Origin of the sequence: Hassallia byssoidea VB512170 (genome assembly GCF_000817785.2) — a bacterium.
GTDB lineage: Bacteria > Cyanobacteriota > Cyanobacteriia > Cyanobacteriales > Nostocaceae > Hassallia > Hassallia carrinoi.
The window spans coordinates 1-55,428 of the sequence record NZ_JTCM02000037.1 but is presented as its reverse complement, the minus strand read 5'-3'; the positions used below and the strand labels follow the sequence as shown (position 1 = coordinate 55,428).

Sequence of the window (55,428 nt, the reverse complement as noted above, 5' to 3'; positions counted from 1 at the left end):
TTCAATAAACGACTGCCCAAATTCAATAAACGACTGCCCAAATTCAATAAACGACTGCCCAAATTCAATAAACGACTGCCCAAATTCAATAAACGACAGGATCTTGGTGTTGGATTACCCAAATATGAGGATAAATGGGAGATTTGGTTAGATATTAAGTTACAGTTACTTACCCTCAACCTACAAATTTTTTTTGCAACATTTTAGGCAAGTCACGCTACTACATTTGATGTTTTTTAATGTTGAACTACTTAACTCCCAACTCCTAACTCCTAACTCCTAACTCCTAACTCTTAACTTAATTAAGCTTCCCCCCCAACCACCACATCACGTATTCTTAAACTTGGTCCACCACAACCGACAGGTAAACCATCTTGTCCGCCTTTACCACAACCACCGGACTCATCCCAGTAAAAGTCATCACCGATCGCTTCTATATCTGCTAAAGTTTGAAAAACATTACCCGAAAGCGTCACATCCCGCACCGGTTCGGCAATTTTGCCATTTCTAATCATCCACGCTTCCCCAGCGCTAAAGGTGAACATTTCCCCGTTTGTCATTCCCCCCAGCCAATTACGGGCGTACACTCCCTCTTTGATATCAGTAAATAAATCTTCTACTGGCGTTTTACCCCTTTCAATCCAGGTATTCGTCATCCGCACAATTGGCGAAAAGTGATAATTGAGACAACGGGCATTACCTGTAGGCGCTTCGTCTAATTTGCCGGCGGTTTCGCGAGAATGCAAACGTCCCACCAAAACGCCATCTTTAATCAGTTGGGTAGTAGTAGCAGGTGTGCCTTCGTCATCGTAAAAATAACTACCGCGATGTCCCTGAGGTGCAGCACCATCAAAAATTTGCAACTCTTTTGCACCAAACCGCCGACCAATAGTCATTACTTCCAGCAAATCTGGATTTTCGTAAGCCATATCTGCCTCAGAAAGATGTCCAAAGGCTTCGTGGACAAATAACCCGGTGAGAATCGGGTCAATCACCACGGTGTAAGTATTACCTTTGACTGATGGCAGAGATAAAGCAGCTACTGCCCTTTGAGCGGCACTCTTGACTTGTTCATCCAAATGTGTTAAATCTTCATAAGCTTTACGAGAGCCGGTGGTTTCCCTACCAGTTTGCACAGTTTCGCCGTCTTTAGCGGTAGCGGCAAAGCGCATTTCCATATCCACCCAAGATTGCTCAATTAAAGTGCCTTCGGAAGTGGCAAGGATGATTCTTTGGGAACTGTCACCATAGCTAACTGAAGTCGTGGTGATGCGATGGTCAGCGCTTTTGAGTAAATCGGTGTAGCGATCGCACAATTGTTTTTTCTCCACCAGGGAAATTTTTCGCGGGTCAGTACCTGTAAGCGGTAAAGTGCATATCGCTTGTACTGCATCAATCGGGGCAAGTATAGTTTCTTCATCACCAACCATCCGCGCTGCGGCGATCGCTTCTTCTATGCGGTCTTTAATTGTCGCTAACTGGTTAAAACTACTTAAACCCCAGCCACCTTTATAACAAGCGCGAATTTGTCCGCCAATTGAAATACCAACGCTTAGGGTTTCTACTTTATCGCCACGTAACAAAATATCAGTATCTTCTGCTTCTTCCAGGCGAATCATGAGATAATCTACTCTAGATGAGTAACGGGCAATCAAGTCAGAAAGCAAATTTTGGGCATCGGTAAGTTGGGAATGCATAATATCGGTTTTGTTTAACGATCTATTTACAGATATTCAAATAGTGGATGATTTTTAGACTTATATACGCATTATCCTAGCGACAAGCCGCTCAAGCACGCGATATAAATCATCAAAGCCGACTTTAGCCGTGTCTAACAACGAACCTCCCGAACACTTACACCTCCTTTCCAGCTTTGAGGCAGGATGGGAAGGCTTGAACCTCCTCTATGAAATAGAACCTGCTGACGAAATGCCGGAAATTTACATGGGTCAGCACTTTATTGTTATTGCTCTTGATAATTTTCGTGCCAGCTATATGTTAAACGAAAGTTGGCAGCAAGTGGATTATGCCAAGGGTGATATTGCCATTATCCCGGCTTCGCAACCTTTCCCCAGGACACAGATTGATCGGGAAGTTCCATTAGTTGAACTATTTCTTGAACCTGCAATTTTTAACCGTGTTGCTTGTGAATCTGTGGATGCAGATAATATCGAAATTGTACCGCAGTGGCACATACGCGACCCCTTAATTCAGCATATGGGATTGGCATTAAAAGCTGAGTTAGAAGCATCCGGCGCTGACAGTCGGCTTTATGTAGAATCGATGGCAACTGCGCTCTCAGTGCATTTATTGAGGCGATATTCTGCACGCCAACAGCAGATTAAAAACTATACAGGTGGTTTACCCAAGTATAGATTAAGGGAAGCTGTAAATTACATCAATGAACATTTAGACCACAATTTAACTTTAGCTGAGGTTGCGGCTTCAGTGCAGATGAGTCCGCATTATTTTGCTAGTTTATTCAAGCAATCTACAGGTTTGACACCGCATCAATATGTGATGAAATGCCGAATAGATAAAGCAAAGCAATTATTGCATATACGGGAATTGACACTTGTAGAAATCTGTCACCAAGTCGGCTTTCAAAGTCAAAGTCATTTTACCAGAGTGTTTCGCGAACATACCAAAACAACACCAAAGGTATATCGAGACGCATTGTAAAAAAAGTCAAAAGTCAAAAGTCAAAAGTCAAAAGAACTTTACTTTTCCCCTTTCCCCTTTTCCCAATCATAGGCAGATGCTCCAATGAGTGGAAACCCCAAGACCCAACGGGAGAGCCAGTCCCCCATCGATCAGGGAGACCGCGCCCGTCGGGGGCTGGTCTCACCGCACTGCCTCCCCTTTCCCCCTTCCCCAAAGATGAAGGGATGGAGTTTCAATATAAGTGAAGATTAAGACATTTTTCGTTATATTAGGCAAGACAGCAACACAAAGCGATCGCTAAATTAAGTACCAATCAGCAGTAAAGTACAAGTAAGAATGTATGAAAGGTACTATCGCTTTTCAAGGTTGGAATATCGTTGGTTTTTCAACGCTGACGATTGGTGCTATGGTTGCTGTCATCTGGTTATTTCATGGCATTGATGAGCAAGCAATGCGGATGGCAATCAGGGCTACTGCTCGTACTTCGTGTATCCTGTTTCTTGGTGCTTTCGTCGCATCCGCACTTCGGCGAATTTGGTCAAATTCTTTCACGGCATGGCTTTTAAAGAATCGCCGTTATTTAGGCATATCGATGGCAGTGTCGCATACTTATCATGCGATCGCTTGGACTGGATTATGGTTTGCTACTTCTGGAGTAACTCCCAAATTTGATCCAGGTGGCACTTTAGGTTATTTACTCCTAATTGCCATGACCATAACATCCTTTGAACGTCCGGCTGCTTGGATCGGTCAACGTGCTTGGAAAATTTTGCACACTATAGGAATGCACTTTTTCTGGTTAGCTTTTACGCTAGAATTCAGCCTGAGAATTCAAAAGTCAATGTTGATTTATTTACCTTTAGTTATTTTATTAGTGTTAGCAATAATGCTTCGCTTAGTTGCCCCAAGAATGCAAAGGAAATTCGCCAGCTAGTTGTAAGGAACTGTTAGCCTAGACTTCAAATAAGAGAGGAGGCTAAATATGAGTCTAGATCATAAGCAGGAGTACATCTGACTTTTGAATCCATTCTTCCTGCCTTTGCCCTGGTGCAGCAGCATGATTCAATCCCATCAATACTTATGTGCGTGGCTCAATCGTAAGCTGTGCCAAAATATATAAATTTAATATAGCCCCAAGTCGCTTTATGTCGAGAAAAACTGAAGACTTATTTAATAGATATGCTGCTGGGGAAAGAAACTTTTCTGGCATCAGTTTGGATGGAATTGACTTGTGTGGAGTTGATTTGAGTGGGGCTGACTTGAGCAATTCTGGGTTAGGTGAAGCATATTTAGAAGAGGCTAATTTAGAAGGAGCCAATCTCCGCAATGCCCATTTGGGGCAAGCTTGTTTAGTTAAGGCTAATCTCAGAAATGCTGATTTGAGTGGAGCTAATTTGGGATTTTCTTACCTATCTAGAACTGACTTGACGAATGCCAAGTTAGTTAATGCTTACTTGAGTGCTGCTGACATGATTGGGACAAATCTAACTCGATCTGACCTGACTGGAGCAGACTTGGAAGGTGCATACATGGAGCGCTGTGTCTACAGCAATACCATCATGCCTGATGGCACTATACGTAACAGTTAGAGTTGTATTTTAGCAGTATCAGCTATTGACTAAATACCAATAACACTATCTGAAATAAACCGACGATAAAACCTAAAACACCGCCTAAAGTAACGATCGCCTGCAATTCATTTTTGACTATTCCCTCAATTGCAGCTTCTAAATCAGCGGGTGATGTTGACTTTACGCGATCGACAATCACTTGATCTATTGACAAAATGGGTATCGTCTGAGCCACAATCTTTTCTAAATCTTTTTCTAAATACTTATCTAAAATTAGCGCTAGTTCTTCACTCACCATATCCAACGAAGAACTAACAACCGGAGAAGTACTAAGACGATTTAGCAATAATGAAGCAATATTTTCCCAGTCAACGGAATCAGTTAATCCTTGTAGTAAATCACTGCCGCTATTTTGCAGGTAATGACGCACACTTTCGCGGGTAGTCTTTCGCAATTGGCGCACCGTCCCCATTGGCAAGTTTTGTAAAGATATATTTTGCAGGATTTTTCTGAGGCGATCGCGCATTTGCAATTCTTGAATTAATTCTTGTATGCGTTGATTTGTCACCTCTTTTTCATCTAAGCAAAATGTCCGCAATCGAGTTAAAGTATTGCGTAAACCAAACAAATTCGCCACTACCCAATAAGTACCGCTGGTTTTTTCGCGAAAGCTTTCATCAATAATTTGAATCGTGCGATCGGTCAAAAAATCAATAATTATTTGGCGGATTGCATCTGGCGGTAAAACTACTTGTAATAACCAATCCGCAAGCCGAGTAGATTGTTCTTCGCTCAGTTGAAATTCCAGTAAGATTTGGTCAAAAATTTGATTTATTTGCGTTTCTAAAAAGTCTTCTTGTCGCGCCAAAACCTTCAGCAGACGTGGCAAAGATTCTCCTAACAAATCGCGCAAAATTCCCGCGACAATCTTCGTACTTTTATGTTGTTTATCGCCTTGAATTTGCTCGATCGCCATTTGCAACAACCAAAGAATCCCTGATTGCACCCGGTCCGTTTGCAACAGACGCCGCGCCAGCTTTTGCAATTCTTCGGGTGTCAGCAACGACCCCATAATTGTATTGGAAATGTTCTTCGCAAGGCGTTCTTGATTGCGAGGAATTAATCCAGGGGTGAACGGAACCCTTTTTGTACCAATGTAAAGTGCCCGGTAGGGACGAAATAACATTTTGATGGCTATATCATTCGTGAAATAGCCAATAATTCCACCCACTACCGGGGGAGACACGTAAAGCCAGAGATGAGACCAATCCACAGAATTTCGGACGTACCAATTTTGGATTTTGGATTTTGGATTTTGGATTTTAGATGAGATGTTGATTTGTGGATTCAAGAATAAGATGGTTTTTACCAGTAGACTTCAATCCAAAATCTCAAATCTCAAATCTAAAATTTGCTGACTACCAGCATTCCCATCATACCGTTCGCGATGGGGTAGTGTGTGGCAGTTGCATAACCAACTTGACGAGCTAGCTCTACTTGCTCTGTGCCCACGGGAAAACGATCTAAGCTGGGACTGATGTAAGCGTATTCTTCCTTAACACCCAAATAGTCTGCTAACGGGACAACGAGATTATCTAAATAAAACTGCTGAAAAGCGCGGATTTGCGAATTGCTTGGACGATGAAAGTCTAAAATTGCGGCTTTTGCGCTCGGTTGCAAGACGCGGTGTAATTCTTTCAGGCAGCGTTGAATATCTGTAACATTTCTTAAACCATAACCCATTGTCGCAGCGGCAAAAGAATTGTCCTCAAAGGGTAAATTTAGCACGTCTGCTTCTACCCAGGTGATAGGCGGTTGGGGATATTGCGCTCTAGAGCGTTGTCTGGCACTTAACAGCAGGTTGGGGGAAAAGTCCACTCCGTAAACTCTTCCCTTGACACCCACACGTCGCGCTAAACGCAAAGCTAAATCACCACTTCCACAACATAAATCTAGGCAAGTATCACCAGGTTTGGCTTCGCTCCATTTTACTGCCATTTCCTTCCAGATGCGGTGTTGTCCCAGACTTAACCAATCGTTTAACTGATCGTAAACAGGCGCAATGCGGTCAAAAATGGCGCGAACATCTATATTATTCTTGCTTTGGTTCATATTCGGACTTTAATTTGAATTTTGAGCGTTATATCAAAAAGCGAACTCTAAATAAAGGTCAAAATTTTCACTTCTTTTACCTTTACTAATTCCTTAAATAGTAACTTTGCGGCTTTGGCACTTTGCAGCGCGATCGCACTAATCGAACCGGGCGCCCCGCAGCTTTTTGGGCATCCAACAAAAGTACCCAGCATTGCACCAATTTCATTATTAAGACGGCAGCGCTTAACACAAAATGCGGGTGAAAACCCACTGCTAGAAGGCGATACGGCATAAGTCAGAGCCACCTATAATCTTAATTTTACTTTTATCGCCGCTTGCTTCTAGAGTCGGTGCAAGCCAAGCGTGACTTTTGAAATCGGTGTAACCAGAGGTAGCGCTTGGTGGGCTTTTGGGACTTTCGACAATGCGCGAATTCTCACCTCTGGCTTACCGTCATCGCACTTTGCACACACCAAGAGCGCGATCGCTTAAAAATTAAAATTCCTCTTTAATTCGTTCTAGCAACTCTTTACCCGCTTGATAGCGCCCACCGCGATAATCCAAAATATCTTTTATTATTTTGGAATCGCTGAAACCCGCGCACGCGGCAGGCTTTTACAGCCCGAATGACGGATTCGGGGTGGTTATTTTCGGTTTCAATCGGCTGTAATTCGCTCTGGTTGGGCGGTTGAGGCGTTACCGTCGGGGGTTCCAAAAAATCAGACAAAACGGAGACGGTTCCTTCATCCTTTGATAGTCGTGGGGTGTCGAGGATCTATTAAACAAGGCTGTCCCGTTTTGTCCAGTTTTACCGTCGGGGTTGAACTTGGTAATATTGGTACTCGCTGCGTAACCGCTTTCATCTCACGGTACGAGGGCGACGTCTTCTTGATCGCCTTATCAGTCATGTGGGGATTCTAAGTAGTTTTGGTAAACGGCGTTGTTGATATGTCCCAAAGCATCCATTTCGTAGTGCCGAACCCGCAATAAAGTCTTGAATTTTTCCATTGGTTGTGATTCCTCAGTTATGCGTGCTGTAGTCGGCGCTTCAGCGCTGAAGCGCCGACTACTAAAGAGTTATCTTAGTGCGTTAAGAATGTTTTCAAGTTTATTAAATTTACCTAGTTTAAACGCTCAATTATGAGAAGATAAATATTAGGTTAAAAAGAAAAATTTTCTTTTTGTAAGTTTTTGTTTTGGCAAGGCAACGCGTTAGCCCCTGCTGCATTTTTCCATGTATTTAAATCGCTGTTAATTAGTCTTTGGAAGTAAGCATTTTTGAGCTTATTACTTTCAAGGATGAAGTTAACTTGACTTGAGTACAGGTTTAGCAAAATTTGGAGGGGATAAAATGGCTGTTCGTAATAACTTAGTTACCAATTTGTGGCAGAGAGTACAACAAGATTCTGTCAGTTGGGGGTCGTTGCTACTTTGGGTGTGTGGATTGGTTGTATTGTTAACTATGTTGGGGATGTTTGCCAACGCTTAAAAGCAGAATGGTAAAAGTAACCAAAATGCACCTGACGATTAAAATCGCCAGGGCTTAATTTTTACCTATCAGTTAAGTGTTAAGCAACAATCAATTCTGGCTCGTTTTCTGTTGGTGCAGCATCTTGTACGAGGGAAGGTGTGTTGCCGTTGCGCTGGAGGATACCGCCAACCATTGCTAATAAGGCGTTTACTTTGCGGGTGCGCCACTGTGTAGTGAGTTTCTGCACTTCTAAAGCAGGCATCCGGCGCATCATTGCTTCGTAAAGATAAGCAGCATGACCGGTTTCGTCTGTGGCAATGCTTAACATTCCTAATTTGAGGTTGCGATCGCTTGGGTTATCATCAGGTAAAACTAACGCCATCCGCCGAAAGTCTTTGCTAGCATCCAATTCTAAAATGTAGGTACTAGCCATAAATACATTCCAGTCAATGGCATCTGGTTTTAGCTGTTCTTGAGAATAACCTTCAAAATAAGCAGCAAAAAAGGGACTGCGATTTTGTTGTGATTTCTTTTCGTCTGTTTTTTTCGGCAAACTCTTAAAATCAATCACTTGTTTATCAAGCTGTTTTAAGGCATGGGCAAAAATTTGACCGTGCCTATTTTCATCTGATGCATGTTTTGCGAGTTTCTCTGCCAGCCATGTATCGCCTTCAGATGCTGCACGTTGGCTTAAAGCTTCGAGAAAAGGTACTGAACCAGATTCAGCCAGCTGGAATCCCGCTAGGACGTTAGGGCGCGTTTTGCGATCGCGAATTTGACTCGCAGAGTAATAAGCCGCAACACCAGAACCCAGCAAATGCATGAAGTGCGTAAATAAGTTCATCAAAGATTCCCGCTGATTTTGCGTCGTCTACATTACCTATACTAATCAAAGATAATTTGAATGATAACTTTACTTTGTTATAAAATCGTGACGCGCCAATTTATAAATTCTCTACCATAATAAAAAAGTTAAACTAGTAAATTTCCATTTTAGTAGTATCATCCCAAAGGAAGATTTTGGTAGTTTAAATGGAGAAATTAATTAAGCCGCTAATTTGGTTTTGTGCAGCCATCCTGATTTTGTCTTTGATGGGATGCGATCGCATCTTCCCACCTTCGGGAGATGTAGTAGAAAGAATCAGTGATGGTGATACTCTCACTGTGAAAGATGCCAAAGGTAACAATATCACCGTGCGCTTTGCTTGTATGGATGCACCAGAAGTACCGCATTCCAAAAAAGAAAGAGAAAGTAAACGCGCAAGCGATCGCAATCAATTTAGTTGGGGTGCGAAAGCGCAAGAACGAGTGCAGGAACTAGTGAAACAAAGTAGCGATCGCGTCACTTTAAATATTACTGATAGCGATCGTTACGGACGAAAAGTTGCCGAAGTGCGTTTAAAAAATGGCACTTTAGTTCAACAAGTCTTGTTGCGTGAAGGATTAGCAAAAGCGTATCGTCCTTACTTAAATAAGTGTCCTAGTAGAGATTTAGTTGAACAGGCTGAAGCTGAGGCGAAGCAAGAAAAGCGCGGTGTTTGGAGTGATGCTAAGTTTATCAATCCTTGGGAATATCGGAGTTTGTATAAGTAGTCTTTGAGGGCTGAAGCCCTCACTACGAATAACTTCAAGATTTAGGCGATCGCTTAACCGGATTCATCCAAGTTTCTAATCGGCTAAACAGTTGTGAAGAAAGCAGTGTTAAGCATAAGTAAACTACCGCTACAGATGCATAAATTTCAAAGGGGCGAAAGTTTTCGGCTACAATTAATTGCCCTTGGCGGAACAATTCTTCAAAGCCGATAATAGCAACCAAGCTAGTATCTTTGAGCAAAGTAATAAATTCATTGCCCAAAGGTGGTAACATTCGTCGTATAGCTTGGGGAAAAATCACATAGCGCATCGTTTCTGTGGAACTCAAACCTAGTGATTGTGCAGCTTCCGATTGTCCAATTTCAATCGATTGGATACCAGCACGGACGATTTCTCCAATATAGGCAGCGCTATTTAAACTTAATGCCACTACCGCTGCTGCAAGACGATTAAAGTTGAGAGGGAAACCAAGTTCAAGAGCGATCGCCGGCAATCCAAAGTAAATCATAAAAATCTGCACAAGCAAAGGCGTTCCCCGGAAAAAATCCACATACGCCCTCGCGAACCAACGCACCGGCGTAATATGGGAAAGGCGGATAATCCCAATTAGAGAACCGCCAATTAAACCCAGCACTACAGAAAATATCGTCAGTTGTACCGATACCAACGCTCCCTGTAATAAAATGGGAAAATACTGCAAAATTAAGCTAATTGAGCCTAATATTCCCGGTTTGCTAGCGCCTGTCTCATTTTGAAATGGTAATTTCAACGGTAATGCTGGCGGTTGTCCTTTAAACCATTTTTGGTATATTTGGGCATAAGTCCCATTTTGCAGTATTCTTTCCAAGCCATCGTTAATTACTTTTAGATTAGGCGAGTTTTTTGGTATGGCAATACCAAAAAACTCCTCTGTCAGTAGTTTACTTACTACTTTAATTCCCTTGAGATTGCCCGTATTAATAGCGTATAAAGTAGCAGGCGCATCATTAATTACTGCATCGACATTACCGTTGACTAATTCTTGCAACGCTACAGGTGCAGTATCAAAAGTGCGAATTTGCGCTCCTGGAATTTCCTTAGCTTTTTTAGCGCTTGTTGTGCCAATTCCTACAGCAATTTTTTTATTTTTTAGACTTTCAAAAGTAGAAATATCTTTGTTGTTATCGCGGATGGCGATCGATAACCCCGCCTTAAAATAAGGACGCGAAAAAGAAACAGCCTTCGCTCGTTCCTCTGTAATCGTAAAAGAACTAATCGCCGCATCTATAGTATTTGCTTGCAATGCAGGGATCATGCCATCAAAAGGTATACTTTGCCAATCAACTTTAAAATTCGCCGCCTGTGCGATCGCATTCATTAAATCAATCGAAAAACCTTCTGACTTACCCCCCTCCCCCTTAAACTCAAAAGGCGGAAAAGCAGGTTGATTCGCCACCCTTAAAGTCTTCCCCCCACCACTTACATCATTATTGAAACTACAACCACCCAGCACCAACAGCAAACAACTCAAACTTACAACCAAACTCAACCGCAGCCAACCCACAACCCTCGAACAAACCATATTCTTCTCTCCCTTCTCTTCCTCTGCGTCGCGCCAGTTGCTTCAAGTCGGGGAACCCGCCCAACGCACTGGCTTCTCTGCACCTCTGCGGTTCGTTAAATAAAATTAGCTTTAACCAACAATCATCTAAACTAAAACCAGATTACCTGTAATGTAGTTGACATTTGGAAATGAATAATTCCATCCCCGCCATCACTTTTGACAACATCGAGAAAAACTTTGGTTCCCTCAAAGTTCTCAAAGGAATCAGCGGCGAAATCAACCGAGGCGAAGTTGTAGCAATTATTGGCTCCTCTGGTTGTGGTAAAAGTACTTTACTACGCTGCTTCAATCGTTTAGAAACGATTAATGCAGGGCATCTAACAGTTAATGGTATTGAAATACACACTAAAAAATTCAGTAATCGCCAACTGCGACAACTGCGGACGCAGGTAGGCATGGTTTTCCAGCAATTTAATTTATTTCCCCATCTGTCAGTGTTAGAAAATTTGACACTAGCTCCGCGCAAAGTCTTAGGGAAAACACCGAAAGAAAGCGCTCAACTAGCGGGGTTGTATCTAGAAAAAGTTGGACTTTTTGATAAAGCATCTGCATATCCCGAACAACTTTCAGGTGGACAAAAACAACGAGTAGCGATCGCTCGTAGTTTGTGCATGAATCCTCAGATTATCCTATTTGATGAACCCACCAGCGCCTTAGATCCAGAACTTGTCGGTGAAGTATTGCAAGTCATGCAGCAACTAGCAGCCGAAGGAATGACAATGGTAGTTGTCACTCATGAAATGCAGTTTGCGCGAGAAGCCGCGCATCGGGTGATATTTATGGATCAAGGTATTGTCGCCGAACAAGGACCAGCTTTTCAGGTAATCTCGCATCCTCAAAGCACGAGGTTGCGTACCTTCCTCAGTCGTCTCAACGCCGTTTAGAAATTACCTATCCACGCTCCAACTTACCACTAACAACTAACACTTTTTAAAGATATTCCCGCAAAAAGTCAAAGGTGTCATCTTCCCAACACGGTTCGGGTATTACCGTCCGCAATTTACTATTAATATCAGCTTCAATTTCATCACCGTCTTCTCTGTCAAACAATTCTACCATTGCTTTCCAGTCACGTTCTTTCATAGCCATTAACAGTGAAGCATATACCTCTGGATTCGTTGAATAATTCACATAAGTTCTTTTGGTTGAGTTGTGCTTACATATTAGTTGTCACGGCTTACAAATAACACATTCTAGCTTTTACAACCCCAGCCCTAGTCCTAAACCAGAGGTGGTCTTATTTATCACATAATTGCCAGCTTTACTTACTCCAACCGGAAAAACTTTACATCCGTTGCGAAAACAAGTCTAAAATCCATATTTAATTACCCATTCCCAATTCCCCATTCCCAATTGAATGAAAGCGATCGCCTGTGCATGATCAAGCGATCGCAAACGAGCATGTAAACCAGATAAACAATAGTACAAGAATACTATGTAACGCGATCGTTGTACAGTTTCCGCAACATCTTTTATTGAGAGTAACGATACTTCTTTAGAAAGACGCAATCATACTGTTGACTCCTTACGATTGTGACGGTTGGAAGTATCGAGCCAGTGCCGTGCTTTCGCATGAAGTCACGACTCAAAGGCTTTCAAAGGAAAGCAGGCATCGTTTCACAGGAGGGTAAACTTCTGTTGAAGAGCCAGTGCGTTGCGGAGGTTCCCTCCGTTGTAGCACAGCCGCGTGCAACTGGCTTGCTTTCCAAGCGTGGAACATTCACATATAGCGTTTTAACAGTTATGGACAATTCATTAGCCCGACCCCTGGCTGTCGTGACAGGTGCATCTAACGGTATTGGCTACGAACTCGCCAAACAGTTTGCCCAAAACGGCTTCGATCTCCTCGTCACGTCCACAGGACCTGGCATCAACGAAGCAGCTCAAGCCTTTGTTGAGCTGGGTGTCAAGGTAGAGACGGTGCAAGCCGATCTTGCCACCTATGATGGTGTTGAGACGCTCTACAACAAGATTAAGGCAACTAACCGACCCCTTGATGCGATCGCTATCAACGCGGGTGTCGGTGTTGGCGGCGACTTTGCCCGCGAAACTGACTTGAAGGACGAGCTTAATCTCATCAACCTGAACGTCGTGTCCTCTGTCCATCTCGCCAAACGGGTAGTGAAGGATATGGTTGAGCGCGGCAAAGGTCGCATTTTGTTCACCTCATCTATCGCTGCCTTGATGCCCGGACCGTTTGAGGCAGTCTACGCAGCATCCAAAGCGTTTCTGCATTCGTTCTCAGAATCATTACGCAGCGAATTGAAGGATACAGGTGTCACCGTCACCGCGCTGATGCCAGGACCCACCGAAACCAACTTCTTCCACCGTGCAGGGATGGACGACACTAAAGTGGGCACGGATAAAAAGGATGACCCAGCAGAAGTTGCCAAGCAAGGTTTCGAGGCACTGATGGCAGGTAAGGACGATATTATCGCAGGTTCGCTCAAGACGAAGCTTCAGGGCGCGGTAAGCAAGGTCTTGCCTGATACAGTCAATGCCGAAATGCACCGCAAGCTCAGTGAGCCTGGGTCAGCCCAATAATGTACGCTAGTTTAACTTGTCATGGATGCTCTGCTTCTATCAATTCCACATTAAATACTTCTGCAAAACATTTTGCCACACAAGAGCGTATTTCTTGACAAGTTATACCAGGAATGTATTGAGCTAAACTGCCTACAGGTTTATCAGCAATGCCGCAAGGTACAATCCGCTCAAAGCCTGTCAGATCCGGACAAACGTTTAACGCAAAGCCGTGCATAGTAATCCAACGGCTAACTTTAATGCCAATGGCGGCTACTTTACGCCCTTCTAACCAAACACCAGTGAAACCGGGAACGCGATCGCCCTGCAATCCATAAACTGCCAATACGCGAATTAATACGGATTCAAGTTGTCGCAGATACCAGTGCAAGTCTTTGCAATAACGTTGGAGATTTAAAATTGGATACCCTACCAATTGACCGGGACAATGGTAAGTAACTTCGCCGCCTCTTTCGACTCGATGCACATCATGCGTGCTTTTGTCAATATCTTTGAGAAATTCTGTTGTGGCTCCCTGTCCCAAAGTGTAGACGGGTGGATGCTCCAGCAATATTAACACGTCATCGAGATTCGGGTTTGATGTGCGTTCATTTAAAAGCGATCGCTGCCACACTAAAGCATCTGAGTATCCCATCAATGCTTGGTTATATACCAAACAACGGTTATATGGCTGAGGATTACTACGGTTCATGCCAAAAATCAACTGAGATAGTACGTAAAAAGTGTTTAAATACACAATGTAAAGTCAACAATTGTCAAGCTTTGCAAAGGATTTTAAAGGAAAGTCAAGGGTTTCTACTTTGGAAAATACAAAGTGCTAGCTTGAATATATAACCTCAATGGTGTTCGGAGGAATTCTCTGCAATAATCATCACGCCACGAAAAAAAAGAACGCTCTGTACGATTCTGTTCACAATTTATTTTGGCGTTAGTGATAAACCTTAGTGTCATTTCCTTTCAAACAAACCAAATACACATCAAACATTGAGCGGGAGATATAAGATGAAGCTTGTCATCCACGGCAAAAATATCGAAATCACCGATGGAATTCGGGAGTATGTGCATCAAAAAATTGAAAAGGCAGCAAGTCATTTTCAAAACTTAACAAACGAAGTGGATGTTCACCTTAGTGTTGCTCGCAATCCCCGAAATAATACTAAACAATCGGCTGAAGTGACTATTTATGCAAATGGTAGCGTCATCCGTGCCGAGGAAAGCAGCGAGAACTTGTACGCCAGTATTGATTTAGTGGCAGATAAAATTGCCCGTCAACTGCGAAAATACAAAGAACGGCGTCAAGATAAGAAAACTAATGCTCAAGTAACGATAGAAGGAGTAGTGCAACCAGAGGTAGTTACAGATTTAATTGGCGATCGCACTCCGGAATTACCCTCAGAAGTTGTTCGTACTAAATATTTTTCCATGCCGCCAATGACAGTTGACGAAGCTTTAGAACAATTGCAACTGGTGGGACACGACTTTTATATGTTCCACAATAGCGAAACCGATGAAATTAATGTCATTTACGAACGCAATCACGGGGGCTATGGTGTAATCCATCCCCGCAATAATAACGGACACACCAACGGTAAAAACGGTAAAGCCACATCTAATAATATCGTCATGCCGGAAAAGTCACAGCATAAGTCGTAAACCCGTAGTAAGCGCTTCAGCGCTGAAGCGCTTACTACGCTACACCCAAATATCAGAGGTGCAATCGCCCCCAGGATAACGCATTTCATGGGCGCGAGAAGCACCATTCGGTTCTTTACCAAAGTCAACGTGGAAGTTTTCGTTGATTTTCAATCCGCCGTTTTCAGTATCGCAGTCAATCTGCAACAAATATGAACCTGTTTTCGACAAGTCAGGATAAAACTGATTATCCCAAGTGCTAAACAGCGAATTTGTCACATAAAGCCGCTTACCGTCAAGACTCAATTGCAACATCTGCGGTCCGCCAGCCAATTTGTTACCTTGAACTTCGCGGCTTTTACCTAACAAACCACCGCACCAAATCTGCCCGACGAGTTGAGGATGGAAAGAATCACTGATATCATATTGGCGAATATCTCCATGCAGCCAATTGGAGAAATAAAGATAGCGATCGTCCATTGAAATCAAGATATCAGTAATCAACGATGGTACGGGAATTTCCCAGCCGGAAACTTCCACCGATGGCACATCAATTACTTTCTCTACTTGCCAATTATCGTTCTTTTTGTACCAATGCCAAACGTTGCTGCTAAGTGCTGCACCGACAAAGCCATGAGTGCTATCAGGATGATGATGAAAGCGCACTTCTAAAGGAATTAACCCTTCTTCGCCTAAGTCTACACTTTGGATTATCTCGTGTTGCAACCAATCCCAGAAATGCAACTGATGACCGTAGTTTCCATCTGTGACATCTTTGAGATTAAAGCCAGGATAATACGTTTTCGGTGCGCCCCACTCGCTACTTACCATGACGTTATGACGCGGTTGATACCAAAAGTCATAATTAAAGCGCATTTCCTTGGCTTTGTTTTCCCAGCGTCCAGCAATGTCAAAATTCTTATCCAGCAACAAAAAGCCTCCGGGTGCATTTCCCTCGCTGTCGCCCAGCATAGAAATCATGATATTACTATCTGCAAGGCAGTGTACTGTGTGCGGGGCGCTTAAGTTCGTTTTTGCTTTAATTTCTTCGGGTTCAATGACTTTGTGCAGTTTTGGTGCTTTCGGATCTGCTGTATCTACAATGTAAATTCGGCTAGACCGTTGACCGGGAATCACCATAAAGCGTCGCGATTTACTTGCATCACCATGACAAGAACTGCAAGCATTCCAGCCAAAGTGATGTAACTCATCACCAATATAAGGCATTGGCAGACGATGAATAATCTGCGAATATGTTGGAGAATTGCGATCGACATCTACAGTTGCTAGATAATCTGGTTCCTCGATACCCGTACCCGTGTAGAGTGCAACTGTATACAGTATTTTTTCTGGTTCTGCCTTGATCGCTGCTTCTGGGGAAGCGTAGCCTGGTCTGCAACAAGTTTGAGTCATCTTTTTATACCTCGATTCTTCGTAGTCAGCGCTTCAGCGCTGAGAATCGCACTAAAGTGCGTACTACGAGCTTATAATTTATGTTTATCTTATATATAAATTAAGTTCCTAAAAATCGCTTGCTTTGCTGTAATTGGTGCATATGATGAAACAAACTCCAGCAGTATTCTTCTGGTAAGCCGCAGGTAACAGCACCCCGCAAAACAATATTAAAATACCAATCGTTAGGCGCGACTTCCGCTGTCAGCTTCTCAACTACTACATAAGTGCGAACGTCTTTATATACTTGATTTTGGCAATGAATATCTACCAATTCTTGCCGATAACCGCCATGAGGTACATCTTCTCTTAAATCGAGGCGATCGCTCAATCGCCAAGGTAGCTGATAAAGTACACCGGTCACGCTAGCTTTTGCATCTTTGACCACATCCAAAACCCCACATTTGCGCGTCGGGGAAAAGCGATAAAACCCCAGTTTATAAGCTTTTAACGTTGCCGCACCGACGACATAAAGATGAGTGTTTTCACCAAGCGATCGCTTCAAATCCACCGGACACATACAAGATCCATACGCAAAATAATAAAACATTGGCTGTATGTAGTAAGTGCTAACTTTTGGTTGTATATTAGCACTACAGATGAGAGCAGGACGTAGCTAGTTGTCAAGTAAAATTTTATTTTAGAAATTAAAACCCAATTACTGATATTGCAAGGCAAGGCAATCGCGAGGGGTTTCCATCCAATGGTCAGTAATGGCGTTCTGCCCACCGTAGGCGATCGCATCCGGGAATTGCCCTTGTGACATTTTTAGTTCAAATATACTATAAATTCCCTGCTCAAGTTTTGGGTGAGTGCGCTTATATTTGATATACATCAATCGCCGTAAATATTTGGAGTTTTGCACTCCTGACTAGTCTAAACTTCAGTATCAAGATGGCAAGCTAAAAATTTATCAAATCTGGACTAATTTATTAGGTAATGGGGCATGGGGCATGGGGCATGGGGCATGGGGCATGGGGCATGGGGCATGGGGCATGGGGCATGGGGCATGGGGCATGGGAAAAAGATTTGACTTTATTCTCACGTTCCCATTGCCCATTGCCCATTGCCCATTGCCCATTGCCCATTGCCCATTGCCCATTGCCCATTGCCCAATGCCCATTGCCCAATCACTGATAACTTTTGCGAATTTGATTCCAAGCTTTGACAACTGCCTGTAAATTCTTGGGTAGGTTATTTTGAGAAATATCGTTGTAACGAACCGTAGTATCATCGCTGGTGACGGTATATGTGATATAATCAGCAGAACCGTTGGTGGCTGGGTAACTTAGATTCTCAAATTCATTGAATCTATGGTCTTTGAGAACTTGTTGAAACTCTCGCACCTTTTGCTGAGAAATTCGCCAAACTCGACGCTCGGAATCATTCGCATCACCGATGCGGTATTGCATCAAACGCCCATCATTAAGTAAAATAGTTTCGTAGGTTTTGCCGATAAAGCCACCGCTAGAAATTTGTCGAAAAACCACATTGCGATCCAATTGTGGTGGTAACTCGCTTACAGGAATAGGTAAAGGTTTAATCTCATCGGGGATTGGGTTAGCGATCGCAATATTGCGAATATCATTCCAAGCTTTGACGACTGTCTGCAAATTTTCAGGTAAGTTATTTCGTGAGACATCATTATACTGAATCGTACCATCAGAGGTAGTGATTGTATAAGTGATGTAATCGGCAGAACCTTGAGTTGCTGGGTAACTCAGATTTCGCAACTCACTTAATTTCTGTTTTTCTAACAATTTTTGAAATTCTTTCAATTGTTGTGGAGAAACCTGCCAAACTTGAGGTTCAAGATCGTTTTCTTTACCTTTTTCATAGCGAATGATGCGTCCGTCATTCAGCAATACAGTTTCGTAGGTTCTCGGAAACAACCCACCACTGGAGATTTGCCGAAAAATGACATTCTTATTCAAAGCTGGTGGTAACTCACTTGTGGGAATCATTACAGGTGTAATTCCGTTATCGGCAATTTCGCTCTTTTTTTCATTGAGCCGAAGTGCAGAACCAGAGGCATCGGTATGATAAACTAAAGTTTGGTCAACTGCGCCTACAACAACCTTCCAACCGTTAACGATCGCTTGAGTACAGCCCTCATCAGGACGCGCTAGATTCAAACAACCGTTATTCCAAGTGCGCTGTTTCGCCTGAACGATAGTTAATTGAGAAATCGGCAGATTCAAACGTCGGGATGCAGCTTGGAGAACAGCATTTTCGAGAGAAGAAGGTAATTTTACTTTTTTACCCTTAGAATGAGTAGAAGCTATTCGTAACAAACGTCCGTTACTATTAGTGTGATAAACCCATTTTTGTTTACCGTCAGACACCACAACCTTCCAACCAGGAACTAACGCTTGGGTGCAGATTTCACCTGGTTGAGATATTCCCAAGCAACCATTATTCCAAGTTCGGGGAGTGGATTCAACAATTTGCAGGTCTTCGATGGAAATTTGCCATCTTTTTGATGCATCTCGCAGCACCGCTGCTTCGACTCGACGCGGCAAATTGTTTGTTGTCATTTCTTTAATGAATTCATTTGTGCTTTCTGCCATTAGGTTCGCAGGCGTTGCGGTAGCATTCTTGATGAGGGTGAAATTGCTACCAATCGACAAAAAGCCAGTCAAAATCAAAACGGTGAAAATTCGTGCTTGATTTGTGGTAAGATAAATTTTAAGGATAGTTTTCATAGCTAGAGTGAAAAGTTAGTGGTTAATCAGTAGTTATTAGCCATTAATCATTAATCGCTAGTTGAATATCAAAGAAGTTCGCGCCTAGCGAATAAAGATAAAAAAGTATATTATCCCACAATAGAAGTAGTTGGGATTAACTTAACGGCATTCTTCGGTGGTACATGTGAAGATAGACACCGCTATACGGGCTATTAGTTCCTAACTTTTAGATTAGATTTATATTTACCAAATCACATCACCCAATTGACTTACCCGGAAGGGTGATTTTGGCGCTTCGACAATCCACTCTTCGCTGCAAACGAGCGGGAAATTGACTTTTTTAACGATATCACGCAGAACGTGCTGTACGATCAAGAAACTCATGATTTGGCGCATCAAATCTAATAGTACTACCTGCCCAGTCTTTCAGATCGGGCGCTAACCAAACTAGCTTTCGCACAATTTCATCATTAACCCACAGCACTACTGGAAAGGGAAACTGTTTTCTAAACTCATCTCGCATGAGATTGGTAGAGATGATGAGTTGATTAATTTCTACCACCGATTCTAAACCTCTGACTATCAAAGCTTCGGGAAAAGTAGTGCCGATCGCGTCTGTTAAAGGTGTATAAAGTGTCTTAGCGCAAGGTGGAATCAGGACTTCTCGGATATCTGCTGAGGAAAATTCTTCTAACCAGCTGACTATTTGCTGTTGCCTTTTGACATCGCAGGACGCTAACAGTAGTGAAAACTCTCCATCAGCCATCATAATTGCCCGTGCCAGCCTTTTAATAGCTGCTGTGTAGTTTGTCGTGCTGTCTGGGGAATTAATTAAGCTAATCATTGAGAATCCTACTAAATTAAATTTTAATAATTAAATTGTTATAGTTGAGAAAATTACCCCGGCTTGCGATTCTGACAAGCTAGGGTAATTTTGATAACCAAAATATACTCCTGATGCGGTTATTGAGCGTGTAGTGTTAGACCCCCCATTCAGGAATACCGATTGGCTAATTAGGAAATCTCTTGACCATCAATCGTGCTTGGGCATTAGGATATAGCTGAATAAGTGCTTGAATTTGAATCATTTCATTGTCCGGAAAAATTAGTAAAAAGTAATATATAAGCGGAGGCGATCGCTTTGTTGGAGTCATTAACTTGTGTGATTTCTCGATCCGCACGGCATTTCGACCGTTAAATAAGGTCTTAAACGGCATTTTGCCGCTTGCTGACCAACTTACTGCAACCATCCGTCTACGGATTGTAAGGTGAATAATCAAGTAATTCCCAGCGAAACGACTGGGGAAGACTTGATTCTAACCATTGTTCAACGAAAAGTGTCCAATAGCGTCGGGTTCCATTCGTTTCGTTAGTTGGGTCGTCTAACTCCCACAAAATTTCTGGACGACCAATTAGTTGTAAAGACACATTTCGCTCAAAGTCCAAAAAAATCAGACCAGCGTGGGGATTTTCTACAAAGTTGCCCAGCGTGTTAAACATACTGTTGCCTGCATAATCGGGAATTCGCAGGGTGCGGTCATCCAGAACTCGAACGAAACCAGGATTTCCACCCCGATGCGATGCATCAACTCCACGAATTGGATGGGCACTGGCAACAAAAAATGTGTCAGCAGTCGCAATCAACGCACTTTGTTCTGCTGACAGCGTAAGTCCTGTTCGTGCTGCTTTTGAAGTTGTAGTTTTGTGATTGCGGGTGATGTGTCGTCGCTGGATGTACTTCGGGCAGTTTGGGTAAGATTCCCAAACGTTTAACTGTAACTCTGTTTCTGACAAGCGAGTTACTTTACCGTTGATGCGAAGACGACGACGGGTAGCAAGTTCGATTACCAACATTCCGATTTGTGGATTATGTTCAATGTTTGTCCAAAAAGGATCGAGACTGTTGCAAACAGCTTGGTTTAAGTCAAATTCAACTGTGCTTTGGTCTACAGCGCTGATGAATCCTGGAGAACCAAACAAAATCGAAGCCCAAACATTTTCGCTAACGTCTACACTACCCAATACTACCATCGGCTGCTGTTCGATAAACTTCAGCGCACCTGGTATAATTTTGTCAGCAATTATCTGCCCATTGCGTTGGGCAATTTCCACTTCACCAAAGCGCTGTTGTATTAGTTGTTCACCATCATGGAAAGGATTAGCAATTGACATAAATATTACCTTTTGACATTTAGATACCCCACTTCGCACAAGAAGTCGGGTATCTTGTTTTTTGAGCTAAAATGTTAAAACGTGATAGCCATCTGCTATCAACTTCCGCAGACTGGGTAAGCCTGTTGTACCCGGTACTGAGTTATCTTTAATTAGGTCGAAGCCCGACTTCACCGCATCTTCCGCAGCACCGAATACATCCGCACAACCCCATGAAACGCCGGCAATCGTGTCTTTAATTGCCTCAAATAAATCATGTGCTGGATGTTCCGGTTTGGTTAATCCAATGAGTGCGAGTACCCGCACCTGGGAATAATACCGTAACATCATCACCGTTTTGTTTGAAGTCATAAACTGATGCTAGAGCGTTAAATAAGCGACAAGAGCGCTTCTTCTGTTGTCGTTGGGTCGGAAAGAATCACAATTGCAGCTTTCATGGTTAATCTTCTTTAAACCGAACGTTCGGTTTAAACCGATTCTCAGTTGGGAAATACGTATGTGCGATCGCCTAAATCAATTATCTAACAATTTTAAACCGAACGTTCGGCTTGATAATTAATGTACCGAACGTTTGGTAAAATGTCAATAAGTTAAACAAAAAAATCTCATGGATAAGATTGAAGCTTCTCAACGGTTAGTTAACGTGTTTCGGCAGTATGGTTACGAAGGGGCAACTTTGTCTCGCATTTCCAAAGCAACGGGGTTAGGCAGAGCAAGTCTTTACCATCACTTCCCGGATGGAAAACAACAGATGGCACAGGCAGTGCTGGAATATGTAAACCAGTGGTTTGCGGCAACAATTCTCGAACCGCTGCGTCAGTCGGGTGAACCACTAAAGCGTATCCAAGTTATGAGTTTCAACTTGAAGCAGTTTTACAACTGCGGGCAAGATGCGTGTTTATTGGCATTGTTTAGTCTGGGGGAACCGAATGATTTATTTCACCAGCAGGTAAGTCAGGCACTGAATGCTTGGATTGATAATTTGGCAAAAGTGTTAGAAGAAGGGGGTTTGTCGGAAATGACGGCACGTCAACGTGCAGAAGATGCGGTGATGCAAATTCAAGGTGCGCTAGTTTTAACACGGGGACTTGATAATACTGCACTATTTGAAAGGGTGTTGGAGCAACTTCCACGACTTTTGGGGAAGGTTGACTAAAAAAGGAAGTACTTTTTATACCCTTTTACAATATTTTCGGTATAATTATGGCTATTTTCGCCGCTTTTTATAAAAAGGAAAGTTGTGAATTATACTGTTAATTTATGGCTTTTTGAAGGTTACGAATTTTTATTATATTACTGAAAGTAGATGATGAGGGTTGTGAGTAAACAAGCGTTCTTTTCTGCGGTGGTAGCTTTAAGTATAATAGCGGCGGTGATGTTGTCTTTTCCTTTAAACGCGCAAAATCCGCGTGTGGGAGCAGCGGAGTTGCGGGGGGTGTGGTTAACTAATATTGATAGCGATGTGTTGTTTGAGCGATCGCGTCTGAATAAAGCTTTGCAACGCTTAGACGAATTAAACTTTAATACTGTATATCCGACTGTTTGGAATTGGGGCTGGACGTTATATCCTAGTAAAGTAGCGCAAAGTGTAATTGGGCGATCGCTCGATCCGACACCGGGATTGCAACGACGTGATATGCTCAAAGAAGTTGTCGATGTCGGACACCAAAAAGGCTTAACAGTCATTCCCTGGTTTGAATTTGGCTTTATGGCACCGGCTGATTCGCAACTAGCTAAACGTCATCCGCAATGGCTGACAAATCGCGTTAACGGTACGCAAATTGTCAAAGAAGGAACTCACAATCGCGTTTGGTTGAATCCCTTTCACCCCGAAGTACAACAATTTATCCAAAATTTAATCGTCGAAATCGTCAGAAATTACAACATCGACGGAATTCAATTTGATGACCATTTTGGTTTACCATCAGAATTGGGATATGATGCTTACACAGTTGCCTTATACAAAAAAGAGCATAATGGCAAAGCTCCCCCAACAGACTTTAAAAATCCAGAATGGGTAAGTTGGCGAGCAAACAAAATCACCGGCTATATGAAGCGGGTATTCACAGCCATCAAAGCAACGAAAAAGAATTGCATCGTTTCTGTTGCACCTAATCCGCAACGCTTTTCCTACGACTTCTTTTTAGCAGATTGGCAGAAGTGGGAACGGATGGGACTAGTTGAAGAATTAGTTTTACAGATATACCGGAATGACTTGAATGTGTTTAACAGCGAATTAGAATATCCGGAAGTCAAAGCAGCACGCAGCCACATTCCTGTAAGTATCGGCATTTTATCAGGTTTGAAAGGTCGATTTGTGCCGATGCAACAAATTGAAACACAAGTGCAAAGTGTACGCGATCGCAAGTTTGCTGGTGTATCCTTCTTCTTCTACGAGACTTTATGGAATCTCGCTAACGAAAAACCCCCACAACGTCAAACTAGCTTTCAAAAGCTTTTCCCCACACCCAAAGCGTATCCGAACTTGCTTTTAGGTTGGAAAGGTTGAGAAAGAGGGGACAAGGGGAGCCAGCGCCGTGCGGAGGTTCCCTCCGTTGAGGCGCCTGGCGTGGACAAGGGGGCAGGGGAGGCAGGGGAGGCAGGGGAGGCAGGGGAGGCAGGGGGACAAGGGGGACATTTTTTCTTTCTATTACCCATTCCCCATTACCGATTACCGATTACCGATTACCGATTACCCAATTCCCAAACGTCCAGCCAAAGCGGGAGTTAAAGGTAAAAGGGTAGCTATCATTAAGAATAAAGCTAAAAGACCTAAAGCAGCGCGTGCATCGTCGGGTTCGCTGATTTCGTTTAAGCTGGGACGTTCTAAATCCCGTTGTAAAAATAAAATCACGATCGCCCAATACATTGCAAGCGGATTTGCTAAAGATGCTATTCCTAAAACAATTAAAGTTGCTACTGTGACTCTTCCTGCGGTTTTGCGTCCGTAAATCGCTTGGACAATGCGTCCACCATCTAATACACCGGCTGGCATTAAGTTTATCGCGGTGATGACCAATCCTAACCAACCAATCACCACTAAAGGATGAATATCCACCACAGATGATTGTAACGCGGAACCGAGAATTATCCGCGCCAAGCTTCCTACCAAAATCGAACCTTGGAAAAACTCGTTTGGTAGTTGAAACAAACTACCTTGATGAGAAAGCAATAAGCCAATTATCAATGTCACCAGAGAAGCAATTCCACCTGCGGCTGGACCTGCGATCGCGATATCGAATAATACCTTGCGATTGGGTAATAAAGATTCAAAGCGAGTAATTGCCCCAAATGAGCCAATTTGCACGGCGGGAAGAAAGAAGGGTAAACTTAAACGGATTTGGTGACGCCGTGCGAGTAACCAATGACCAAGTTCGTGAATTAGCAAAATCGTCAAAATACCCGCAGCGATGGGTAAAGCTTCAGCAAAGCGGGATGGATTCTCAAAGAAATCGAATCTTAATAGTAAACCGGCAGCTTCTAAACTGGTGGCGATCGTTGCTAAAAATAAAATACCAGCAAAGATTTTTTGCGATAATGTTGACGGACGCGGGTCATTACTGCTGGGTAAGACGATAATTACCGATTTCCCATCTGGGTTTTCCACCAGAAACAAGCGATATTTATCACCCAAGCGTTCCTCTAAACTGATGGTAAGGCGATTGTGAACTTCTTCGGGTTCTCCGCGTAGATTACCTTTGAAAATCGCTCCTTGTTGATAAGCGATCGCTTCTGTGGCAAAAAATGTATCTAAACCGAAAATACCTTTAATTGCGTTCAATTCCTCTTCCGGAATTCGCGGTTCTTCCAGCTTTAATTCCGCATTCACTGCATTTTGTGGAGTTTCTGGTGTTGGGGTAGCGGCTAATCTTTCTGTCGCACGTTGTTTGAGAATCGCGTCTTGTCCAGCTGCTCGCAACTTTCTTCCCAAAAAGATGTATAAGGCAGTCGATCCCACCAATAAAAATAGCACACCGACTATATTGATGTAAATCCCCGCAGCAAACAAACCAAAAAACAACAGCCAAGGAGTCATCAACACCACCGACTGCAACCAAGCTAAGATGCCGAGTTTACCAAATGGTCTGGCGCGATAAAAGCCCCAAGCCAAAATGCCGAAAAAAACCAGCACGATTGCCGTAATAATAGGAGTTTCTGAAGCAGTAAGCATTTTCAATCTATTTTTCTTAATTTTCGCACGGGCGACGGTCAGTTTTTCTAGACGTTACCAGGAATGAGCGTAAATAAATGGAAAACGAACCGCAGAGAACGCTGAGGACACAGAGAAAGTAGAGTTTGAGAGAGTTGTGTAAGTGCTAAATCTATAATCCCGCTTGTAATGTTCTCAAAAATGTAACAGTGCCAAGAAAGTAATTACATAGGTGCTAGTTTTACTTATGTAACCCGATCAAGTATCTATATAAGGTAAAATTACGGTGAACAACCGCATTCATTAAAAGTGATACCCCTCTTTCCTTACAAGATTACCTGTATTCTTCTTTCTTTTCTTCCTTTGCGTACTTGGCGTCTTCTCCTGTCGGAGACGCTACGCGAAGGCGGTTCGTTAATAAATATTCTTTCGGTCGCAAAACTGATAAAATGGTGATTCATCGTTCTTTAGCAGCAATTGTTGGCATTCTCATGTTGTCGCATCCGATGGTGGTGACTGCATCTATCCCAAGTGCGATCGCTCAACAAGTACCAAATAACTCCCCAGAATACGTTAAGGCAAAGCAACTTCAGGATGAAGCCGATAAACTTTTGCTGCAAGGTACAGGTGAATCTAAACTACAAGCGATCGCACTTTACTCTCAAGCGCTTTTAATTTGGCGAAAAATAGGCGATCGTAATTCGGAAGCTACCACACTTTTAAGCATCGGTACGCTTTACTATACGCTTTCGCAAAACCAAAAAGCGCTCGAATATTACAATCAAGCTTTAGTTATTAGACGCGAACTTAAAGATCGTTTTGGCGAAGCTGTGATGCTTTCTTCTCTTGCTGGTGCTTACTCGAATTTGGGCGATAAGCAAAAGGCATTACAATATTACAACCAAGCGGTGTCATTATTTCAAGCTGAGAAAAAACTTGACTTTGCAGCGATCGCCCTAATCGGTACTGGCGGAGTTTACTTTAGTTTGGGCGAAACCCAAAAAGCAATCTCAGCATACAATCAAGCCTTAGAAATTCAGCGTACCACAAAAGATACTGCCGCTCAAGCTAGGACGTTGAATGCGATCGCTTTAGTTTACACTACCTTAGGTGAGTCGCAAAAAGCTTTACCAATCTTAAATCAAGCACTGGAAATTCAACGTTCGAGAAAAGATATTAACGGACAAGCTGAGACTTATAATAGAATTGGTTTACTTTATCTTTCCCTAGGTGAAAATCAGCAAGCGCTTGACTCGTTAAATCAAGCTTTGAAACTGCAACAACAAGCGCAATTTAATCTGACTGGAAGTGCGCTTGTGTTTAACCTTTCTCAACAAGCGCAAATTATCATCGGTATTGCTGCTACTTACAGATCGTTAGGCGATTATCCGAAAGCGATTTCATACTTCAATAGTGCGCGTATTCTTTTACAAAAAGCCGGAAATCGTTACGGTGAAGCGGAAGTTTTCGCGCAAGTTAGTTTATTATACGATGAATTGGGCGATAAACAAAAAGCTCTGGAATCTTTAAATCAAGCTTTGGTACTTCAACGTGCGAATAGCGACAAGGCTAGAGTTGCTTTCACCCTTGGTAGTATCGGCGATATTTATCAATCATTCGGCGATTATCAAAAAGCTCTAGATACATATAATCAAGCATTAACTCTTCAGCGTCAAGTACAAGATCGTTCTGGAGAAGGAAAAAGTTTGAAAAGTATTGCTCAAGTATATAGTTATTTAGGAGATTATCAACTAAGTACTGATACTTACGCGCAAGCATTGGAGATATTTAAAAAAATAGGCGATCGCTCAAGTGAAGCGCAAATTCTTGATAATATTGGTACAGTTTACCGAATTGCGGAAGATTATCCCAAGTCACTAGAATACTACAATCAAGCACTGAAGTTGTGGCGCGAACAAAAAGATGTATTTAAAGAATTTGCTACCCTGAGTGGGGTAATTAGAGTTTATGAATCATTAAAAGATTATCCGAAAGCGCTAGAAGCTGCCAACCAGGGACTTTTATTATCAAAAGAAAAACAAAGCAGCTTTGGTGAAGCTTCAGCTTATGCTTTTATTGGCAGGGTGTATCTAGCGTCAGGAAATTATCAAAAAGCCATAGATGTTTCACAAGATGCAGCATCTAGATTTGCCAAAATCGGTATTCCAATAGCAGAAGCTAACGTTTTCGGCAATATTGGCAAAGCTTACAATTCATTAAAGCAGCCAGACAAGGCAATCAACAGTTACAATACTGAACTAAAGCTGCGGCAAAAATTAGGCGATCGCACAGGTATTGCGGATACACTATATTATATTGCCGTGACGGAACGCGATCGCAACAACTTTCAACTCAGCCGAACTAAAATAGAATCGGCGATCGCGATCGTTGAAGATATCCGCACCAAAGTTAATAACCAAGAACTGCGAAGCTCATATTTTGCCTCAATACAGAAATATTATCAGTTTTACATCGATTTATTGATGCGGTTGCACAAACAGCAACCCTCTCAAGGATACAACGCAATAGCTATGCAAGTTAGCGAACGCGCTCGCGCCCGCAGTCTGGTAGAATTGTTAAATGAAGCTAACGCTGATATTCGTCAAGGTGTAGATCCGAAGTTGCTAGAACTTGAACGCAACTTGCACACAAAATTAGATGCTACAGAAAAACGCCAAATTGAATTATCCAGCAAACAAAATACAGAAACGCTACAAAAAGAAATTGTCACTCTTTTAGAACAATATCAACAAGTCAAAGCCCAAATTAGAGCCACCAGTCCGCGTTACGCTGCACTTACACAGCCTCAACCTCTTACATTAGCACAACAGCAGCAGCTACTTGATAACGATACCCTACTTTTAGAATATTCTTTAGGCGAGGAACGCAGCTATCTTTGGGCAGTCAGCAAAACAAGCATTACCAGTTACGAATTACCCAAACGTGCAGAAATAGAAGTTACCGCAAAGCAATTTTATCAGTCGCTGAAGAAACCGAGAAGAATGTCGGTGGTATCTAATCCCAATTCACCTACAGATGTCGAAGTCGCAACCAAACTGAGTCAGATGCTTTTGCAACCCGTCGCCAAAGAGTTGGGAAAGCGTTTGCTGATTGTCAGTGATGGTGCGTTGCAGTATTTGCCGTTTGGTGCATTGCCGAACCCGAAGAACCTAACCCCCCAACCCCCTTCCCTGCGTTCGCGTAGCGTCTCGAAGAGAGGGAAGGGGGAGTCTAACTCTCGTCTGCGAGGAGAAAAGGGGGAGTCTAACTCCCCTCCCCTTGCAGGGGAGGGGCAGGGGGAGAGGTCACTTACGCCTTTATTATTAGAACATGAAATAGTCAATTTACCTTCAATATCTACTTTATTCTTTTTGCGGAAAGAAGTAAATAACCGTCAAAGAGCACCGAAAGCGATCGCAATTCTCGCCGATCCGGTTTTTAGCAGCGACGATCCGCGCTTGAAATTACCGCAAAAAAAGCAGGCAGTAGACAAAAGCAATGTCAACAACCTCGACTTAGCAAGATCCGCCAGAGATGCTGATGTATCTTTTAGTCGCTTGCCCTTTACGCGCAGCGAAGCCGAACGCATATTAGCTTTAGTTCCTGATGCCTTACGCAAAGAGGCATTTGACTTTACGGCAAGTCGGGCGATCGCTACCAGCCCCGAACTAAGTCAATATCGCATCGTCCATTTTGCAACACACGGTATCCTTAATAGCACGCAACCCGAATTATCTGGGGTAGTCCTGTCGCTGTTTGACAATAAGGGTGTACCGCAAAACGGTTTTTTACGACTTCACGATATTTTTAACCTCAACTTGCCAGCAGAATTAATCGTCCTCAGTGCTTGCGAAACAGGTTTGGGCAAAGAAGTCAAAGGAGAAGGATTAGTAGGCTTGACAAGAGGCTTCATGTATGCAGGTAGCCCGCGAGTGGTCGTCAGTTTGTGGAGTGTCGATGACGAAGCCACATCAGAATTGATGACAAAATTTTATCAAAAGATGCTGCAAGACAAATTAAAACCTGCGGCAGCGTTAAGGCAAGCACAAATAGAAATGTTAAAAAATGAGAACTTTGCCGCACCCTATTACTGGGCAGCATTTACACTTCAAGGCGAGTGGAAATAATTCTTAAATTATAACCCAGCAATCTACACATCTACATTTGGCGTGAGCTTTTCTTCTAAATAAAATCAAATAAATGATGCGCCATTTCTAATTTAGAACAAGGTTCAATTACCATTATTCGACCTTGATTATCTAAAAATATCGCTTTATTATTATCACTACCGAAACCACTATCCGGTTGATCTATCGGATTAGCAACGATCGCATCTAATTTCTTTTTCTGCAATTTTTCTAAAGCAGGCTTGACAATATCGCCATTTTGTGCAGCGAATCCAATTATCTTTTGATGTGGTTGTTTTTGGCGTGCTAATTGAGCAATTATATCGGGTACTGGTTCTAAGGGTAAGTCTTGGGGAAGCGATCGCTTGGGCAATTTCTCTAAACTATAATCTCGCGGCTTGACATCTGCAACCGCTGCCGACATGATAATTACATCAGCATTGGGTAAATATTCGAGCATTACTTGCTGCATTTCCATCGCACTAATAACTGAAATTGCTTGCACTCCTAAAGGTGCATTCCAACTAGCTAACCCATGTACTAATGTGACATTTGCGCCTCGGTGGAGTGCTGCTTGCGCTAAAGCTAATCCCATTTTACCTGTGGAGGGATTGCCAATAAATCGCACTGGGTCGAGATGTTCTCGCGTTCCCCCTGCACTTATCAAGACTCGCTTACCAATTAAATCTCGCTTGCCTGCGGTGTGTAAGAGTGATTTCACATATGCGAAAATTTCTGGGGGTTCTGCCATTCTGCCGGCACCCACGCGATCGCACGCTAACAACCCCGATGCTGTACTCATACCATGATATCGGCTATCTGTCAATAAGTCTCGCCAATTTCGCTGTACTGTCAGTTGTTCCCACATTTCGGTATTCATTGCTGGTGCAAGCAATACCGGACAAGTAGAAGCTAAAACGGTGTTGGTAAGCAAATTGTCAGCCATACCGTGAGCTAATTTTGCTAATGTATTAGCTGTTAAAGGGGCAATGACAAACAAATCTGCCCATTCACCCAACTCTATATGTAACGGACGCGAGTATTTAGCTTGCCAAAAATCCTCATCTGTATATGCTTGATGGCGGGATAAAGTAGCTAAAGTTAAAGGTGTAATAAATTCTTGTGCTGTTGATGTGACAATCACTCGCACTTCCACCCCACTTTTAAACAGCGTGGAAATAAGTTCACAAACTTTATAGGCAGCGATACCACCACCTACACCAACTAAAACCCGCTTCATCGATTTTGGATTTGGCATTGGTACTAAGTAGGTAATAGGTAATTGGTAATCGGTAATCGGTAATCGGTAATGGAAAATAGAAATTAAAGAGTAGGGAATTTCACCACTCCTCACTCTCCATTTCCCAAATTACAATTACCTATTACCTATTACCCATTACCCATTTTCAAATTTTTACGCTTCGTCGTAGGGTTCTAAATCTAAAAGGTGGATATAGGGTTCAACTAACTCTGGACGCGCAAATGCGATCGCACGCAGCAGATGCCAATCATTCAAACCCTCAAAAGCATTGCTGTAATTATCTTGATCCAAACGTGTTGCCAACTCTTCCACCTCTTGTGCAGTGATGACAGCAATGTCTTTTCTAGAAATGCTTAGAGTTTTCATTATGCTTGCCCCTCCCTTATGCAGCATTCGCCATAGCGCAGAAATTGAGTTGCGTGCTGACGCAGCCACCCAATATATCTTACTCACTTAGGGGCGTTGGCGATCGTGAAATTTTTCCGGATTTTTAGCTGAATTTGTAAAAAGTTGACAACTGTGACAAAATAATGTCTAAGACTTTTACAGATTCTCCACGAAATTGCGTAATATTTCTAACACTTCTGGACGAATTTCATGCCCCATATCAAATTCATGATATTCTACGGCAACTCCTAGAGATTCTAAAGTTTCCCTTGCCCTCATCGCAGCTTGCAATGGCACGACGGTATCTTGTTTGCCATGCGTAATCAAAACCGGCGGAAAACTACTTGGAACCGATGTTGCTGCACCCGGATGCAAATATCCACTCATACAAATTAAACCTGCAAGGGGCAAAGTTAATCCCACATCCAAAGTCATCGCACCACCTTGAGAAAATCCACTCAAAATTGTTCGCGATAATGGTACTCCAGTACTATATTCTAAAGATTCCAGCCAATCTATCAACATTTGCCGACTTTCTGCCAAACCCTGATACATATTTTCCATTCTCAAGTCGTACCACGCTCTACCAAAAGAGGAATTAGGAAAAGGAAAAGGTGCATTCGGAAAAATGAACTGATAATCAGGCAAATTAAAAATGGGTGATAAAGACGCTAGATCGTCCGCATTTGCACCCCAACCGTGCAAAGTGACAATTAAGCCTTTAGGTACTTGCCCCATTTTTGGCGGAAAGGTGATAAATTCCACGCGACAGATTTTTTCTCCAGCTATTAAACTCTCTTTATAGATATTACTTCTTTTGGGAATAGGGAATAGGTAATTGGTAGTTGGTAATTGGTAGTTGGTAATTGGGATGAGAAAAGTATATTACCCATTCCCCCCTTCGGGGTTCGCCAGTCGCTCATGGGGGAGACCCCCAAGACCGCGCTGGCTCACCATTACCCCATTACCCATTCCCCATTCCCCATTCCCCATTCCCCATTCCCCATTCTCACGCCTTTCTTCGGTAAAATAAAGTGCATCAAATTACAAAGAAAACTGGGGAATTATGGCGCGTCTGGCACTGCTGAGTGTATCTAACAAAACTGGTTTAATTGACCTTGCCCGCAGCTTGGTAGAAGAATTTAACTTTGATTTAATCAGCAGTGGGGGAACAGCCAAAGCTATCAAGGATGCAGGATTGCCAGTTACAAAAGTTGCCGATTACACAGGCTCACCAGAAATTTTAGGCGGTCGAGTGAAAACGCTGCATCCCCGAATTCATGGAGGAATTTTAGCACGGCGGGATGTACCTGACGATTTGAGTGATTTGGCAAACAACCAAATTCGCCCGATTGATTTAGTCGTGGTCAACCTTTATCCTTTTGAGGAAACGATCGCTCTGCCTAATGTAACTTTAGCCTTAGCAGTTGAACAAATCGATATCGGCGGTCCAGCTTTGTTGAGAGCGGCATCAAAAAACTTTGCTCATCTCACAGTTTTGTGCGATCCAACTCAATATGACGATTATTTGCAGCAATTGCGTCAAAATCAAGGTGAAGCTTCTTTAGAGTTTCGTACTAAGTGTGCTTTAAAAGGATTTTTGCATACTTCGAGTTATGACGCCAGCATCGCTTCTTACCTCAGCCAGCAGCAGAAAACCGAATCAACACCTGAACAATTCACGCTTTCTGGCAAACAATTGCAAGCTTTGCGCTATGGCGAAAATCCCCATCAAAGCGCCGGCTGGTATCAAACGGGAAATACTCCAACCGGATGGGCAGCTGCTACCAAACTTCAAGGCAAGGAACTTAGTTACAACAACTTAGTTGATTTAGAAGCGGCACGGCGGATAATTTCGGAATTTCCAGACACGCCCGCAGCGGCGATTCTTAAACATACTAATCCGTGTGGTGTGGCTTTGGGAAGCAATCTTAACGAAGCTTATCAAAAAGCTTTTAATGCTGACTCGGTTTCGGCGTTTGGGGGAATTGTTGCACTCAACCGGACGATTGATGCTGCGACTGCTAGCGAGTTAACTAAGACATTTTTAGAATGTGTAGTTGCACCAGATTGTGATGAAGATGCGTTAAGTATTCTCGCGGCTAAATCTAATCTGCGAATTTTGATTTTACCTGATTTGAGTAACGGACCGACTGAAACAGTTAAAGCGATCGCCGGCGGGTTTCTCGTGCAAGCTGCGGATGATATCATCGTTGATACGAGTAAGTGGCAAATTGTCAGCGATCGCCAACCTACCCAAACAGAGTTAGAAGAATTGCTGTTTGCTTGGAAAGTTTGCAAGCACGTCAAGTCTAACGCGATTGTAGTCAGTAGCGATCGCACTACATTAGGTGTTGGTGCCGGTCAAATGAATCGCGTCGGTTCAGTTAAACTTGCTTTAGAACAAGCACAAGACAAAGCCAAAAATGCAATTTTAGCCAGCGATGGATTTTTCCCTTTTGATGACTCCGTAAGAACAGCTGCTGCTGCCGGAATTAGTGCGATCGTTCAACCCGGAGGAAGCTTGCGAGATGCTGACTCAATCCTAGCTGCAAACGAACTCGGTTTAGTGATGGTATTCACAGGTGTGCGTCACTTTCTCCATTAATTAAGACTTTGAACCGAACTTAAAAATTCATGCGGACATAATTTATAATTCACGTCCGCATGTACTTGAGGGATAAAGACGCAAATGATGTAACAGGAATGCTTATAGTCGGCACCGGGTACAAACCCTGTTTAATGCGCGGACGCATGAATTAATAATTATTAATTAGAATGACCGTAGTTTAATTCTTCAAAGCATCGACTGATTGCTAGATAAACTCTAGTATTGTGAAAATTCAGTTCTATCACTTATCGGCTGTTTCCTTACAGGGAAAGCAACACGGTGCTGCGTCAAAATGGCAAGGCTTTGATAATTGATAATTTATCATCAGTCATTATTTTTATTTATCAGCGCTTGTTTTTCCTAATACTCCTTGACCCAGAAACTTTTTATGTACAATTTATCTCTGATAATTGTACGCGGTAAACTAATTATAGCTAGAGAAACAGAAAACAACCAATTGGAAATTTAAATTTATAATATTAAATTTTGCTAAGTTGAAAATTCATTCTCTGATAAATAAACTTCAATTAGGTAACTTTTAAGTAGCAAGATGGTTAGCCTGAGGCAATTCAAAGCTGATTTTATATAAACTTTTGTAACCTAGCAAGATTCACATAGGTAAACACTAATGGCAGCAAACATGCTGAATGCTGAATCTTTGCTTAAATTTGGAACATATAAGCACTAATTTTGCCCTAGTCTATTTATTGCAGTTCAGTATTTTTCGAGAAGTTTGTATTTGGGAATACTAACAAACTTAATATTGACTATATTCCTTGACTGTAGGCAAATATATCTCTTGATAGAAGATTAGATAAAAAATTAGCCATATTCTTAAACATAAGTGATGTAAATGTTGTTAAGGTAAATAGCCTTACTATCCAAGCAGGCAAGAAAATAACAAAAGCTTCGTTATTCAGATAATGATTAATGCCCTTTGGCTTGAAATAAATTAAGCTTAAAGGTAATTTTTTGCAATTATATTATCTGATGAAAGAGCATTTGTGGACAATTCGATTTTTTACAAACACTCGTATTGAGATAACCTATGTCGGGCGAACAAACTCAAATAAAAAATAACGGTATCAGTAATGGTAAGTCGCTAACTAAGCTATCGACACTAACTGAACCGCAATCATCAGGTGCATCGAAATTGCAGAAGTTATCTTTATCCAACAAAAGCTCTAAAGAAGCTTCTTGTGATACGCCTGATATAGTTTGCTTGTCTCATTTGCGTTGGAATTTCGTTTATCAAAGACCGCAGCATCTTCTAGTTCGTTGCGCGAAAGGACGGCGGGTTTTCTTTATTGAGGAGCCGATTTTTAGCAGCGAACCGTTGGGACGGTTGGAAGTCAGTGAAGATAAGAATGGGGTAGTGGTTGTTGTTCCACACCTACCACAAGGTTTGAGTGAAGAGGGTATCAACGCGGATTTAAAAGTGTTGATTGATAATTTGTTTGCACAGCATAACATCCGCAAGTATATCTGTTGGTACTACACGCCGATGGCTATGGCTTTTACAAGCCACTTGGACCCGATAGCAGTAGTCTACGATTGCATGGATGAGTTATCTGCATTCAAAGGTGCGTCACCCGCTTTAAAGAACTACGAAGCCGAACTTTTCCGCCGTGCAGACTTGGTGTTTACAGGTGGACAAAGCCTTTATGAAAGTAAGGTGAACCAGCACCCCAACATCTACGCATTTCCCAGTAGTGTGGATGTACCACATTTTGCCCAGGCGAGAAATGTGGAACAAGAACCAGTAGATCAAGCTAATATTCCTCACCCGCGTCTTGGGTTCTTTGGCGTGATTGATGAACGGATGGATATTGAACTGCTAGCGGGAATTGCCGATGCGCGTCCTGACTGGCATTTGGTGATGATTGGTCCAGTTGTGAAAATCGACCCAGCACTTCTGCCCCAACGCGAGAATATCCATTATCTCGGCGGTAAAGATTATAAAGAATTACCATGCTATTTGGCGGGGTGGGATTTGGCGATGCTAACGTTTGCGCGGAACGAGTCAACGCGCTTTATTAGTCCAACTAAAACCCCAGAGTATCTTGCCGCAGGTAAGCCTGTAGTGTCTACCTCGATTCGAGATGTAGTGCGTCCCTACGCAGACTTGAAGCTGGTGCGAATTGCAGACACGGCTGAGGAGTTTGTCACCGCAGCAGAACAGGCTATGCAAGAAGACACCGCAGCATCAGGGTGGCTGAGTCGGGTAGATGCGTTTTTAGAGCAGATTTCTTGGGATAGAACTTGGGGATCGATGATGCAACTTATAGATTCGGCGATCGCTGCCCGTCAAGATAGCGTTACAAATATTCCCCCTTCCCCAAGCATCATTACCAGAGATTACGTATTTGATTACTTAATTGTCGGTGCGGGTTTTTCTGGAAGCGTCATTGCCGAACGCTTGGCAAGTCAGTCTGGCAAAAAAGTGCTGGTTGTAGACAAGCGCAACCACATCGGCGGCAACGCCTACGACCATTATGACGATCATGGTGTCCTCGTACACAGATACGGTCCTCACATTTTTCACACCAACTCCCGCGAAGTCTTTGAATACCTTTCCCAGTTCACACAATGGCGTAGTTACGAACATCGCGTTCTTGCCAGCGTAGACGGACAGCTTCTTCCCATCCCCATCAACCTGGACACGATCAACAAACTCTATGGAATGAACCTGAATTCATTTCAGGTAGAGGATTTTTACAAGTCGCTTGCCGAACCGAGAGAATACATTCGCACTAGTGAAGATGTGGTGGTGAGCAAAGTTGGTCAGGAACTGTATGAAAAGTTCTTCCGGGGCTACACTCGCAAACAATGGGGACTCGACCCTTCAGAACTGGATAAGTCAGTAATCGCCCGGATTCCTACCCGTACTAATCGCGACAGCCGATATTTTACGGATACTTATCAAGCAATGCCGCTGCACGGCTTTACCCGGATGTTTGAGAACATGTTAAATCACCCAAACATTAAGGTAATGCTGAATACCGATTACCAGGAAATCGAAAAAGCGATACCTTGCCGGGAAATGGTTTACACAGGTCCTGTTGATGAGTTCTTTGATTATCGCTTTGGCAAACTGCCTTATCGATCGCTTGATTTTAAGCACGAGACGCACAATACACAGGTGTTTCAGTCAGCACCAGTCATCAACTATCCGAATGAACATCTGTATACTCGCGTTACAGAGTTTAAGTATTTGACTGGACAAGAACACTCTAAAACTAGCATCGTTTACGAGTTTCCCAAGGCTGAAGGAGATCCGTATTACCCTGTGCCACGTCCTGAGAATCAGGAAGTTTACAAGCAATACAAGGCACTGGCTGATGAAACTGCTGGTGTGTATTTTGTCGGACGCTTGGCAACTTATAAGTATTACAACATGGATCAGTGTGTTGCTCAGGCTCTTTCTGTTTACAAACAAATCCCAGTTAGGGCTTGAGGATTCTTTGTGTTCTCTGTGGTTAATACGAACCGCAGAGAACGCAGAGAAGCCAGCGCGTTGCGGGGGTTCCCCCCGTTGTAGCGACTGGCGCAACACAGAGGTAAGAAAAAAGAGAGAATATTAGCTTGAGTTTTCAGTTATGGCTGTAGTCTTGAACTCAAAACTTGCTTTGGAAGTATGGGCAGGTGTGGAGTGTACGGTTAATCGTGTAGGTGAGGAGTATTTCGACCAGTTGGAGCGCAATGGTCATGCAATGCGTTTGGATGACTTGGATTTATTCGCCGAACTGGGGATAAAGGCAATCCGCTACCCGGTGTTGTGGGAACGAACGGCGCCTGACGGGTTGGAGAATGCTGACTGGTCTTGGGCGGATGAGCGACTGGGACGATTGCGCTCCCTGGGTATCAATCCGATTGTGGGATTGGTGCATCATGGTAGTGGTCCTGTTCACACAAGTTTGGTAGATCCGGAATTTCCAGAGAAGCTAGCTTTGTACGCTCGTGCTGTAGCAGAACGCTATCCTTGGGTGAGCTTTTACACACCTGTAAATGAACCATTGACAACGGCGCGATTTAGTGGGATGTATGGACATTGGTATCCTCACGGACGGGATGAGTTAAGTTTTGCTCGTGCTTTGTTGGGTCAGTGTCGTGCGATCGCTCTTTCGATGAAGGCAATTCGCAAAATCAACCCGAATGCCCAACTAGTGCAAACTGACGATTTGGGCAAGGTTTACAGTACGCCAACCTTAGCGTATCAGGCAGAGTTTGAGAATGAACGCCGCTGGTTGACCTTTGATTTATTGTGCGGTCGCGTCAATTCTACACATCCAATGTGGGGTTATTTACGCTACTGCGGCATTAGTGAAGCTGAAATTGAGTGGTTTTTGCAAAATCCCTGTCCACCGGACATCATGGGGATTAACCACTACCTGACAAGCGATCGCTTTCTGGATGAACGCAGAGAACGCTATCCGGCTTCTTCTTATGGTAGCAATGGGCAACACGAATATGCAGATGTAGAGGCAGTACGGGTTTGTGCTGAGGGTGCGGGTGGTCCGCGCACCTTGCTACTAGAAGCATGGGAACGCTACAAACTGCCGATTGCTGTTACAGAAGCTCACGTTAGCTGTACCCGTGAAGAGCAGTTGCGCTGGCTGTACGAGGTTTGGAATGCAGCCCTCTCATTACGAGATGAAGGTGTAGATGTCCGCGCTATTACTGCTTGGGCGCTGCTGGGCAGCTACGATTGGAATAGCTTACTAACTCGTTGTGTCGGCTACTACGAGTCAGGCGTGTTTGATTTGCGATCGCCACATCCCAGACCGACAGCGATCGCATCATTGATGCGCGACCTATCCGCTGGACGCAAACCAAATCATCCAGTACTTGATACACCCGGATGGTGGCATCGGCAAGAGCGCTTATTATACCCTGCGGTGAGTTGTCGCTCTCTTGAGGGGGAGAACAAGAGTAAGTGGACACTTACATCACGCTTCCCCCACACCACGCTTCCCTCACCCCTTATCATCGTGGGTGCTAGTGGAACTCTGGGAAGGGCTTTTGCGCGGCTGTGCGAACTGCGGGGTATTACATATCACTTGCTATCACGCCGAGAAATGGACATCGCCAATCCTGCCTCTGTGGATGCGGTGCTATCAAAGTTGAAACCGTGGGCAGTTGTGAACGCTGCGGGATATGTACGGGTAGACGATGCAGAACGCGAACCAGATATTTGTATCAGGGTAAACGCTGAGGGGGCAGCAACTTTAGCTACTGCTTGCGCTAAACATAACGTGGCACTGCTAACTTTCTCATCAGATTTAGTATTTGATGGTACCGTGTCCAACCCTTATATGGAAAGTGATACTGTCGCTCCTTTGAATGTGTATGGGTGTAGCAAAGCTTTGGCAGAAAAGCTGGTATTGAAGGTTAATCCCTCATCCCTGGTGATTCGCACCAGTGCCTTTTTTGGACCTTGGGATGATTACAATTTCGTAACAATCGCCCTGCGACAATTATCTGCTGGTAATACTTTCGTTGCCGCAGAAGATGCCATTGTTTCCCCTACCTATGTGCCGGATCTTGTCCATGCCAGCCTTGATTTATTAATTGACGGTGAGTGCGGCTTATGGCATTTGGCAAACAAGAGCGCTATAACTTGGGCTGACTTGGCACGACTAGCAGCGAAAAAAGCAGGCTTTAATCCTAGTAATATTATTGCCCTGCCAACGCAAGAACTTGGTTTAACCGCTAAACGCCCAAATTATAGCGTTCTTGGTAGCAATAGAGGTGAGTTAATGTCATGTCTTGACAGTGCGATGTCTCGCTATTTTGATGAGTGTCAACGATTTTAGATATTTGTTGTTTGTTAGTAGGAGCGTAGTTACTCCCGAACCGCTACAAGATTACCTACTCTCTTTTCTTTCTTGGGGTTCTTGGGGTTCTTGGTGAGTCCAGCCCCCGTCTTCTCCCAAGGGGAGACGCTAAAAGCGAAGGCGGTTTCCGTCACGATGGGGGACTGGCGAACCCGTTCGCGGAGCGTCTCGAAGAGAAGGGCGGTTCGTTAAAAAAGTCTAGGTATTCTTCTTTGCAGGATAGAAGTAGTTGACCTTCCTACTAACTACTAACTACTAACAAAAAACCATTTATTAGTTATGACAACCATATTAGTAACAGGTGGAGCCGGATATATTGGTTCTCATGCAGTATTAGCCCTGAAGCAAGCAGGTTATGAGGTAATTGTGCTTGATAATCTGTCGAATGGGCATCGAGAACTTGTAGAGGAGGTTTTACAAGTAAAGTTGATTGTTGGTGATATGAGCGATCGCCCTCTCCTCGATAACATATTTACAACCCACAATATAGCAGCAGTAATGCATTTTGCTGCTTACATCGCCGTGGGTGAATCTGTCACCGACCCAGCCAAATATTACCACAACAACGTTACAGGTACGCTGACACTTTTAGAAGCAATGCTTGCTGCTTCTATTAAGAAGTTTATCTTTTCTTCTACTTGCGCTCTTTATGGTGTACCGAAGTTTGTGCCGATTACCGAAGACCATCCGCAAGACCCCATCAGTCCTTATGCCACTAGCAAATGGATGGTAGAACGAATATTATCTGATTTCGATACAGCTTACGATCTTAAATCCGTCCGTTTTCGCTACTTTAACGCCGCAGGTGCTGACCCAAATGGTAACTTAGGCGAAGACCACGAACCGGAAAGTCACATTATACCATTAGTACTGCAAGCGGCTTTAGGTAAGCGCGAATCTATTTCTATTTTCGGCACTGATTATCCTACCCCAGATGGTACTTGTATTCGCGATTATATTCACGTAACTGACTTGGCACAAGCTCATGTTTTGGGTTTAGAATATCTGTTGAAAGAGGGAGATAGTGAAGTATTTAATTTAGGTAATGGTAGCGGATTTTCTGTCAGAGAAGTGATAGAAACTGCTCTTCTAGTAACAGGAAAAGAAATCAAAATTGTTGAGTGCGATCGCCGACCAGGAGACCCCCCTATTTTAGTTGGTAGCAGCGACAAAGCAACTAAAATTTTAGGTTGGCATCCGCAGTATCCAAACGTAGAGGAAATTATCTCCCACGCTTGGCAGTGGCATCAAAAACGGCATGGATCATGAAGAGGGGGAAAGGGGAGGCAGTGCGTTGCGGGGGTTCCCAAGGCAGCTTTTGGGGGGAAGCTTCCCCCCAAAACGTGCCACCCCGTTGTAGCACCTGCCGTGAAAGGGGTAAAGGGTAAAGGAGAAAGAAATTAAACTTTCTCGCCGAGAAGCCCGGTTTCTCTAAGAAACCGGGCTTCCGATCCGTTTGGTTAGATGAATCTACTTATTTCCTTTGGTAGATTAAATGCAAATTGAAAACCAGATAATTATAAATAAATAGGTTAAATAACCTTTTGAATTGTTAGTTTTATGCAAAATATTTACGGAAATATTCAAGGGATAAAATCGAGTCAAATCAAGTTATTACAGCGGTTCTACGAGCAACGACAACCGGGAGATAGATTCATTACGCTGGAATTTGCCCAAGCTTTAGGTGAAATCAGTACAGAAATCCATCAACCGATTTGTTGTTATATTAATCGACGCGGACAAGTTATCCGAATTGCTGTAGGAACCCCAAGTCAAACTCAAATTCCACCTGAAGAATTACCCCGACACAGTGCGGAACGCTTGAGCGGAATTCATTGTGTTGCAACTCAATTCAAATCAGATCCACCTGATGAAGCAGCATTAATTGCAATGGCACGCCAGCGCTTAGATGCTCTTGTAGTGTTAATCTTGGTAGGGGGTGAAGGTGGAAGACACAAAAAAGCAGCCAATGGCAATGTTAAAGAAGCTTTCTTAGCTAACCTTGTGCCCAATGCTGAAAAGCCTTGGGAAATTTCTCCTCCCCTAAGTTTAGATGACTTAATTGAGCAAGACTTTGACGACTTAGTTGATGAATGGGAAAGGGAGATTTCTGAAAATAGCGATCGCACATTATTCCCAGATATTGTATCCGACACTGACAAAGTGCTGCTGGTGGGATTGAAGACAGATGATATTCCTCAACAACGCTTTGAAGATGGACTGCAAGAACTAGTTCGTTTGGTGGAAACTGCTGGGGGAATTGTAGCAGACACTGTGGAACAAAAACGAAGCCGTCCCCATCCGCAAACTGTTGTCGGTAAGGGAAAAGTTGAAGAAATCGCTTTTCAAGCTCAAAAGGTGGGAGCTAATTTAATTGTCTTTGACCGAGATATTTCTGCATCCCAAGCTCGTAATTTGGAAAACGAGATTGGCATCCGAGTTATAGACAGAACCGAGGTCATTTTAGATATTTTCGCTCAACGCGCTCAATCCCAAGCGGGTAAATTACAAGTTGAATTAGCCCAACTTGAATATATGCTGCCACGGTTGCGCGGTCAAGGTCGGGAAATGTCCAGATTAGGTGCGGGAATTGGTACCAGAGGACCTGGTGAAACTAAGTTAGAGACAGAAAGACGAGTTATTCAACGGCGAATTGCTCAGTTACAGCAAGAAGTAAACCAACTACAAGCTCACCGCGATCGCATTCGACAACAACGACAAAAGCAAGAAATTCCTGTTCTCGCATTAGTTGGTTACACCAATGCTGGTAAATCCACTTTGCTGAATGTCTTAACTAATGCGGAGGTTTATACAGCAGACCAACTATTTGCCACCCTTGACCCGACAACACGCAAGCTGGTAATTACAAATCCCGAAACTCAAGAACGCAGAACTATTCTGCTGACAGATACTGTCGGCTTTATTCACGAACTTCCACCAGCATTAATAGATGCTTTTCGCGCCACCCTGGAGGAAGTAGTTGAGGCAAATGTGTTGCTTCATCTGGTGGATTTGTCCCATCCTGCCTGGGAAAGCCATATTGCTTCTGTACAGGAAATACTCGCAGAAATGCCTACAATTCCGGAAAAAAGTTTGATTGTCTTTAACAAAATTGACTCTGTAGATAGCGAAACTTTAAAGAAAGCGCAACAAGAATATCCTTCAGCGGTATTTATTTCCGCAACTAAGCGCTTGGGTTTAGAGACTTTAAAAGAGCGATCTCTGCAACTAATTGACGAAACCCTTGCCAAGCCCGAACTACAGAACGCAGTTACACAAAGCTAAAAGCTGTGGATTCTGTCTAAAATCAAGATATGATGACAAGACGCTACAACCCTCAACAAATAGAATCGTTCACCCAATCGGTACTGAACGACGGCTTCTGCGTGTTGCCCAATCACTTTTCCGAAGCAACACTCAAGGCTTGGCATTCTGCTTTCATCCCCAAGCTAACTGAACATATTGCCCGCGAAGGAGAGCTGCGTAATCGAGGTACAGCCCGCTATTATGTAACTTTGCCTTTCGCCGCTCCCTTTGCTGATACCAGTATCTATGAAGATGAAGATATCCTGGCTCTGATGGAACGCTTGGTAGGAACTGATTTCGTGATGTGCCAGTTGGCGACAGATACGCCTTTACTGCATTCCGAGTATCAAGACGTACACCGCGATACTTTGCCGCTCTTCCCGGAAACTGGTAAAGAAACCCTACCATATCAGCTAGCAGTCAACTTCCCATTGGTAGATGTCACTTTGGAAAACGGACCGATGGAGATTGCACGGGGTACGCATATGATGTCCAAAGAAGAAGGATTACGCCGTATAGAGTCGGGTGAAATTAAGTTGGAACCGATAACTATGCAATTAGGAGACGTAATGATTCGCGATGTGCGCGGTCTTCACCGTGGCACACCTAACTACACAGACACACCGCGTCCAATGGTCGTAATTGGCTATAGCCGACGCTGGCTGTTTCGTCCAGAGGTGTCTATCCAGATACCGCGTGCTGCTATGACCACATTATCCGAACGAGGTCGTCACTTACTACGCTTTAATCCGATTGTGGAATCACTTGAGGAAGTTGCCCCAACTGAGGTTTATCAGTCGTTCGCTTACTAGTAAGCGATCGCGTATTTAAGAACGCAATATCAAATTATAACTTTTGTGGGATGGGCATCCTGCCCGTCCTAAATATGCAGTCAGACAAAATTCATAATCACAAAAGGAAATTTATGACATTAGCTATTATTGTTCACGGTGGAGCGAAAAGTATCTCCGAAGATAAAGTTACAGCAAACAATGCAGGCTGTCAAGCAGCAGTAGAGGCTGGTTGGGCAGTGCTGACTAGCGGAGGCTGTGCGGCAGAAGCGGTTGAGGCAGCCATCCGTGTTCTTGAAGCTGACCAGACCTTTAACGCCAGTTTGGGCGCGACTCTCAACACCGAGGGAGAGGTCGAGCTAGACGCGGCGATAATGGAGGGATCTTCTTTAGGTTGGGGAGCGATCGCAGCAGTTCAGGGTGTGCGTCATCCAATTTCGGTGGCACGGAAAATTATGGATGAAAAACCCAGGCTGTTAGTAGCGCGGGGTGCAGAACGCTTTGCCGCCGACAACAAAGCCGAGATGTGTAAAAAAGAAGATTTGATTGCACAGGAGCAGTGGGAGGAGTGGAAGGAAGAGCAGGAAGTTTTGGATCGCCCCAACACTGTTGGTTGTGTGGCTTTGGATGCTAACGGCATCTTAGCTGCTGGTACCTCAACTGGGGGCACTACGAATCAGCAAGCCGGTCGCGTCGGCGATACTGCTCTTGTCGGCAGTGGCTTGTACGCTGACAATAAACTCGGTGCTTGCTCAACCACAGGTGATGGTGAGTCGATTATCCCGGTGGTTTTGGCTAAAACTGCGATTGACTTTCTTTCTGGAGACAGACACCCAGACGAAGCAGCGCAGAAGGCGATCGAAACTTTGAAATCTAAGGTTACAGGAGAAGCTGGGTGTATTCTCTTAGATAGTCAGGGACGAGTAGGTTGGGCGTATAACTCATCGCATATGGCTTGTGCTTACATGACCACGGGACAAGACGAGGTGGCTGTGTTTACCAAAAAAGAAGCTCCTGCTTTGTGTGATTAATTTTGGCATGTCGCAATGAGTCAGAATCCCGGTTTCTTTAGTCAGAATCCCGGTTTCGCAAAAGTTACCGGGATTCTTTAAGGATTCTTAAAGTGGGGAATTTTTCACCAATCGTTTCTACTTGCAGATAGAGGAATCAAAATTGGGCAACTAATACCTTATTTGTCAGGTAGATACGCTGATTGGGTCTTGAAAACAGTTGAACTCAAACTAGACATGAACTTAAAATACGACTTTCAGTACTTTCAAGGAAATTCTTTTTCTGATCTGTTTGCTCAAGACATTACAGATGCAGGTTATGCGTTCATCCCAAATTACCCTGCGACTGGCAGTTGGGCTGCTTACCCCAATAGAAAAAAATACTTTATTCAAGACGGTAGTAGTGAAGCGACTAAAACCTCCTTTGACAAGATTTGCCAGAAGGAACCTTGGAAAAATCTGGCTGTGTTAGGCGATCGCATTCCAGGAATTGTGATTATTTCACCGCCAAAGTTACTAATTAACTACTGGCAGGAGCATTTTGGGTTCAGCCACTCCAATATGCAGATGATGGATTGCTCAAGTTATCTAGATGACCTCAGTCAAAACTCCCACTTTGACAAACTCATCACTTTATTTCCCTTTGATAATCTGCAACCAGAAAAACACGCTGTTAATCCAGACACCCACTACCGCTTGCTGAGTAAAGTAACGCTAGCCGAGTTAGGAGTGCAATGTCCGAAATACTCAAGCTACAATCTGCACACCCAGAGTCTCGAAGACATTGAGTTACCACAATTCCCCTACTTAATCAAAACGTCCCACGGACTTTCAGGAGAAGGCACTTATATTATCAAAAGCACCAGCGATCTGAACTACTGCTTTGAAGAAATCAGGAAATATCTTGATATCAAGTTGCTCAATAACATTATTGTCTCAGAGTTCGTCAAAAACGAGGTGCAGAACTACTGCGTACAATTCTATGTCAACAAAGCGGGAGACATAACGCTCATCGGTACTACCAGCCAACTTGTCACCCCAGAGGGCAACTATTTAGGGGGACTGATTCACTACCGTACTGACATGAGCAAGTTCTATGAGATGATTGCTGCTATTGGTCAGTATGCTCATAAGCTTGGTTATTTCGGCTTCATTGGCTTCGATGTGTTGGAAGACCAAGACAAACAGCTTTATGTAATTGATGCCAATTTCCGCATAAATGGTTCAACTGGGCTGTGCTTGCAGCGTCATACTCTACTGTCCCTTGGAAAAGAGGTGGCTAAATATTCCAGTGATTACCGCATGGAAGGGACGTTGGACTCGATTTTAGTTGCTTTGAAACCAGAACTGGATCGCAAAGACTTTATCATTTTATCGGCTTTAGAGAAGGTCAAGTACGGAAAAATCTACACCGAAATTTACGGGATTGTGACTGGACAGACAATCGAGGAAATGCAGCACATCGAACAAAACTTACAAAATAAGGGATTGCAGGCGATCGCTTAAACAGCACGACTGTTGATATCTAACCTTAGAAAGCTTGATTACTTCTATAAAATGGGTTTCTTTACCTAAGTTATAAAGTAATCAATTTGTCCGATAAAATTAGGATATTTCGGAACGAAAATGGAAATAAATAACTTAGAATACTACGATTTGAATGCAGAAAAATGGTGGAAGTCAGACGAAACTTTATATCTGTCTAACCATCTTAACAACTCAAGAAGAGAGTTTGTTACAAGTTTTGTGCCAGATTGGAAAGGAATTAAAGTTTTAGATATTGGCTGTGGAGGAGAAGGGGATTGTGAATCCGTAGCCAAGCTAAACGCTTATGTATCAGGGATAGATTTATCCTTTAATTCAATTAATATCGCCCAAGAACATGCTAAAAAAAGTAATTTAAAAATTGATTATCGTTGGGGAGTAGCTGAAAATCTTCCTTACAAAGAAAACAGTTTTGATATTGTTTTATGTTTTGACGTTTTGGAGCATGTTGACGATTGGGAAAAAATTATTTCTGAAGCTTATAGAGTTTTAAAAAAAGATGGATTATTTTTGTTTGACACAATTAATAGAAATTTGAAATCTAAATTTATAATCATTTGGTTTTTAGAAGATACCCTCAAGTATATACCGCCTGGGCTTCACGATTGGAATAAGTTTATTAAACCCCAGGAAATGATTGATGTCATGAAAAAGACTGGCTTTGCAGATTATCTAATTAAAGGATTTGATTTGACAGGTGGTACTAACTTGAAAACGCTAAGAAATCTTGTACTGAAGGATTTCAATAATCAAATAAAAGGTAAGAAATGTAGTTTATTTGAAATCAAAATTAATGATGATACTTCTGTATGCTACATTGGCAAAGCTGTTAAGCTAGTTGATAATAATTAAATTTTATATTTTTAGTAAATTTTATACATTCACAAAGTTTATTTTAGTTTAAATATAACAAATGATAGATTATGTATTAGCATTTTCTCTAGTTTACTGTATCAAACATTACAGTTAAATGTAACAATATCCACTTCATTTTATAGATGTAGATTTTGTAAAAATCATATATTTATAAAGGTGTATGTTAATTTGTGATTCGTTGAAACACCTTTAAGAAGGAGAAAAAATATGAAATTTCAAATAGAATGCAACACAAACAAAAGTAGACAAGTATGTTTAATTTGTCAGCAAAATTTACAAATTAATGAAGCCAGATTAGTTGTATGTAATGACCAAGGTGACGGCTATGGAGATATTTGCCATCAATGTATAGCTAAGGGTGGTAATTGGATTCAATATCAACTCCAAGAATTCAGCAATAAGCTACTAGCCACAAAATGAGAGGTAGGAGAATAAAAAATGGTATCAATTGATGACACCAAGCGAATTTTAATTGCCAGAAAATTGGCAGATATGAAAGAATTACAAAATCTGCTGATTAAGAATGAGCAGCAATTTCTTCAGGATTGCACTGATGATGATATTTGCGTAGACACGAAGTGGCTTGTCGTCAGACATCGCCTACAGCATATGCTTGATTCGGATCGGAAAAATCTAGGCATTATCGATACTGTAATTGTTGAATACGGTGTTAAGGGTGAGCCTAAAGAAACAACCCAAAAGATGATTTCGCAAGTTCAGAAACTAATGTTAGATTCTGAGCTAACTTTGTTTGAGAAAGTACAAGAGCATGAATTGCTCAAGCATAAGCAAACTATGGCTGGACTGCTAATCCACAAAGCTGCCCAAGTTGTTGGTGCTGATGTTGAAGCTGCCATAACTCCTTTAAATACAGTTAACTTTGAAAACCGCGCTCATCAAGAGCAACTTAAAGGAATTTTAGAGATTCTGGGTGCGCGAACTGACAGGAAAAGAGCCAAAACAACAACTTTGGGCAAGAGTTCAAGATGCTGTTGCAGCCTTAACTGGTGTGGTGGGTAGCCTCGTAACACGCATTGATGACGAAATGAGCATCCGCGAGCTTCTCCTCATGGATCATACTAAGGTCGATATTCTGTTTATGGAAATTTTCACGTTCTTACGAGCCTGAAAAAATCCAAGAGTATTTTGGGCAATACAAAGACATCAAAGTTCATGGTACAGCCGAAGAACAAGTCCTCTACCCAGCAGTTCGTCCGTATTACGAACACACACAAGAAATATACGACCAAACCGACGAAGTAATGGAAATGTTAGATGAAATTAAGCCTCTAAACTTTTCTTCACCTGAGTTCAAAACAAAAATTGAGCAGCTAAGAACTGCGGTGCTTTCCTCACATTAATCAAGAAGAAAACGATATATTCCCCAAACTCCGCGACAACTTTAGCCATGAGCAGCAGAAGCAAATAGCGACCGAATTTAAAACAGCTAAAAGCAAACTTCACTCTTCAAATGACTGCTCATAAAAGTTTGCTGTGCTATTCAAAGAAGGAAGAAAACTTAGTTAAACATTAACCTTCCCAGCCTTCAAGTAAAACATTCTAGCAAAGAGGATTCAAAGCGCGTGCAATTATGAATAATCAAACGACTTGGAAGTATATATTTCAACTCAAAGCTGCGATTAATTGGGTTGAATCTGTGTTTTTGCTGTTATCCGACCAATGGATTCGCGAGTTGCTTGGTGAGAAACCCCTGGTCAATTCTGAATATTCACATTTGTTTCTCGTGTTGGTATTTGTTATCGGGATTGGCTATTGGTGGGTTGGTCAGGACATCGATCGCAATCACGGCATCGTCAAACTTGGAATTATCGCGCAATCTTCGGTTTTCGCTGTGCTAGCTTATCACACCTTCGCAAACAAGCTTCACCCATTTTATTTAATTCCAGGTGTTATTGACCTCACCTTTGCGATTATCTTTGTTCTGTTTTTAAACTCCTACGCTCGCAGTAAACCGGCTTTGGAGTGATTTTTCAAAGTCTATTTTCATTTTTTGCTGTGAACGAAGTTCATGGAGTAAGCTTGCACTCATTCAAGACAGATGAAAATCAAACCACAGATAAACATAGATAATTCATCTGTGTGCATCTGTGGTTCTAACTTATAAATACATACTTTTGTACTCTTTTCTATTCTTTACCAAAAAAGAACCCTGGCGTAACTGAAATCCTTGTAGGATAGATACTGAGGACTGATACTAGCGCATTTTTTTAAGAAAATGGCAGTTACTTTTTGTGTGTTATTTAATAGCGAGAGAAATTATCATGGCAGAAAAAAATGGTCCTTGGACAATACAAAAAACAAACCATAAATTCCACGATTCGTTTATCAACGTTCGTGAAGACGAAGTTCTGCGACCTGACGGTGAACCTGGTAAATATGCCACCGTGAAAATGAAACCAGCCGTTGCTATTTTGCCGATAGATAGCGATGGTTACGTGTATCTGGTTCGGCAATTTCGCTACGCTCTTGGTAAAGAAAGTATCGAAGTTGTATGCGGTGCAGTTGAGGAAGATGAACCTAACATTGAGGCAGCAAAACGTGAAATTGAAGAAGAAGTTGGCATCAAAGCATCGGAATTAATTGATTTAGGTGTGATTAATTTAGATACGTCGATTGTTGATTGTCCCATGCAGATGTTTCTCGCAAAGCAGCTAACAAAAACAGAAGCAAATCCAGAAGGAACGGAAACAATAGAAGCAGTTAAAGTTACCCTTGATGCAGCGGTACAAATGGTGATGGATAACACTATCACACATGCACCAAGCTGCGTGCTAATTCTCAAAGCACCTGTTTGGATATCTCAATTCTAACTAATGGCAAATATCAATATAAAACAAGGAATTGCATATACTTGGGGGTCTACGCCTGAAGAGAGGCTGATGTCGTTTTCATGCGATCGCTACATAGAAAATAGTGACGAGGCGTATTTGGGAGCCATAAATGTAAAAGCACCAACTCAGATTTTATTTCGATGGCTATGTCAACTTAAGGTTGGATCTTACAGTTATGACTGGATTGACCGCCTCGAAAGAATAGTTTTTCCGGTTCAAGATTCAATATCAGACCCTCCAAGTCCAAAACAACTGCTTCCAGGTATAGAAAATTTAGCGATCACTCAAAGAGTTATGGGTGTTTTTAAACTTGTTGAGTTTGAAACAAATCGACATTTAACAATAGTAATGGATGACGAACGAGCCATTACAATGTTTGGTAACATCGCAGCCAGTTATGTCATTTTCCCAATATCAGAAAACACTTGTCGTCTGATTCTCAAAGGGCATATTCCCTATCCGAGAAATATCTTTTGGTCATGGATACGCTGGGTTTTGCCGTGGGGAGACTTATTGATGATGCGCCAGCAATTTTTGAGGCTAAAAAATCTAGCTGAATGCCAAGCTAACTGTAGCGCTGAGGTAAACATTTAGAATATGAAAAGGTACAAAATAGTCTTGCAAATCATACTTGCAATCGGGATGGTAGTCGTTGGTGCTTTGCACTTTACTCACCCAGGGGGATTTGAAAAGATTGTGCCGGACTTTCTTCCCGACCATTTGACATTTGTTTACACTAGCGGATTTTTGGAAGTTTTGGGTGGAGTAGGATTATTAATTCCTGGTGTAAGCCGTTATGCTGCATGGCTTCTGGTTGTACTTTATATTGCTGTTTTTCCTGCTAATCTTTATCAGGCAGTTAATAACATCGAGGTCGTAGCATTACCACACGATCCACCCCTGATTTGGTTGAGGCTGCCTTTTCAGACTCTGTTAGTCGCTTGGGCTTGGTGGTATACAAAAAAATAGTGTAACACAAGACAAAATGGGTAAGCTGCAAATTGGTACTAGTGGTTGGGTTTATAAGCATTGGATGGACATTTTCTATCCACCACATTTGCCTAGCGGCCAGCAACTATCATTTTACGCCCAACACTTCTCGTAGTTGCGATGCACGCGCGTGCATTGCAACTACGAACCAACTTAGATGTACATTAGTGTTAAGTAGCTCAACCTAATTAAACTTAAAATGTCATTACGAGCGGAACGCCGTGCAACGCGAAGTAATCGCAGTGACTCTATTTTATGTTTTTCAATGTTGATATACTTAATTCAATTGCTGTAGCGATCGCGATCGCACATGCTGCCAACTTCGGGTCAAACCTGTGTAGCTGCTTTTAAACGCGATCGCTTCAAAGATGTCAAACATTATGCGATACACTAGTACCTGCCACCTTAGCTGGTATAACAAAGCCATAGTAAGCGGTAGCGATCGCACTTAGAGCGTTAAGCCAAACATTATTACCGAACAGCGGCATTAAGCCGAAACTTGTCTGAGCATAAGGCAGCAATCCCGCGATCGCAATTAGGATATAGGCAACTGCAAAACCACGATTGAATAAACGCGAATTGCTCAAGCTGCTATATGAAGCAATCCCCAAAACTCCGACAGCCAAATGTACAAGGTTATGCAATAAATTAGTCGGAAACAGACCAAATACATAGCCAAATCCTGTAGCATAAATGCTGTTAGTTGCACCAACTGGGACATAAGATTCACTTGCCCCAGGCAATGAAACCAAACCTGGTATAAATCCAGCTATACCTAAAACCAAAAAGAGAATTCCGACGGTCAAAGCACAGTAACGCTCTATCATGTGCGCCGTTTTTGTATTGTCCATACTATTTGTTACTCCAAATTTTGTCCAAATGTTTACTGAATGTAACCTACTCGCTGTTTGTATCCTTTCTCTGCGATTTCTTAAACAGTTAGTATTTTACTCAATCGCCCGATCGCGATACATAATACTTTCCATTCAACTCACATTTATTCTGATTTCCTCTATCAAAAGTAAACATGACACATTGCGACACCTTGTGTTTTACTATACTAATTATCTTGTTGATTCTGACGCTGACAGTCCGCGTAAATTAACGGCAATAAGTTGCTGTTGATGAATGTGTTCGCCAGCCAAAAACACTGTTATGGTATTGGATGGAAGAGAATAACAAAGGAAAAAGTAGTTAAACCCATCGTGTGTAAAAACAATGTTTGTACACAATTATTGGAAAAAATAGCTGTTTTCGCTTTTGAGTTGAAAACCTGAAAAATCAGTAGTTTAACTTGGTCTGACAATAAACAAAGATAATTATTACTAATTTATTCTTACTTTAACTTCAGAAATAATTAGTATGAAGTTAAATTGTGATTCAAAATACTAAAAAAACCTTCAAGAAACATCACGCTTGTCAACTTTCGGAAGATTGTTGTATTCGCAAATACATATTATTTTTACATTAAATAACTTTTGAGTAATTCTTAAGATTGATGCAATAATTAGTAATTTTTTGTCATCATGAAAACTTACAAAAAATACACAAAAACAGAGAATCATGTCGCTTTCGCAAAAAACACCTGATTATAGAAATTCTCACAAAACAAGTGAAATTGAGTCTACGACTCACCTAAAAAGAGATAGTTTAACTACAATTAAAAAATTGCCCGACCCCCGACTAATCAGCTTTACCATTTTTTGTTTGGCAATTTTCTTATTTGTTGCTACCATTTACTACGGAATAATTAATCCCTAGCTGGTTAACCTGAGATTATTTGACACCATCGATAGCAATTATTAACATTCGGCTCATCAATGTCACAAGATATTTAATGTACGCTCACCAACAGCCACTTCAAAATACACAAAATCGCCTCCTTGCCGGCTTTCCGAGTGAGGAGCTAACTGCATTGCATCCTCATCTGGAGCAAGTCTCACTCTCACATGGACAAATTATTATCTCGCCTGATGAGCCTATCGAGTTTGTCTATTTCCCTCTTAACTCATTGCTCTCTTTAGTGACCCTGATGGAGGACGGCTCAACGGTCGAATCCGGCTGTATCGGGCGTGAAGGGATGGCAGGTGTGCCAATTCTTTTGGATGCGAACACGACACCGATGCAGACGCTGGCACAAATTCCCGGTCAAGCCGTGCGTATCAAAGCAGGAATCATCAAAAAGGCGTTCGACAGAAGCAGTGCATTGCAAAAGCTTTTCCACCGTTACATACATACACTCATTGTTGTCGGTTCACAAAGCGCTGCCTGCAACCGTCTTCATCAAATAGAAGCAAGGCTTTCCCGGTGGTTGCTGATGAGTAGTGACGGTGTGAGTTCAGAGGAACTTCACCTCACCCATGAATTTCTTGGCACGATGCTTGGCGTTAGGCGTTCTGGAGTCAGTGAAACTGCTAGTAAACTCCAAGGCAGCGGCTTGATCAGTTATCGACGCGGACACATCCAGATTCTTGACAGGAAGAATTTGGAAACAGCTGCCTGCGAATGTTACGGCATGGTCAAGGCAGAATATAACCGCTTGTTTGGCTGAAGCTGTAACATCATTTTAACTAACGCAGGTATTCTGGCTATAACCGAGTGCGTTAAACCTAGTAGCTGCTAATATCCTAAACTAAGCGGCAATCATTCGCTGTTATTCCGTGGCAGAATTACTATTAGCAACGCGCAACAGCAAGTCTTATCAGGTCATACAAGACAAATTTGCTCGATTAATATGCAAGTTGCTTCTTTATAAGCGCAGATAAATCTTTTTGAGTTTCTCTGTCCGAAACCGGACAGACCAAAGCAAGTATGTGTATGTAAGCTTGAGAAAGGTGTGCATCTTAATTTTATTTAAAAGAGCGTGCATTGCGATGCATTTGCGCTTTTCAAGTGTTAGAACTACACAAAGGTGAAATAATCTATAGTTAGTCCATCTTACTTGATAGTCTACACTTGCTCGTTATCAGTAACGGCGCTGTGAAGAGCGTTGGTGTAATGCTTTGCAAAAAACTCTTTGAAACTACATTATTTGCAAATAGAGGCTATCTCAAAACTATAGTAATTACATTTTTAACTACGGTAATTACAAAAAAGTGCTGGAAAAATTTTCCGTCTTTATAAGAAATACATAAGTTATATACTCAAGAGGGAAACTAACATATTACTTAAGTCTGACTCCAAATATTCTTTAAGAATGAAGTTTGAATTTTCCGGACTAGAGATAATATATGGAATACCATTTATCAACTGTCAAACTTAGACAGTTACCGTTATGTTTACTATTGATGAGCCTGTAATAAATCAAAAAACTGGACAACTAGGAAAAGTCATTGGTTACGGACACCAAATCATCAATAATGTGTATACCGTAACGCTGAAGGTTTTAGTAGCTGAACCTGCCAATGCAAATAAAGTACTTGTGGTAGAAGATGCAATTCATGCATGGGATCATTGGTCGATAGCTTAGATTTGCATTTGTTTATCAATTCAAAATTCACGCATTCAAAAATTTTGGATTAAAGGGTTTAAAACCCCTTCTCCCTTTGGGAGAGGCGCTCCGCCAACGTCAACACGTAATTTTTGTTTCAAACGAGGTTTTAACCCCGTTTGAAACAGATTTATTGTTTTTGAACTTTGTGGAAATTGGTTTTGGTCTTGGTTTTCTGCTTGGGGTGGTCATCGATCGGTATTTTTCACTCTTCGTCCGCAAGGTACGCTTAATTTCGGCTTTGCTACAAAAACCTGCGGTTCAACGGATTTGGTATAGACTTTGAATACCGCTATGGTTGAAGCGCGATCGCGCTGCATTGAAGTCATTTTTTGAAGGTTCGGTCACAATTGTCGATAATTTGTGAGGCTACACATAACAATATCGACGAAATCTTGAAGGATGAAAAATTGGCGATTTGCTGCCGCGAAACTTCATATCTTGCCACATGGCTACAAATTTGACCTGAAAAACCGCAAAGCAGAGTACTGAAAGTATCACAACTCACGTTGACCAATAAATCCCCTTAGAGTTAGGTAAGCAAATTTTCGCAATGCACGCTCTTTGTGATACTAGCAATTCAAAAGCTAACAACAGAGGCAGATATGACTTCTGCCCTTGGACGCTCACCCGGACAAAAATGGACAGGCTTCATCCTTTGTGACTCGCTATCGTGTTGAGGATCTTTAAAACAAGCCTGTCCATTTTTGTC

General features: G+C 42.5%; 54 protein-coding genes and 2 pseudogenes. 33 read left to right on the top strand and 23 right to left on the bottom strand.

The window, feature by feature from the left end:
• Nucleotides 1-302: 302 nt before the first annotated feature.
• Nucleotides 303-1,697, bottom strand: coding sequence for a TldD/PmbA family protein (locus PI95_RS17290; RefSeq protein WP_039740136.1), 1,395 nt, complete (start codon nt 1,695-1,697; stop codon nt 303-305).
• Nucleotides 1,698-1,827: 130 nt separating this feature from the next.
• Between PI95_RS17290 and PI95_RS37190 the strand changes: the two genes are divergently transcribed.
• From PI95_RS37190 to PI95_RS17275, 3 genes are all read left to right on the top strand, one after another.
• A complete protein-coding gene (locus PI95_RS37190; protein WP_039740138.1) occupies nt 1,828-2,682 on the top strand; it encodes an AraC family transcriptional regulator in 855 nt (284 codons plus the stop codon).
• A 322-nt stretch (nt 2,683-3,004) separates the two neighbouring features.
• The gene (locus PI95_RS17280; protein WP_039740139.1) at nt 3,005-3,598 is read left to right on the top strand and encodes a hypothetical protein; all 594 of its coding nucleotides are present in this window, start codon (nt 3,005-3,007) and stop codon (nt 3,596-3,598) included.
• A 211-nt stretch (nt 3,599-3,809) separates the two neighbouring features.
• Nucleotides 3,810-4,253: a pentapeptide repeat-containing protein gene (locus tag PI95_RS17275; protein ID WP_039740142.1), complete on the top strand. Its 444-nt coding sequence runs from the start codon at nt 3,810-3,812 to the stop codon at nt 4,251-4,253.
• Between the two features lie 22 nt (nt 4,254-4,275).
• Here PI95_RS17275 and PI95_RS17270 read toward each other — a convergent pair whose 3' ends face one another.
• From PI95_RS17270 to PI95_RS35985, 3 genes are all read right to left on the bottom strand, one after another.
• Nucleotides 4,276-5,508, bottom strand: a complete 1,233-nt coding sequence (locus PI95_RS17270) for a DUF445 family protein (protein ID WP_039740700.1) — start codon at nt 5,506-5,508, stop codon at nt 4,276-4,278.
• 131 nt (nt 5,509-5,639) lie between these two features.
• Nucleotides 5,640-6,347 carry a bifunctional demethylmenaquinone methyltransferase/2-methoxy-6-polyprenyl-1,4-benzoquinol methylase UbiE gene (gene ubiE / locus PI95_RS17265; RefSeq protein WP_039740145.1) on the bottom strand — a complete coding sequence of 236 codons (708 nt, stop codon included), beginning with the start codon at nt 6,345-6,347 and terminating at the stop codon, nt 5,640-5,642.
• A 47-nt stretch (nt 6,348-6,394) separates the two neighbouring features.
• Entirely contained in the window at nt 6,395-6,634 is a 240-nt protein-coding gene (locus PI95_RS35985; RefSeq protein WP_039740148.1) for a hypothetical protein, read from the bottom strand.
• 58 nt (nt 6,635-6,692) lie between these two features.
• On the opposite strand from PI95_RS35985, the gene PI95_RS36855 reads away from it, so the two are divergent.
• Nucleotides 6,693-6,821 (top strand): hypothetical protein, encoded by a 129-nt coding sequence (locus tag PI95_RS36855; RefSeq protein ID WP_268896783.1) that lies wholly within the window; start codon nt 6,693-6,695, stop codon nt 6,819-6,821.
• Nucleotides 6,822-7,229: 408 nt separating this feature from the next.
• On the opposite strand, the gene PI95_RS37185 is transcribed toward PI95_RS36855, so the two are convergent.
• Nucleotides 7,230-7,337: an acyl-CoA thioesterase family protein gene (locus PI95_RS37185; RefSeq protein WP_336507240.1), complete on the bottom strand. Its 108-nt coding sequence runs from the start codon at nt 7,335-7,337 to the stop codon at nt 7,230-7,232.
• 343 nt (nt 7,338-7,680) lie between these two features.
• On the opposite strand from PI95_RS37185, the gene PI95_RS35270 reads away from it, so the two are divergent.
• Entirely contained in the window at nt 7,681-7,818 is a 138-nt protein-coding gene (locus PI95_RS35270; RefSeq protein WP_200819363.1) for a hypothetical protein, read from the top strand.
• 79 nt (nt 7,819-7,897) lie between these two features.
• Here PI95_RS35270 and PI95_RS17250 read toward each other — a convergent pair whose 3' ends face one another.
• Nucleotides 7,898-8,644, bottom strand: a complete 747-nt coding sequence (locus tag PI95_RS17250; RefSeq protein WP_039740150.1) for a ferritin-like domain-containing protein — start codon at nt 8,642-8,644, stop codon at nt 7,898-7,900.
• Nucleotides 8,645-8,832: 188 nt separating this feature from the next.
• Here PI95_RS17250 and PI95_RS17245 point away from each other — a divergent pair, with 188 nt between their 5' ends.
• Nucleotides 8,833-9,393 (top strand): thermonuclease family protein, encoded by a 561-nt coding sequence (locus tag PI95_RS17245; RefSeq protein ID WP_039740152.1) that lies wholly within the window; start codon nt 8,833-8,835, stop codon nt 9,391-9,393.
• A 34-nt stretch (nt 9,394-9,427) separates the two neighbouring features.
• Here the strand turns inward: PI95_RS17245 and PI95_RS17240 are convergent, their stop codons facing one another.
• Entirely contained in the window at nt 9,428-10,954 is a 1,527-nt protein-coding gene (locus PI95_RS17240; protein WP_039740154.1) for an ABC transporter permease subunit, read from the bottom strand.
• Between the two features lie 170 nt (nt 10,955-11,124).
• Between PI95_RS17240 and PI95_RS17235 the strand changes: the two genes are divergently transcribed.
• The gene (locus PI95_RS17235; protein ID WP_039740156.1) at nt 11,125-11,880 is read left to right on the top strand and encodes an amino acid ABC transporter ATP-binding protein; all 756 of its coding nucleotides are present in this window, start codon (nt 11,125-11,127) and stop codon (nt 11,878-11,880) included.
• 46 nt (nt 11,881-11,926) lie between these two features.
• On the opposite strand, the gene PI95_RS17230 is transcribed toward PI95_RS17235, so the two are convergent.
• Complete coding sequence (locus PI95_RS17230) at nt 11,927-12,127, bottom strand: hypothetical protein (RefSeq protein WP_201280494.1); 201 nt, start codon at nt 12,125-12,127, stop codon at nt 11,927-11,929.
• Nucleotides 12,128-12,304: 177 nt separating this feature from the next.
• A complete protein-coding gene (locus PI95_RS17225; RefSeq protein WP_163518961.1) occupies nt 12,305-12,505 on the bottom strand; it encodes a hypothetical protein in 201 nt (66 codons plus the stop codon).
• Nucleotides 12,506-12,739: 234 nt separating this feature from the next.
• Between PI95_RS17225 and PI95_RS17220 the strand changes: the two genes are divergently transcribed.
• Complete coding sequence (locus PI95_RS17220; RefSeq protein WP_039740703.1) at nt 12,740-13,540, top strand: SDR family NAD(P)-dependent oxidoreductase; 801 nt, start codon at nt 12,740-12,742, stop codon at nt 13,538-13,540.
• A 19-nt stretch (nt 13,541-13,559) separates the two neighbouring features.
• Here the strand turns inward: PI95_RS17220 and lipB are convergent, their stop codons facing one another.
• Nucleotides 13,560-14,231, bottom strand: a complete 672-nt coding sequence (gene lipB, locus PI95_RS17215; protein ID WP_039740165.1) for a lipoyl(octanoyl) transferase LipB — start codon at nt 14,229-14,231, stop codon at nt 13,560-13,562.
• A 311-nt stretch (nt 14,232-14,542) separates the two neighbouring features.
• Here lipB and hpf point away from each other — a divergent pair, with 311 nt between their 5' ends.
• Nucleotides 14,543-15,193, top strand: a complete 651-nt coding sequence (hpf, locus tag PI95_RS17210; RefSeq protein WP_039740167.1) for a ribosome hibernation-promoting factor, HPF/YfiA family — start codon at nt 14,543-14,545, stop codon at nt 15,191-15,193.
• 39 nt (nt 15,194-15,232) lie between these two features.
• Here hpf and PI95_RS17205 read toward each other — a convergent pair whose 3' ends face one another.
• The 3 genes from PI95_RS17205 to PI95_RS17195 all read right to left on the bottom strand — a co-directional run bounded on the left by PI95_RS17205 (nt 15,233) and on the right by PI95_RS17195 (nt 17,489).
• Entirely contained in the window at nt 15,233-16,585 is a 1,353-nt protein-coding gene (locus tag PI95_RS17205) for a selenium-binding family protein (protein WP_039740169.1), read from the bottom strand.
• A 100-nt stretch (nt 16,586-16,685) separates the two neighbouring features.
• Nucleotides 16,686-17,174: a gamma-glutamylcyclotransferase family protein gene (locus PI95_RS17200; RefSeq protein ID WP_163518960.1), complete on the bottom strand. Its 489-nt coding sequence runs from the start codon at nt 17,172-17,174 to the stop codon at nt 16,686-16,688.
• 108 nt (nt 17,175-17,282) lie between these two features.
• Nucleotides 17,283-17,489 carry a hypothetical protein gene (locus PI95_RS17195; protein WP_163518959.1) on the bottom strand — a complete coding sequence of 69 codons (207 nt, stop codon included), beginning with the start codon at nt 17,487-17,489 and terminating at the stop codon, nt 17,283-17,285.
• Nucleotides 17,490-17,563: 74 nt separating this feature from the next.
• On the opposite strand from PI95_RS17195, the gene PI95_RS17190 reads away from it, so the two are divergent.
• Nucleotides 17,564-17,761: a hypothetical protein gene (locus tag PI95_RS17190; protein WP_163518958.1), complete on the top strand. Its 198-nt coding sequence runs from the start codon at nt 17,564-17,566 to the stop codon at nt 17,759-17,761.
• On the opposite strand, the gene PI95_RS17185 is transcribed toward PI95_RS17190, so the two are convergent.
• The 5 genes from PI95_RS17185 to PI95_RS17165 all read right to left on the bottom strand — a co-directional run bounded on the left by PI95_RS17185 (nt 17,755) and on the right by PI95_RS17165 (nt 21,834).
• Entirely contained in the window at nt 17,755-19,329 is a 1,575-nt protein-coding gene (locus PI95_RS17185; protein WP_039740175.1) for a DUF8738 domain-containing protein, read from the bottom strand. The genes PI95_RS17190 and PI95_RS17185 overlap by 7 nt on opposite strands.
• 331 nt (nt 19,330-19,660) lie before the next feature.
• Nucleotides 19,661-20,155 carry a hypothetical protein gene (locus tag PI95_RS17180; protein ID WP_039740177.1) on the bottom strand — a complete coding sequence of 165 codons (495 nt, stop codon included), beginning with the start codon at nt 20,153-20,155 and terminating at the stop codon, nt 19,661-19,663.
• 166 nt (nt 20,156-20,321) lie between these two features.
• Nucleotides 20,322-20,561: a hypothetical protein gene (locus tag PI95_RS17175; protein ID WP_039740178.1), complete on the bottom strand. Its 240-nt coding sequence runs from the start codon at nt 20,559-20,561 to the stop codon at nt 20,322-20,324.
• 4 nt (nt 20,562-20,565) lie between these two features.
• Nucleotides 20,566-21,483, bottom strand: coding sequence for a pyridoxamine 5'-phosphate oxidase family protein (locus PI95_RS17170; protein ID WP_039740181.1), 918 nt, complete (start codon nt 21,481-21,483; stop codon nt 20,566-20,568).
• Nucleotides 21,484-21,549: 66 nt separating this feature from the next.
• Nucleotides 21,550-21,834, bottom strand: coding sequence for a hypothetical protein (locus PI95_RS17165; protein WP_201280491.1), 285 nt, complete (start codon nt 21,832-21,834; stop codon nt 21,550-21,552).
• A gap of 256 nt (nt 21,835-22,090) precedes the next feature.
• Here PI95_RS17165 and PI95_RS17160 point away from each other — a divergent pair, with 256 nt between their 5' ends.
• The 3 genes from PI95_RS17160 (at nt 22,091) to PI95_RS17150 (ending at nt 24,214) form a co-directional block, all read left to right on the top strand.
• Nucleotides 22,091-22,639 carry a TetR/AcrR family transcriptional regulator gene (locus tag PI95_RS17160; RefSeq protein WP_039740183.1) on the top strand — a complete coding sequence of 183 codons (549 nt, stop codon included), beginning with the start codon at nt 22,091-22,093 and terminating at the stop codon, nt 22,637-22,639.
• A 219-nt stretch (nt 22,640-22,858) separates the two neighbouring features.
• Nucleotides 22,859-23,992: a glycoside hydrolase family 10-like protein gene (locus tag PI95_RS17155; protein WP_236117087.1), complete on the top strand. Its 1,134-nt coding sequence runs from the start codon at nt 22,859-22,861 to the stop codon at nt 23,990-23,992.
• Between the two features lie 60 nt (nt 23,993-24,052).
• Entirely contained in the window at nt 24,053-24,214 is a 162-nt protein-coding gene (locus PI95_RS17150; protein ID WP_163518957.1) for a hypothetical protein, read from the top strand.
• Here the strand turns inward: PI95_RS17150 and PI95_RS17145 are convergent.
• The gene (locus PI95_RS17145) at nt 24,176-25,654 is read right to left on the bottom strand and encodes a site-2 protease family protein (protein ID WP_039740188.1); all 1,479 of its coding nucleotides are present in this window, start codon (nt 25,652-25,654) and stop codon (nt 24,176-24,178) included. The genes PI95_RS17150 and PI95_RS17145 overlap by 39 nt on opposite strands.
• A gap of 428 nt (nt 25,655-26,082) precedes the next feature.
• On the opposite strand from PI95_RS17145, the gene PI95_RS17140 reads away from it, so the two are divergent.
• On the top strand, nt 26,083-29,760 hold the full coding sequence (locus PI95_RS17140) for a tetratricopeptide repeat protein (protein WP_039740189.1): 3,678 nt from the start codon (nt 26,083-26,085) through the stop codon (nt 29,758-29,760).
• Between the two features lie 55 nt (nt 29,761-29,815).
• Here the strand turns inward: PI95_RS17140 and coaBC are convergent, their stop codons facing one another.
• The 3 genes from coaBC to PI95_RS17125 all read right to left on the bottom strand — a co-directional run bounded on the left by coaBC (nt 29,816) and on the right by PI95_RS17125 (nt 32,146).
• Complete coding sequence (gene coaBC, locus PI95_RS17135) at nt 29,816-31,018, bottom strand: bifunctional phosphopantothenoylcysteine decarboxylase/phosphopantothenate--cysteine ligase CoaBC (protein WP_039740708.1); 1,203 nt, start codon at nt 31,016-31,018, stop codon at nt 29,816-29,818.
• Nucleotides 31,019-31,174: 156 nt separating this feature from the next.
• On the bottom strand, nt 31,175-31,387 hold the full coding sequence (gene isiD, locus PI95_RS17130; RefSeq protein ID WP_039740191.1) for a protein IsiD: 213 nt from the start codon (nt 31,385-31,387) through the stop codon (nt 31,175-31,177).
• A gap of 177 nt (nt 31,388-31,564) precedes the next feature.
• Nucleotides 31,565-32,146 (bottom strand): alpha/beta hydrolase, encoded by a 582-nt coding sequence (locus tag PI95_RS17125; protein WP_052324806.1) that lies wholly within the window; start codon nt 32,144-32,146, stop codon nt 31,565-31,567.
• 328 nt (nt 32,147-32,474) lie between these two features.
• Here PI95_RS17125 and purH point away from each other — a divergent pair, with 328 nt between their 5' ends.
• The 16 genes and pseudogenes from purH to PI95_RS37715 all read left to right on the top strand — a co-directional run bounded on the left by purH (nt 32,475) and on the right by PI95_RS37715 (nt 51,341).
• Entirely contained in the window at nt 32,475-34,016 is a 1,542-nt protein-coding gene (gene purH / locus PI95_RS17120; protein ID WP_039740196.1) for a bifunctional phosphoribosylaminoimidazolecarboxamide formyltransferase/IMP cyclohydrolase, read from the top strand.
• A 1,051-nt stretch (nt 34,017-35,067) separates the two neighbouring features.
• Nucleotides 35,068-37,476 (top strand): UDP-galactopyranose mutase, encoded by a 2,409-nt coding sequence (glf, locus tag PI95_RS17115; RefSeq protein WP_039740198.1) that lies wholly within the window; start codon nt 35,068-35,070, stop codon nt 37,474-37,476.
• Nucleotides 37,477-37,618: 142 nt separating this feature from the next.
• A complete protein-coding gene (locus PI95_RS17110; RefSeq protein WP_039740200.1) occupies nt 37,619-39,835 on the top strand; it encodes a family 1 glycosylhydrolase in 2,217 nt (738 codons plus the stop codon).
• 300 nt (nt 39,836-40,135) lie between these two features.
• On the top strand, nt 40,136-41,125 hold the full coding sequence (gene galE, locus PI95_RS17105; protein ID WP_039740203.1) for a UDP-glucose 4-epimerase GalE: 990 nt from the start codon (nt 40,136-40,138) through the stop codon (nt 41,123-41,125).
• 291 nt (nt 41,126-41,416) lie between these two features.
• Entirely contained in the window at nt 41,417-43,141 is a 1,725-nt protein-coding gene (hflX, locus tag PI95_RS17100) for a GTPase HflX (protein ID WP_039740205.1), read from the top strand.
• 29 nt (nt 43,142-43,170) lie between these two features.
• Nucleotides 43,171-43,974: a phytanoyl-CoA dioxygenase family protein gene (locus PI95_RS17095; RefSeq protein WP_039740207.1), complete on the top strand. Its 804-nt coding sequence runs from the start codon at nt 43,171-43,173 to the stop codon at nt 43,972-43,974.
• A 113-nt stretch (nt 43,975-44,087) separates the two neighbouring features.
• A complete protein-coding gene (locus tag PI95_RS17090) occupies nt 44,088-44,984 on the top strand; it encodes an isoaspartyl peptidase/L-asparaginase family protein (RefSeq protein ID WP_039740711.1) in 897 nt (298 codons plus the stop codon).
• 216 nt (nt 44,985-45,200) lie between these two features.
• Complete coding sequence (locus PI95_RS17085) at nt 45,201-46,469, top strand: ATP-grasp domain-containing protein (RefSeq protein ID WP_039740209.1); 1,269 nt, start codon at nt 45,201-45,203, stop codon at nt 46,467-46,469.
• Nucleotides 46,470-46,589: 120 nt separating this feature from the next.
• On the top strand, nt 46,590-47,360 hold the full coding sequence (ubiG, locus tag PI95_RS17080; protein WP_039740211.1) for a bifunctional 2-polyprenyl-6-hydroxyphenol methylase/3-demethylubiquinol 3-O-methyltransferase UbiG: 771 nt from the start codon (nt 46,590-46,592) through the stop codon (nt 47,358-47,360).
• Between the two features lie 231 nt (nt 47,361-47,591).
• On the top strand, nt 47,592-47,804 hold the full coding sequence (locus tag PI95_RS17075; protein ID WP_039740213.1) for a hypothetical protein: 213 nt from the start codon (nt 47,592-47,594) through the stop codon (nt 47,802-47,804).
• Nucleotides 47,805-47,822: 18 nt separating this feature from the next.
• Nucleotides 47,823-48,869 (top strand): annotated as a pseudogene (locus PI95_RS17070) (hemerythrin domain-containing protein).
• A 106-nt stretch (nt 48,870-48,975) separates the two neighbouring features.
• Entirely contained in the window at nt 48,976-49,371 is a 396-nt protein-coding gene (locus tag PI95_RS17065; protein WP_039740215.1) for a hypothetical protein, read from the top strand.
• Between the two features lie 295 nt (nt 49,372-49,666).
• Complete coding sequence (locus PI95_RS17060; protein WP_039740216.1) at nt 49,667-50,215, top strand: NUDIX hydrolase; 549 nt, start codon at nt 49,667-49,669, stop codon at nt 50,213-50,215.
• Nucleotides 50,216-50,218: 3 nt separating this feature from the next.
• Nucleotides 50,219-50,830, top strand: coding sequence for a hypothetical protein (locus PI95_RS17055; protein WP_039740218.1), 612 nt, complete (start codon nt 50,219-50,221; stop codon nt 50,828-50,830).
• Between the two features lie 3 nt (nt 50,831-50,833).
• Nucleotides 50,834-51,205 (top strand): DoxX family protein, encoded by a 372-nt coding sequence (locus PI95_RS17050; RefSeq protein WP_163518956.1) that lies wholly within the window; start codon nt 50,834-50,836, stop codon nt 51,203-51,205.
• A 16-nt stretch (nt 51,206-51,221) separates the two neighbouring features.
• The gene (locus PI95_RS37715; RefSeq protein WP_507236762.1) at nt 51,222-51,341 is read left to right on the top strand and encodes a DUF72 domain-containing protein; all 120 of its coding nucleotides are present in this window, start codon (nt 51,222-51,224) and stop codon (nt 51,339-51,341) included.
• A 256-nt stretch (nt 51,342-51,597) separates the two neighbouring features.
• Here the strand turns inward: PI95_RS37715 and PI95_RS17040 are convergent, their stop codons facing one another.
• Nucleotides 51,598-52,077 (bottom strand): DUF4383 domain-containing protein, encoded by a 480-nt coding sequence (locus PI95_RS17040; RefSeq protein WP_039740220.1) that lies wholly within the window; start codon nt 52,075-52,077, stop codon nt 51,598-51,600.
• 1,229 nt (nt 52,078-53,306) lie between these two features.
• Here PI95_RS17040 and PI95_RS17035 point away from each other — a divergent pair.
• The 3 genes and pseudogenes from PI95_RS17035 to PI95_RS37510 all read left to right on the top strand — a co-directional run.
• Nucleotides 53,307-53,777 carry a Crp/Fnr family transcriptional regulator gene (locus PI95_RS17035; protein ID WP_236117086.1) on the top strand — a complete coding sequence of 157 codons (471 nt, stop codon included), beginning with the start codon at nt 53,307-53,309 and terminating at the stop codon, nt 53,775-53,777.
• A gap of 723 nt (nt 53,778-54,500) precedes the next feature.
• Nucleotides 54,501-54,695 carry a hypothetical protein gene (locus PI95_RS17030; protein ID WP_039740227.1) on the top strand — a complete coding sequence of 65 codons (195 nt, stop codon included), beginning with the start codon at nt 54,501-54,503 and terminating at the stop codon, nt 54,693-54,695.
• Between the two features lie 160 nt (nt 54,696-54,855).
• Nucleotides 54,856-55,208, top strand: a pseudogene (locus PI95_RS37510) (type 1 glutamine amidotransferase family protein); the annotation flags it as partial.
• Nucleotides 55,209-55,428 lie beyond the last annotated feature (220 nt).

Excerpts from the sequence above, each read along its gene's own strand:
- PI95_RS17290 (WP_039740136.1), bottom strand. The coding sequence starts at position 1,697 with ATGCATTCCCAACTTACCGATGCCCAAAATTTGCTTTCTGACTTGATT.
- PI95_RS17280 (WP_039740139.1), top strand. The coding sequence starts at position 3,005 with ATGAAAGGTACTATCGCTTTTCAAGGTTGGAATATCGTTGGTTTTTCA.
- PI95_RS17275 (WP_039740142.1), top strand. The coding sequence starts at position 3,810 with ATGTCGAGAAAAACTGAAGACTTATTTAATAGATATGCTGCTGGGGAA.
- ubiE (WP_039740145.1), bottom strand. The coding sequence starts at position 6,347 with ATGAACCAAAGCAAGAATAATATAGATGTTCGCGCCATTTTTGACCGC.
- PI95_RS37185 (WP_336507240.1), bottom strand. The coding sequence starts at position 7,337 with ATGGAAAAATTCAAGACTTTATTGCGGGTTCGGCACTACGAAATGGAT.
- PI95_RS35270 (WP_200819363.1), top strand. The coding sequence starts at position 7,681 with ATGGCTGTTCGTAATAACTTAGTTACCAATTTGTGGCAGAGAGTACAA.
- PI95_RS17250 (WP_039740150.1), bottom strand. The coding sequence starts at position 8,644 with ATGAACTTATTTACGCACTTCATGCATTTGCTGGGTTCTGGTGTTGCG.
- PI95_RS17245 (WP_039740152.1), top strand. The coding sequence starts at position 8,833 with ATGGAGAAATTAATTAAGCCGCTAATTTGGTTTTGTGCAGCCATCCTG.
- PI95_RS17240 (WP_039740154.1), bottom strand. The coding sequence starts at position 10,954 with ATGGTTTGTTCGAGGGTTGTGGGTTGGCTGCGGTTGAGTTTGGTTGTA.
- PI95_RS17235 (WP_039740156.1), top strand. The coding sequence starts at position 11,125 with ATGAATAATTCCATCCCCGCCATCACTTTTGACAACATCGAGAAAAAC.
- PI95_RS17220 (WP_039740703.1), top strand. The coding sequence starts at position 12,740 with ATGGACAATTCATTAGCCCGACCCCTGGCTGTCGTGACAGGTGCATCT.
- lipB (WP_039740165.1), bottom strand. The coding sequence starts at position 14,231 with ATGAACCGTAGTAATCCTCAGCCATATAACCGTTGTTTGGTATATAAC.
- hpf (WP_039740167.1), top strand. The coding sequence starts at position 14,543 with ATGAAGCTTGTCATCCACGGCAAAAATATCGAAATCACCGATGGAATT.
- PI95_RS17205 (WP_039740169.1), bottom strand. The coding sequence starts at position 16,585 with ATGACTCAAACTTGTTGCAGACCAGGCTACGCTTCCCCAGAAGCAGCG.
- PI95_RS17200 (WP_163518960.1), bottom strand. The coding sequence starts at position 17,174 with ATGTTTTATTATTTTGCGTATGGATCTTGTATGTGTCCGGTGGATTTG.
- PI95_RS17190 (WP_163518958.1), top strand. The coding sequence starts at position 17,564 with ATGGGGCATGGGGCATGGGGCATGGGGCATGGGGCATGGGGCATGGGG.
- PI95_RS17185 (WP_039740175.1), bottom strand. The coding sequence starts at position 19,329 with ATGAAAACTATCCTTAAAATTTATCTTACCACAAATCAAGCACGAATT.
- PI95_RS17180 (WP_039740177.1), bottom strand. The coding sequence starts at position 20,155 with ATGATTAGCTTAATTAATTCCCCAGACAGCACGACAAACTACACAGCA.
- PI95_RS17175 (WP_039740178.1), bottom strand. The coding sequence starts at position 20,561 with ATGGTTGCAGTAAGTTGGTCAGCAAGCGGCAAAATGCCGTTTAAGACC.
- PI95_RS17170 (WP_039740181.1), bottom strand. The coding sequence starts at position 21,483 with ATGTCAATTGCTAATCCTTTCCATGATGGTGAACAACTAATACAACAG.
- PI95_RS17165 (WP_201280491.1), bottom strand. The coding sequence starts at position 21,834 with ATGACTTCAAACAAAACGGTGATGATGTTACGGTATTATTCCCAGGTG.
- PI95_RS17160 (WP_039740183.1), top strand. The coding sequence starts at position 22,091 with ATGGATAAGATTGAAGCTTCTCAACGGTTAGTTAACGTGTTTCGGCAG.
- PI95_RS17155 (WP_236117087.1), top strand. The coding sequence starts at position 22,859 with ATGTTGTCTTTTCCTTTAAACGCGCAAAATCCGCGTGTGGGAGCAGCG.
- PI95_RS17145 (WP_039740188.1), bottom strand. The coding sequence starts at position 25,654 with ATGCTTACTGCTTCAGAAACTCCTATTATTACGGCAATCGTGCTGGTT.
- PI95_RS17140 (WP_039740189.1), top strand. The coding sequence starts at position 26,083 with ATGGTGATTCATCGTTCTTTAGCAGCAATTGTTGGCATTCTCATGTTG.
- coaBC (WP_039740708.1), bottom strand. The coding sequence starts at position 31,018 with ATGCCAAATCCAAAATCGATGAAGCGGGTTTTAGTTGGTGTAGGTGGT.
- isiD (WP_039740191.1), bottom strand. The coding sequence starts at position 31,387 with ATGAAAACTCTAAGCATTTCTAGAAAAGACATTGCTGTCATCACTGCA.
- PI95_RS17125 (WP_052324806.1), bottom strand. The coding sequence starts at position 32,146 with ATGGGGCAAGTACCTAAAGGCTTAATTGTCACTTTGCACGGTTGGGGT.
- purH (WP_039740196.1), top strand. The coding sequence starts at position 32,475 with ATGGCGCGTCTGGCACTGCTGAGTGTATCTAACAAAACTGGTTTAATT.
- glf (WP_039740198.1), top strand. The coding sequence starts at position 35,068 with ATGTCGGGCGAACAAACTCAAATAAAAAATAACGGTATCAGTAATGGT.
- PI95_RS17110 (WP_039740200.1), top strand. The coding sequence starts at position 37,619 with ATGGCTGTAGTCTTGAACTCAAAACTTGCTTTGGAAGTATGGGCAGGT.
- galE (WP_039740203.1), top strand. The coding sequence starts at position 40,136 with ATGACAACCATATTAGTAACAGGTGGAGCCGGATATATTGGTTCTCAT.
- hflX (WP_039740205.1), top strand. The coding sequence starts at position 41,417 with ATGCAAAATATTTACGGAAATATTCAAGGGATAAAATCGAGTCAAATC.
- PI95_RS17095 (WP_039740207.1), top strand. The coding sequence starts at position 43,171 with ATGATGACAAGACGCTACAACCCTCAACAAATAGAATCGTTCACCCAA.
- PI95_RS17090 (WP_039740711.1), top strand. The coding sequence starts at position 44,088 with ATGACATTAGCTATTATTGTTCACGGTGGAGCGAAAAGTATCTCCGAA.
- PI95_RS17085 (WP_039740209.1), top strand. The coding sequence starts at position 45,201 with ATGAACTTAAAATACGACTTTCAGTACTTTCAAGGAAATTCTTTTTCT.
- ubiG (WP_039740211.1), top strand. The coding sequence starts at position 46,590 with ATGGAAATAAATAACTTAGAATACTACGATTTGAATGCAGAAAAATGG.
- PI95_RS17075 (WP_039740213.1), top strand. The coding sequence starts at position 47,592 with ATGAAATTTCAAATAGAATGCAACACAAACAAAAGTAGACAAGTATGT.
- PI95_RS17065 (WP_039740215.1), top strand. The coding sequence starts at position 48,976 with ATGAATAATCAAACGACTTGGAAGTATATATTTCAACTCAAAGCTGCG.
- PI95_RS17060 (WP_039740216.1), top strand. The coding sequence starts at position 49,667 with ATGGCAGAAAAAAATGGTCCTTGGACAATACAAAAAACAAACCATAAA.
- PI95_RS17055 (WP_039740218.1), top strand. The coding sequence starts at position 50,219 with ATGGCAAATATCAATATAAAACAAGGAATTGCATATACTTGGGGGTCT.
- PI95_RS17050 (WP_163518956.1), top strand. The coding sequence starts at position 50,834 with ATGAAAAGGTACAAAATAGTCTTGCAAATCATACTTGCAATCGGGATG.
- PI95_RS37715 (WP_507236762.1), top strand. The coding sequence starts at position 51,222 with ATGGGTAAGCTGCAAATTGGTACTAGTGGTTGGGTTTATAAGCATTGG.
- PI95_RS17040 (WP_039740220.1), bottom strand. The coding sequence starts at position 52,077 with ATGGACAATACAAAAACGGCGCACATGATAGAGCGTTACTGTGCTTTG.
- PI95_RS17035 (WP_236117086.1), top strand. The coding sequence starts at position 53,307 with ATGGCAGGTGTGCCAATTCTTTTGGATGCGAACACGACACCGATGCAG.
- PI95_RS17030 (WP_039740227.1), top strand. The coding sequence starts at position 54,501 with ATGTTTACTATTGATGAGCCTGTAATAAATCAAAAAACTGGACAACTA.